Origin of the sequence: Mycolicibacter kumamotonensis, assembly GCF_002086285.1 — a bacterium.
Lineage (GTDB): Bacteria > Actinomycetota > Actinomycetes > Mycobacteriales > Mycobacteriaceae > Mycobacterium > Mycobacterium kumamotonense.
The window spans coordinates 56,899-113,363 of record NZ_MVHU01000011.1; the positions used below are offsets into that span (position 1 = coordinate 56,899).

Annotated in this window: 56 protein-coding genes (2 of these 56 only partly in view); 25 read left to right on the forward strand and 31 right to left on the reverse strand. The window is 68.5% G+C overall.

Annotated features, from left to right (window positions below):
* From BST28_RS09700 to BST28_RS09715, 4 genes are all read right to left on the reverse strand, one after another.
* On the reverse strand, positions 1 to 200 hold the 5' portion of the coding sequence (locus BST28_RS09700; RefSeq protein ID WP_083080802.1) for a PPE family protein. It extends 1,084 nt beyond the left edge of the window; 200 of the gene's 1,284 nt are visible here — the first part of the coding sequence; the start codon lies at positions 198 to 200; its stop codon lies beyond the left edge, outside the window.
* Positions 201 to 265: 65 nt separating this feature from the next.
* Complete coding sequence (locus tag BST28_RS09705) at positions 266 to 1,534, reverse strand: PPE family protein (protein WP_083080803.1); 1,269 nt, start codon at positions 1,532 to 1,534, stop codon at positions 266 to 268.
* Between the two features lie 674 nt (positions 1,535 to 2,208).
* On the reverse strand, positions 2,209 to 3,123 hold the full coding sequence (locus tag BST28_RS09710) for an SAM-dependent methyltransferase (protein WP_019737726.1): 915 nt from the start codon (positions 3,121 to 3,123) through the stop codon (positions 2,209 to 2,211).
* A 26-nt stretch (positions 3,124 to 3,149) separates the two neighbouring features.
* Entirely contained in the window at positions 3,150 to 3,830 is a 681-nt protein-coding gene (locus BST28_RS09715; RefSeq protein ID WP_019737725.1) for a potassium channel family protein, read from the reverse strand.
* A 157-nt stretch (positions 3,831 to 3,987) separates the two neighbouring features.
* Between BST28_RS09715 and BST28_RS09720 the strand changes: the two genes are divergently transcribed.
* Positions 3,988 to 5,484 carry a potassium/proton antiporter gene (locus BST28_RS09720; RefSeq protein ID WP_083080866.1) on the forward strand — a complete coding sequence of 499 codons (1,497 nt, stop codon included), beginning with the start codon at positions 3,988 to 3,990 and terminating at the stop codon, positions 5,482 to 5,484.
* Positions 5,485 to 5,494: 10 nt separating this feature from the next.
* On the opposite strand, the gene BST28_RS09725 is transcribed toward BST28_RS09720, so the two are convergent.
* On the reverse strand, positions 5,495 to 6,610 hold the full coding sequence (locus BST28_RS09725) for an alkaline phosphatase family protein (RefSeq protein WP_083080805.1): 1,116 nt from the start codon (positions 6,608 to 6,610) through the stop codon (positions 5,495 to 5,497).
* A 59-nt stretch (positions 6,611 to 6,669) separates the two neighbouring features.
* Positions 6,670 to 7,194: a hypothetical protein gene (locus BST28_RS09730; RefSeq protein ID WP_234808243.1), complete on the reverse strand. Its 525-nt coding sequence runs from the start codon at positions 7,192 to 7,194 to the stop codon at positions 6,670 to 6,672.
* Between the two features lie 401 nt (positions 7,195 to 7,595).
* Here BST28_RS09730 and BST28_RS09735 point away from each other — a divergent pair, with 401 nt between their 5' ends.
* From BST28_RS09735 to BST28_RS09760, 6 genes are all read left to right on the forward strand, one after another.
* The gene (locus BST28_RS09735; protein WP_083080869.1) at positions 7,596 to 9,131 is read left to right on the forward strand and encodes an acyl-CoA synthetase; all 1,536 of its coding nucleotides are present in this window, start codon (positions 7,596 to 7,598) and stop codon (positions 9,129 to 9,131) included.
* Positions 9,132 to 9,197: 66 nt separating this feature from the next.
* Positions 9,198 to 9,932, forward strand: coding sequence for an SDR family NAD(P)-dependent oxidoreductase (locus BST28_RS09740; RefSeq protein WP_019738770.1), 735 nt, complete (start codon positions 9,198 to 9,200; stop codon positions 9,930 to 9,932).
* 4 nt (positions 9,933 to 9,936) lie between these two features.
* Positions 9,937 to 11,121 carry an acyl-CoA dehydrogenase family protein gene (locus BST28_RS09745; RefSeq protein WP_083080808.1) on the forward strand — a complete coding sequence of 395 codons (1,185 nt, stop codon included), beginning with the start codon at positions 9,937 to 9,939 and terminating at the stop codon, positions 11,119 to 11,121.
* A complete protein-coding gene (locus BST28_RS09750) occupies positions 11,121 to 12,260 on the forward strand; it encodes an acyl-CoA dehydrogenase family protein (RefSeq protein ID WP_083080811.1) in 1,140 nt (379 codons plus the stop codon). Before BST28_RS09745 ends, BST28_RS09750 begins: the two co-directional genes overlap by 1 nt.
* A 71-nt stretch (positions 12,261 to 12,331) precedes the next feature.
* Positions 12,332 to 13,093 carry an isocitrate lyase/PEP mutase family protein gene (locus tag BST28_RS09755; RefSeq protein ID WP_083080813.1) on the forward strand — a complete coding sequence of 254 codons (762 nt, stop codon included), beginning with the start codon at positions 12,332 to 12,334 and terminating at the stop codon, positions 13,091 to 13,093.
* 71 nt (positions 13,094 to 13,164) lie between these two features.
* Positions 13,165 to 14,019 (forward strand): SDR family oxidoreductase, encoded by an 855-nt coding sequence (locus BST28_RS09760; RefSeq protein ID WP_083080816.1) that lies wholly within the window; start codon positions 13,165 to 13,167, stop codon positions 14,017 to 14,019.
* On the opposite strand, the gene BST28_RS09765 is transcribed toward BST28_RS09760, so the two are convergent.
* The 3 genes from BST28_RS09765 to purT are packed head-to-tail and all read right to left on the reverse strand — an operon-like array spanning position 14,016 to position 16,938.
* Positions 14,016 to 15,236 carry an O-succinylhomoserine sulfhydrylase gene (locus BST28_RS09765; protein ID WP_083080819.1) on the reverse strand — a complete coding sequence of 407 codons (1,221 nt, stop codon included), beginning with the start codon at positions 15,234 to 15,236 and terminating at the stop codon, positions 14,016 to 14,018. The genes BST28_RS09760 and BST28_RS09765 overlap by 4 nt on opposite strands.
* Complete coding sequence (locus tag BST28_RS09770; RefSeq protein WP_083080822.1) at positions 15,233 to 15,637, reverse strand: rhodanese-like domain-containing protein; 405 nt, start codon at positions 15,635 to 15,637, stop codon at positions 15,233 to 15,235. The genes BST28_RS09765 and BST28_RS09770 overlap by 4 nt, the downstream gene beginning before the upstream one ends.
* Positions 15,638 to 15,681: 44 nt before the next feature.
* Positions 15,682 to 16,938 (reverse strand): formate-dependent phosphoribosylglycinamide formyltransferase, encoded by a 1,257-nt coding sequence (gene purT / locus BST28_RS09775; protein ID WP_083080824.1) that lies wholly within the window; start codon positions 16,936 to 16,938, stop codon positions 15,682 to 15,684.
* 79 nt (positions 16,939 to 17,017) lie between these two features.
* Here purT and BST28_RS09780 point away from each other — a divergent pair, with 79 nt between their 5' ends.
* Complete coding sequence (locus BST28_RS09780; RefSeq protein ID WP_083080826.1) at positions 17,018 to 18,616, forward strand: Na+/H+ antiporter; 1,599 nt, start codon at positions 17,018 to 17,020, stop codon at positions 18,614 to 18,616.
* A gap of 44 nt (positions 18,617 to 18,660) precedes the next feature.
* A complete protein-coding gene (locus tag BST28_RS09785) occupies positions 18,661 to 19,014 on the forward strand; it encodes a DoxX family protein (protein ID WP_083080828.1) in 354 nt (117 codons plus the stop codon).
* Here the strand turns inward: BST28_RS09785 and BST28_RS09790 are convergent.
* Positions 19,011 to 19,649 (reverse strand): PaaI family thioesterase, encoded by a 639-nt coding sequence (locus BST28_RS09790; RefSeq protein ID WP_083080831.1) that lies wholly within the window; start codon positions 19,647 to 19,649, stop codon positions 19,011 to 19,013. The two genes, BST28_RS09785 and BST28_RS09790, sit on opposite strands and share 4 nt — an antisense overlap.
* Positions 19,646 to 20,944, reverse strand: a complete 1,299-nt coding sequence (locus BST28_RS09795) for an adenylosuccinate synthase (protein WP_083080832.1) — start codon at positions 20,942 to 20,944, stop codon at positions 19,646 to 19,648. Before BST28_RS09795 ends, BST28_RS09790 begins: the two co-directional genes overlap by 4 nt.
* 78 nt (positions 20,945 to 21,022) lie before the next feature.
* On the opposite strand from BST28_RS09795, the gene BST28_RS09800 reads away from it, so the two are divergent.
* The 4 genes from BST28_RS09800 to BST28_RS09815 all read left to right on the forward strand — a co-directional run bounded on the left by BST28_RS09800 (position 21,023) and on the right by BST28_RS09815 (position 24,382).
* A complete protein-coding gene (locus tag BST28_RS09800) occupies positions 21,023 to 21,694 on the forward strand; it encodes a peptidase M50 (RefSeq protein ID WP_083080833.1) in 672 nt (223 codons plus the stop codon).
* Positions 21,695 to 21,725: 31 nt separating this feature from the next.
* Positions 21,726 to 22,511 carry a site-2 protease family protein gene (locus BST28_RS09805; protein ID WP_083080834.1) on the forward strand — a complete coding sequence of 262 codons (786 nt, stop codon included), beginning with the start codon at positions 21,726 to 21,728 and terminating at the stop codon, positions 22,509 to 22,511.
* Positions 22,512 to 22,556: 45 nt separating this feature from the next.
* Complete coding sequence (locus BST28_RS09810; protein WP_083080835.1) at positions 22,557 to 23,444, forward strand: cation diffusion facilitator family transporter; 888 nt, start codon at positions 22,557 to 22,559, stop codon at positions 23,442 to 23,444.
* Between the two features lie 107 nt (positions 23,445 to 23,551).
* Positions 23,552 to 24,382 carry an Rv0361 family membrane protein gene (locus BST28_RS09815; protein WP_083080836.1) on the forward strand — a complete coding sequence of 277 codons (831 nt, stop codon included), beginning with the start codon at positions 23,552 to 23,554 and terminating at the stop codon, positions 24,380 to 24,382.
* A 79-nt stretch (positions 24,383 to 24,461) separates the two neighbouring features.
* Here BST28_RS09815 and fbaA read toward each other — a convergent pair whose 3' ends face one another.
* Entirely contained in the window at positions 24,462 to 25,496 is a 1,035-nt protein-coding gene (gene fbaA, locus BST28_RS09820) for a class II fructose-bisphosphate aldolase (protein ID WP_083080837.1), read from the reverse strand.
* 86 nt (positions 25,497 to 25,582) lie between these two features.
* Between fbaA and BST28_RS09825 the strand changes: the two genes are divergently transcribed.
* Positions 25,583 to 26,281: a DedA family protein gene (locus BST28_RS09825; RefSeq protein WP_083080839.1), complete on the forward strand. Its 699-nt coding sequence runs from the start codon at positions 25,583 to 25,585 to the stop codon at positions 26,279 to 26,281.
* Here BST28_RS09825 and BST28_RS09830 read toward each other — a convergent pair.
* The 11 genes from BST28_RS09830 to BST28_RS09880 form a co-directional block, all read right to left on the reverse strand.
* Complete coding sequence (locus tag BST28_RS09830) at positions 26,259 to 27,407, reverse strand: glycoside hydrolase family 76 protein (RefSeq protein ID WP_083080840.1); 1,149 nt, start codon at positions 27,405 to 27,407, stop codon at positions 26,259 to 26,261. The genes BST28_RS09825 and BST28_RS09830 overlap by 23 nt on opposite strands.
* Before the next feature lie 24 nt (positions 27,408 to 27,431).
* Entirely contained in the window at positions 27,432 to 28,673 is a 1,242-nt protein-coding gene (locus BST28_RS09835) for an MFS transporter (RefSeq protein WP_083080841.1), read from the reverse strand.
* 31 nt (positions 28,674 to 28,704) lie between these two features.
* Positions 28,705 to 29,373: a TrmH family RNA methyltransferase gene (locus BST28_RS09840; RefSeq protein WP_065288435.1), complete on the reverse strand. Its 669-nt coding sequence runs from the start codon at positions 29,371 to 29,373 to the stop codon at positions 28,705 to 28,707.
* On the reverse strand, positions 29,358 to 30,251 hold the full coding sequence (locus BST28_RS09845) for a hypothetical protein (RefSeq protein ID WP_019737333.1): 894 nt from the start codon (positions 30,249 to 30,251) through the stop codon (positions 29,358 to 29,360). The genes BST28_RS09840 and BST28_RS09845 overlap by 16 nt, the downstream gene beginning before the upstream one ends.
* Before the next feature lie 8 nt (positions 30,252 to 30,259).
* Positions 30,260 to 30,808 (reverse strand): orotate phosphoribosyltransferase, encoded by a 549-nt coding sequence (pyrE, locus tag BST28_RS09850; RefSeq protein WP_019737334.1) that lies wholly within the window; start codon positions 30,806 to 30,808, stop codon positions 30,260 to 30,262.
* Positions 30,795 to 31,571, reverse strand: a complete 777-nt coding sequence (locus tag BST28_RS09855) for an SDR family NAD(P)-dependent oxidoreductase (RefSeq protein ID WP_019737335.1) — start codon at positions 31,569 to 31,571, stop codon at positions 30,795 to 30,797. Before BST28_RS09855 ends, pyrE begins: the two co-directional genes overlap by 14 nt.
* A gap of 15 nt (positions 31,572 to 31,586) precedes the next feature.
* The gene (ttfA, locus tag BST28_RS09860) at positions 31,587 to 32,477 is read right to left on the reverse strand and encodes a trehalose monomycolate transport factor TtfA (protein ID WP_083080842.1); all 891 of its coding nucleotides are present in this window, start codon (positions 32,475 to 32,477) and stop codon (positions 31,587 to 31,589) included.
* A gap of 86 nt (positions 32,478 to 32,563) precedes the next feature.
* Positions 32,564 to 33,787: a PecA family PE domain-processing aspartic protease gene (locus tag BST28_RS09865; protein ID WP_043336758.1), complete on the reverse strand. Its 1,224-nt coding sequence runs from the start codon at positions 33,785 to 33,787 to the stop codon at positions 32,564 to 32,566.
* A gap of 144 nt (positions 33,788 to 33,931) precedes the next feature.
* Entirely contained in the window at positions 33,932 to 35,146 is a 1,215-nt protein-coding gene (locus BST28_RS09870; RefSeq protein ID WP_065288432.1) for a PecA family PE domain-processing aspartic protease, read from the reverse strand.
* Positions 35,147 to 35,301: 155 nt separating this feature from the next.
* On the reverse strand, positions 35,302 to 37,848 hold the full coding sequence (gene clpB, locus BST28_RS09875; protein WP_065288431.1) for an ATP-dependent chaperone ClpB: 2,547 nt from the start codon (positions 37,846 to 37,848) through the stop codon (positions 35,302 to 35,304).
* Positions 37,849 to 37,988: 140 nt separating this feature from the next.
* Positions 37,989 to 38,537 carry a hypothetical protein gene (locus tag BST28_RS09880; protein WP_234808244.1) on the reverse strand — a complete coding sequence of 183 codons (549 nt, stop codon included), beginning with the start codon at positions 38,535 to 38,537 and terminating at the stop codon, positions 37,989 to 37,991.
* Positions 38,538 to 38,657: 120 nt separating this feature from the next.
* Here BST28_RS09880 and BST28_RS09885 point away from each other — a divergent pair, with 120 nt between their 5' ends.
* The 3 genes from BST28_RS09885 to BST28_RS09895 are packed head-to-tail and all read left to right on the forward strand — an operon-like array spanning position 38,658 to position 41,437.
* Positions 38,658 to 39,329: a GAP family protein gene (locus tag BST28_RS09885; RefSeq protein WP_065288430.1), complete on the forward strand. Its 672-nt coding sequence runs from the start codon at positions 38,658 to 38,660 to the stop codon at positions 39,327 to 39,329.
* 35 nt (positions 39,330 to 39,364) lie between these two features.
* Entirely contained in the window at positions 39,365 to 40,531 is a 1,167-nt protein-coding gene (locus BST28_RS09890; protein WP_065288429.1) for an FAD-binding oxidoreductase, read from the forward strand.
* Between the two features lie 3 nt (positions 40,532 to 40,534).
* Positions 40,535 to 41,437 (forward strand): aldose 1-epimerase, encoded by a 903-nt coding sequence (locus BST28_RS09895; RefSeq protein WP_083080843.1) that lies wholly within the window; start codon positions 40,535 to 40,537, stop codon positions 41,435 to 41,437.
* Between the two features lie 65 nt (positions 41,438 to 41,502).
* Here BST28_RS09895 and BST28_RS09900 read toward each other — a convergent pair whose 3' ends face one another.
* The 8 genes from BST28_RS09900 to BST28_RS09935 all read right to left on the reverse strand — a co-directional run bounded on the left by BST28_RS09900 (position 41,503) and on the right by BST28_RS09935 (position 49,022).
* Complete coding sequence (locus tag BST28_RS09900) at positions 41,503 to 41,874, reverse strand: heat shock protein transcriptional repressor HspR (protein WP_029249241.1); 372 nt, start codon at positions 41,872 to 41,874, stop codon at positions 41,503 to 41,505.
* Complete coding sequence (gene dnaJ / locus BST28_RS09905; protein WP_019737320.1) at positions 41,871 to 43,064, reverse strand: molecular chaperone DnaJ; 1,194 nt, start codon at positions 43,062 to 43,064, stop codon at positions 41,871 to 41,873. Before dnaJ ends, BST28_RS09900 begins: the two co-directional genes overlap by 4 nt.
* Before the next feature lie 23 nt (positions 43,065 to 43,087).
* Positions 43,088 to 43,729 (reverse strand): nucleotide exchange factor GrpE, encoded by a 642-nt coding sequence (gene grpE, locus BST28_RS09910; RefSeq protein ID WP_019737319.1) that lies wholly within the window; start codon positions 43,727 to 43,729, stop codon positions 43,088 to 43,090.
* The gene (gene dnaK / locus BST28_RS09915) at positions 43,726 to 45,576 is read right to left on the reverse strand and encodes a molecular chaperone DnaK (protein ID WP_019737318.1); all 1,851 of its coding nucleotides are present in this window, start codon (positions 45,574 to 45,576) and stop codon (positions 43,726 to 43,728) included. Before dnaK ends, grpE begins: the two co-directional genes overlap by 4 nt.
* 158 nt (positions 45,577 to 45,734) lie before the next feature.
* Positions 45,735 to 46,340, reverse strand: a complete 606-nt coding sequence (locus BST28_RS09920) for an NAD-dependent epimerase/dehydratase family protein (protein WP_019737317.1) — start codon at positions 46,338 to 46,340, stop codon at positions 45,735 to 45,737.
* Entirely contained in the window at positions 46,337 to 46,858 is a 522-nt protein-coding gene (locus BST28_RS09925) for a DUF302 domain-containing protein (RefSeq protein WP_052312267.1), read from the reverse strand. The genes BST28_RS09920 and BST28_RS09925 overlap by 4 nt, the downstream gene beginning before the upstream one ends.
* Positions 46,827 to 47,804 (reverse strand): nitrilase-related carbon-nitrogen hydrolase, encoded by a 978-nt coding sequence (locus BST28_RS09930; protein ID WP_019737315.1) that lies wholly within the window; start codon positions 47,802 to 47,804, stop codon positions 46,827 to 46,829. Before BST28_RS09930 ends, BST28_RS09925 begins: the two co-directional genes overlap by 32 nt.
* 30 nt (positions 47,805 to 47,834) lie before the next feature.
* Positions 47,835 to 49,022: a thiolase family protein gene (locus BST28_RS09935; protein WP_019737314.1), complete on the reverse strand. Its 1,188-nt coding sequence runs from the start codon at positions 49,020 to 49,022 to the stop codon at positions 47,835 to 47,837.
* A gap of 91 nt (positions 49,023 to 49,113) precedes the next feature.
* On the opposite strand from BST28_RS09935, the gene BST28_RS09940 reads away from it, so the two are divergent.
* The 8 genes from BST28_RS09940 to BST28_RS09975 all read left to right on the forward strand — a co-directional run.
* Positions 49,114 to 49,599, forward strand: coding sequence for a winged helix-turn-helix transcriptional regulator (locus tag BST28_RS09940; protein ID WP_029249240.1), 486 nt, complete (start codon positions 49,114 to 49,116; stop codon positions 49,597 to 49,599).
* Positions 49,600 to 49,751: 152 nt separating this feature from the next.
* Complete coding sequence (locus BST28_RS09945; protein ID WP_043336746.1) at positions 49,752 to 51,233, forward strand: amino acid permease; 1,482 nt, start codon at positions 49,752 to 49,754, stop codon at positions 51,231 to 51,233.
* Positions 51,234 to 51,247: 14 nt separating this feature from the next.
* Entirely contained in the window at positions 51,248 to 51,430 is a 183-nt protein-coding gene (locus BST28_RS09950; protein ID WP_019737311.1) for a hypothetical protein, read from the forward strand.
* Positions 51,431 to 51,569: 139 nt separating this feature from the next.
* Positions 51,570 to 52,091, forward strand: a complete 522-nt coding sequence (locus BST28_RS09955; protein ID WP_065288427.1) for a hypothetical protein — start codon at positions 51,570 to 51,572, stop codon at positions 52,089 to 52,091.
* A gap of 47 nt (positions 52,092 to 52,138) precedes the next feature.
* Complete coding sequence (locus BST28_RS09960) at positions 52,139 to 52,804, forward strand: hypothetical protein (RefSeq protein ID WP_019737309.1); 666 nt, start codon at positions 52,139 to 52,141, stop codon at positions 52,802 to 52,804.
* A gap of 25 nt (positions 52,805 to 52,829) precedes the next feature.
* Positions 52,830 to 53,207, forward strand: a complete 378-nt coding sequence (locus BST28_RS09965) for a DUF3054 domain-containing protein (protein WP_065288426.1) — start codon at positions 52,830 to 52,832, stop codon at positions 53,205 to 53,207.
* Between the two features lie 87 nt (positions 53,208 to 53,294).
* Positions 53,295 to 53,879, forward strand: coding sequence for a hypothetical protein (locus BST28_RS24040; protein ID WP_019738993.1), 585 nt, complete (start codon positions 53,295 to 53,297; stop codon positions 53,877 to 53,879).
* Positions 53,880 to 54,110: 231 nt separating this feature from the next.
* A protein-coding gene (locus BST28_RS09975; RefSeq protein ID WP_083080870.1) for a (Fe-S)-binding protein crosses the window boundary here: on the forward strand, positions 54,111 to 56,465 show its 5' portion. The gene runs 453 nt beyond the window's last position; only the first 2,355 of its 2,808 coding nucleotides appear in the window; it begins with the start codon at positions 54,111 to 54,113; the stop codon falls past the right edge of the window.

Sequence of the window (56,465 nt, forward strand, 5' to 3'; positions counted from 1 at the left end):
GCCGCCATCGATTCGGCCGACGGCCCGCTCCATGATTCGGCGGTCAGTCCCGCCACGGCCGCGGCGTAGTCGGCTGCCGCGGCCTGCAATTCACCGGCCAGCCGGTCCCACGACGCCGCCGCCGCCCGCAGCGGCCCGGATCCCGGACCGGCGTAGAGGTTTCCCGAATTGGTCTCCGGCGGTAGCCAAGAAAAGTACATTCGCCTCTCCCTTCGTGATGCACGCCCACAGGGCGTGAGTTGGGCTATGAGCGGGCTTCACACCGTCAGTCATCGTCGAGCGCCGGGATCACCACGATGGTGGCCGCCGCGGGGTCTGCCTCACCGGCGATGGCGGGCACGACATCGGCGCCGACTCCGCAGCCGGCGGCCCGGGTCATCGTCGCGCCGACGGTCCGGCCGGTGGTGGCGCCCATGGCGCGTCCGGCGAGGCTGGCCAAGGCCATCTCACCGAACATGGCGTCCTCAGCGGCGAATGCCGCTGCCGGGGCGGCCGCGCTCGCCGGCATGGCCAGGACGACCGGATGGGTCACCGGCGCGGACGTGGCCCAGGCCGTCGGTACCGACAGCTTTCCGACCAGCGCCGCTCGGCCGAGAGCGGCCGCCGCGGGCCGTCCACCGAGGCCTGCCGCCGGAACGGCCTCGTGCGCCAAGGACGACAACGGGGTCAGCGCGCCGGTGATGGCTTTCGGCCCGGCCAGGTAGGAGCTGACACCCATCGCATTGATCGGCCAGCTCCAGATCTGGCCGAACGACAGCAATGGACCGCCCGGGATGGTCGACCATCCCAACAGCGGGCTGTATGCCCCAGTGAGGGCCGACATGATCGTGTTCCAGTTGCCCAGGTCGGTGTTGAGGGCTCCGGGCAACGTGGCTCCGGCCGGGTTTGCCGACAGCGATTTCAGCGCGCTCGGCAGCAGGTTCAGCATCTGGGAGACCTGTTGTCCCACTGAGCCTTCCGAGGTGGCGGCGGCCTGCGCGGTCGCGGCCGCCTGATCGGTGATGCCGGCCGGGTCGGTGGTCGGCGGCGGCTCGGCGAACGGTGTCAGTCGGGTGGCCGCGGCCGAGGCTCCGGCGTAGCCGTACATGGCCGCGGCATCCTGAGCCCACATCTCCGCGTAATGCGCCTCCGTGGCCGCGATGGCCGGGGTGTTGAGACCCAGGATGTTCGTGGCGATCAGCGTCATCAGCAGGCTGCGGTTCGCGGCGATCACCGGTGGCGGAACGGTCGCGGCGAACGCGGCCTCGTAGGCGGCGGCGGCCGCTGCCGCCTGGGCCCCCGCCTGCTCGGCCTGGCCGGCGAGCCCGCTCATCCACTCGACATACGGGGCGGCCGCCACCGACATGGCATCCGCGGACGCCCCATGCCAGTCGGCCGACAGGTCTGCCAGGACGGCCCCGTATCCCGATGCCGCCGAGTGCAACTCGGCGGCCAGCTCGCTCCAGGCAGATGCCGCGGCCAGCAATGGGCCCGGGCCGGCCCCTGAATACATCCGGCCGGAATTCACCTCCGGCGGTAACGCTCCGAAATCCATGTTCACCCAACCTTTGACAAACGCCTCAACAGATGCGGGGTCACCACGCCGGCTCCGGTGCCGCGAGGTGGGTCGTTCGCAGTGAATGCTTTGGGCGCCGGCTGCGAGCCCCGGAGGGCGGTGCGCCGGCACCGGTCATGGGGAACTCCGGCGGCTAGGAGCCCCGCTTACGCCACGGCCGGTGTATTCGGCGCTGCAGGTAGCCCTCAACGGCATGCGCCCAGGCGCCCGTCAACGATGCGGCTCTCACGACATGCTCGACAGACGGACGTACCCGTGCGTTGCGAGGTGTGATCACTACGTAACCTCCTGGAAATACGGGTTATTCGCCTCATCGCCGAGTTGTCCGCCGATCGACGAACACTCAAACTAGGACCACTTTCCACGGATTTGCTGTGTAAGGACTGGGAAATGAATTTCGAAAGTCCCTGTTGGACAAACCGAGTGAGGAAGGTCACGCACGCCACCAGTCTCCCCGCGCTTATCCGGCAAGACCCGGTCCAGAGCATTTCCGTTATACCGCAACGGTATTAGAGCCTCGGCACATCTACGAACCCTGGCTGTAGTAATTCGGCGCGCCACCGGACGGTCACCACGGCGTAGTGACGAGTCTCGCATTAGATATCACGTTATGCGAGATAAATTCGCCCGCAACACTTCCCGTAACTAGAGGGCTAGCTACGGGTGGCGGCGACGTAGCGGATCGCGGCCGGGGCGCCATCGAGCTCACGGTCGGTCAACCGGGGCAGCCGGGCGGCGGCGAACAGGTCCGCGATCCCGGAGTCGACTGTCATCCAGCCGCTTTCGGTCAGGTGGCGCACCACATCGGTGTGCTCTCCGGAATAGAACGGTCCGGGCCCGGTCAGGCTCAGGCCGCGGCGCCGCCAGCGCTCGACGAGGGATTCGTTGTGCACCGCCTGCGGCCGGCTCGGCGGCACCGCATGGTCGGCGGCGAGCCGACTGCCCGGGGCACTCAGCGCGCTGACACCGTCGAGCAGGCGGTTCTGCGCATCCGAGGGCACGTACCAGACCAGCAGGCCCTCGATGACCCATGCGGTGGGTGCGGTGGCGTCGAAACCCACCCGCCGCAGCGCCGCCGGCCAGTCGCCACGCAGGTCGACTCCGACCGCACGACGGTTGACGCTCGGCGCACTGCCCCAGGCCCGCATGGTGGTGGCCTTGAAGTCGACCACCGGAGGGTGGTCCACTTCGTAGACGATGGTCTCGGCCGGCCACCACAACCGGTAGGCGCGGGTGTCCAGTCCCGATCCCAGGATCACCGCCTGGCGGATCCCCCCGCGCGCGGCGTCGGTGAAGAAGGCGTCGAAGAATGTGGTGCGGGCCGCGGAGAACTCGGCCAGCCGCGGAAACCCGCCGTCCTTGCCGAGCCGGCTGATGTCCAGATCACCGTCGGCTACCCGAATACAGAAATCCAGCCCCACCTTGTGCACCAGCGGCGCGGCGAACGGGTCGTTGATCAGGCCCCGAGACGTCGCTGCGGCCCGCGCCGCGGCCAGCACCGTCGCGATGACGCCGGCGCCGGTGGCCAGGCTCCCGGTGTCATCCCGGGAAGCGGGCGCCGTGCTCATGGGAGTCCACCGTGGCGGCACGACGGTCAGTGCATCCTTCTGCCGGCCGGCACCCCGTGCACGACCGCCCGGACCCGATCATCCATCCCGCTCGCCGCGGCGAACAGCATCTCGTCGCCGGCCCGCAGCTCATCGGCCGCCCGCGGCAGGATGACCCCGTCGCCGCGCAGCACCGCGACCAGGGCGGCGCCCTCGGGCAGCTCGATGTCGCAGACCTTGCGGCCGATCAGCGGATTGTCGTCGGGCAGCGTCAGCTTCGTCAGGCTCGCCTGGCCGCGCCGCAAGCCCATCAGTGGCACCAGGTGGCCGACGTCGATGGCGCCTTCCACCGCGGCGACCATCGCGCGCGGGGTGGAGACCGCCACGTCGATACCCCAGTCCTCGGTGAACAGCGGCTCGTTGCGCGCGTTGTTGACCCGGGCCACCACCCGGGCCACCCCGAACTCGGCCTTGGCCAGCAGCGCGGTGGCCAGGTTGGCCTTGTCATCACCGGTGGCGGCGATCACCACGTCACAGATCTCGATACCGCATTCCTGCAGCGCCGACAGCTCACAGGAGTCGGCGAGCAGCCACTCGGCCTCGGGGACGGAATGCGGCTCATAGTGCGCCGGATTGCGCTCGATGAGCAGCACCCGGTGGCCGTCGCCGATCAATTCCCGTGCGACGGATCGTCCGACCGCGCCGGCACCGGCGATTCCGATGCGCATGATCGCTCCCCTCGTCCCCGGGCTGCCCCCGGCCGCTCCGGGCGTAACACGGTTGTGACAGCGCTACTGATTTACTGACAGATAACACGAACCCGCTGACTTTGAGCGAATCACACGAGTGGGTTCGACCGCCACCGCCGGCCCGAATGGGGATCAGATGAGCCTGGAGCAGCTGTACCTGGCTCTGCTGATCGGGGGCTTGGTACTGCTGGCCAGCATCATCGCCACCCGGGCGGCGGATCGAGTCGGCTTGCCCAGCCTGCTGCTGTTCCTGCTGGTCGGGGTGGCGATCGGCAACGACGGGCTGGGTCTCGACTTCTCCGACGTGCAACTGGCCAGTGACCTGGGCACCACCGCGCTGGCGGTGATCCTGGTCGAGGGCGGTTTGACGACGCGCTTCGCCAACATCCGCAAACTGCTGGCGCCGGCGGCGGTGCTGGCCACCGTCGGCGTCGTGACCAGCATGGCGGTGATCGCGGTGGCCGCGCACCTGCTGCTGGGCATCAGCTGGCAGCTGGCCTTCCTGCTGGGCGCGATCGTCTCGCCCACCGACGCCGCCGCGGTGTTCTCCATCCTGCGCGTGCTGCCTCTACCGCGGCGGGTGGCCGGTCTGCTGGAGGCCGAGTCCGGCTTCAACGACGCGCCCGCGGCGATCGTGGTGCTGATGCTGAGCACCATGCCGCTGACGATCGCACCGATCCACGCCGTCGGCGACGTGATCTTCGAGTTGGTGATCGGATCGGCGATCGGATTGGTCGCCGGGTTGCTCGGGGCGATGATGCTGCGGCGGGCCGCACTGCCGGCGTCCGGCCTGTATCCGCTGGCGACGTTCGGGCTGGGCATGGTGGCGTTCGCCGCCGCCGCCTCGGTGCACGCCAGTGGCTTCATCGCCGCCTACCTGTCCGGGGTGGTGCTGGCGAACTCCGGGCTGCCGCACCGCGCGGCCATCCGCTCGTTCGCCGAGGGGCTGGGCTGGCTGGCGCAGATCGGGCTGTTCGTGCTGCTCGGCCTGCTGGTGAGCCCCAGCCAGCTCTCCGAGGAGCTGGTGCCGGCGCTGCTGATCGGGGCGGTGCTGCTGCTGTTGAGCCGCCCGATATCGGTGGTGGCCTCGCTGATCTGGTTCAGGGTGCCCTGGCGTGAGCAGATCTTCTTGTCCTGGGCCGGTCTGCGTGGAGCGGTTCCGATCGTGCTCGCCACGTTCCCGATCGTCGAGGGCGTGCCGGACAGCTATCGGCTGCTCAACATCGTGTTCATCCTGGTGGTGGTCTACACCGTGGTTCAGGGCCCCAGCCTGGGTCTGTTCGCCCACTGGCTGGGGCTGATACCGCGCGACACCACCCGCGAGATCCAGGTCGAGGCGGCGCCGCTGGACGTGTTGGAAGCCGAGCTGTTGACGATGACGGTGCAGCCGGAATCCAAGCTGCACAACGTCTCGCTGCTCGAGCTGCGGCTGCCCGACCCTAGCGTCATCACCTTGATCATCCGCAAGGGCGACACCTTCGTTCCGCAGCCCGATACCCGCATCGCGGTGGGCGACGAACTGCTCATCGTCACCACCAGCAAGACCCGCGCCCTAGCGGAAAGCCGGCTGCGGGCGGTCAGCCGGCGCGGCAAATTGGCCCACTGGTTCGACGAGTACGGCGACTCGGAGTGAGCCCCGCTCGCTAGCGCAGGGTGATCAGCGGGATCGCGGTCTCGGCCGGGGTGAGGCCGCCGTGGAAGCCCACCAGCTGCGCCGTCTGCGGCGGTTCGTGTTCGGTCGCCAGGATCGCGGTGTCGTCGCTACAGGTGACCACGACGTCGCCGATGCGGGCCAGGTGCTCCTCGCGCACCGGCCCGAACACGCCTGCGGCGACGGCCTGTTCGCGGGTTTGCACCAGGGCCTTACCGGCGAGCAGTTCGGTCCAGGCGGCCAGCACATCTGCTGTTGCGCCGGGTTCGGTGTGCAGGTAGCGCACCCGGGGCTCGCCGGCGACCACCCGGATTCCCGCGCCCAGACGCGGGTCGGCATCCAGGTCGATGCGCGCCTGGTCCGGTACGTTCAGGCCCCCGTGGTCGGCGGTGACCACCAGCGCGGCGTCGTCCGGCAGCTGTTCGAGAAGGTGCCGCAGCAGCGCGTCGACCTTGGCCGCGGCGGTGTGCCAGTGGCCTGAGCCGATGCCCGAGACGTGCGCCGCGTGATCCAGCGCCGCGGTGTAGCCGTAGACCAGACCGGGTGCCGCCGCCAGTTCCGCGGCGACCCGAGCGGCATAGTGCTCGCCCTTGGCGGTCGGGCGGAACTCAGCGCCCCGGTAGGCGGCCTCGGTCAGCCCGCTGCCGATGAACATCTCCGGCAGCACCGCGCGGGCGCTGATGCCCGCGCCGCGTAGCCGCTCGAACCAGGTCGGCACCGGCTGCCAGGTGTCCGGCGGCGGGTCGGCGGCCCAGAAGATGTGGGTCAGCACCCGCTCGGTTCCGGGCACGTTGACGGTGAAGCCCAGCACCCCGTGCTCCCCCGGCAGCGCGCCGGTGCCCAGCGACACCAGGCTGGTCGGCGTGGTGGACGGGAAAGTACAGGTCAGCTGGGCCAGCTGCCCGGTGTCGCCGGCCAGCACCGAGGCCAGCAGCGGCGCATCGGGGGCCAGCTGCGGCAACAGGTGATAACCCAGGCCGTCGACCAGGACCACTGCCAGCCGGCGCACGTCGCCGATCCGCTCTCGCAGGCCCAGGATGTCGGTCGCGCCTGGAGTTCCGAGCGCAGCGGCCGCGGACGGCAGGATGTCGCAGATCGAACCGGGCACCGGTTCAGCCTGCCACCCCCGACGCCCTCGCCAACGGCCAGACTCGCCCTCGGGCAGCGCTATCCGAGGCCGTCGACGGGCTTGCTGGCGCTGGAGTTGGCCTTCTTCGCGCCGTTACCGGCCGAAGAGCCACCCGAGCCACCGGGACCGCCACCGCTGCCGCCGGATCCCCCGGAGCCGTTACCGGTGCTGGGGAGGCTGAACTTGGGCAGGCTGGGTGTGTTGTTGGAATCGTCGCTCTCGGAGCCGTGTTCGGCACCGCCGGGAGTGCCGTCGGCGGGAGTCGCGTCGGTGGGGCTGTCGGGGGTGCCGTACCCGGGAGTCGCGTCGGCGGTGCCCGGTGCGTCGTGGAACAACTGGTCGAGCTGGGCCAGCCGGTCCTGAAGGACGCCGAGGTCGCCGAGTTCGCCGGGGTCAGCGGGCAGGAGCCCGGCCGGGTCCACGTCGGCGCCGGCCGTTGCCGCGCCCACCACGGTGTCGAGCAGGTCGTCGAAGTCGGCATGCGCAGTCGGTCCGGCCAGCAGGCAGCAGCCCAGCGTCAAAAACGCCGTGACTACTCCTCGAACCGAACCGCGACCGCTCATCCGCGAAACCCTTCCGCTACCGCGCCGAGCAATGGTCGGCTCGGCGAGGACGAACCTAGCCGCTTCGCTTCCGATTACGCGAGCCGAAAAGGCTCGCGAAGACAATGTTCAATAGCCGTTCACCTGTCGTCATCCGTCAAGCCACAATCGACGCACCGACCACCATTTCCCCAGGTCGGAACGGTGAATGAGACGACCGTCACAATGGTTCACAGTTAAAATCACCCTGAACAATTCCGTTTCCCACATAAAAGCCCTCGCCGCTCACATCCTTTGTTGAAGATCGGGGATCGGCGGGCACAAAAAATCAGGCCGAGCGTTAAATGCCGCCACCCGTCGCCCACGGCTCCGGCGCGGCGAATCGCGCCCCGGCCGACGGCTCCGCCGTTAGCGTTCTGAAGGTGACCACAGCTCCTATCGACCTCGGTTCCTGGATCGCCCGGCGGGCGGCGGCAACTCCGACGCTGCCGGCGATCACCTTCGGCGAGACCACCTGGACGTATCGGGATTTCTCGGACCGCATCGACCGGCTGGCGGCCGAATTGGTCGCCGGTGGCATGCGCCGCGGCGACCGGGTCGGCTATGTCGGCCTCAACCACCCCGACTTTCTCGTCACACTGTTTGCCGCCGCCCGGATCGGCGCGGCATTCGTGCCGCTGAACTGGCGGCTCACCGCCGACGAGCTCTGCTACATCCTGGGCAACGCCGAAGTGCACACGCTGCTGGCCGACGCCGAGCGTGCCGCGGTGATCGACCCGGTGCGCGCCGAGGCCGGGTTACAGCGCGCGATCGCCCTGACCCCGGTGCCCGGCTGGGAGGTGGCCGACGACTTGCTCGCCCAGCGCGCCCCGCTGGCCGACCCGGTGTTCGCCGAGCCCGACGACATCGCGGTGATCATGTACACCTCGGGCACCACCGGACGCCCCAAGGGGGCCATGCTCACCCACGCAAACCTGTTCTGGAACAACATCAATGCGCTGTTGACGTTCGACACCAGCCAGCAGGACGTGTCGCTGGTCTGCGCGCCGCTGTTTCACATCGGCGGGCTGAACGTCACCACGCTGCTGACGCTGCAGAAGGGCGGGCGAATCGTGCTGATGCCCGCCTTCGATCCGGCCGAAGCGCTGCGGCTCATCGCCGAACATCGGGTCACCACCATGTTCGGGGTACCGGCGATGTTCTTGTTCATGAGTCAGCGCCCGGAGTTCGCCGAATCCGACCTGTCCAGCGTGCGCAACTTCGTCTGCGGCGGCGCGCCGGTGCCCGAGGCGCTGATCCACCGCTACGGCGAGCGGGGCATCCCGTTCGCGCAGGGTTACGGGCTGACCGAGACCGCGCCGCTGGCACTGGTGCTGCGCACCGACGAGGTCGGCGTGAAGATCGGCGCCGCGGGCAATCAGGTGCTGCCGCTGTCGGATGTGCGGCTGGTCGACGCCAACAACGCCCCGGTGCCCGCCGGGGCGCGCGGAGAGATCTGCGTGCGCGGACCGCAGGTGATGGCCGGCTACTGGCGCAATCCCGAAGCCACCGCGGCGGTGATCGACTCCGAGGGGTGGTTTCACACCGGCGACATCGGCCAGGCCGACGAGGAGGGCTACGTCTGGGTGATCGACCGGGTGAAAGACATGGTGATCTCCGGCGGCGAGAACGTCTACCCCGCCGAAGTCGAAGACGTGCTCTACGGGCATCCGGCCATCGCCGAAGTCGCCGTGCTGGGCACCCCACACGAAAAGTGGGGTGAAGCGGTGACCGCGGTGGTGGCGTTGCGACCCGGTACTACGCTGACACTCGACGAGCTGCGCGAGTTCGCCCGGGACAAATTGGCGGCGTTCAAATTGCCGATTCGGCTGGAGTTCGTCGACGCGCTGCCCCGCACCCAGTCCGGAAAGGTTGTGAAATACCAGCTGCGCGAGGTGATTTCAGATTCAGTTCGATGACTAGAAGGCGACGGAACCTGGCGGCGGTACTACCCTGCTAGAAAATCCAGACACGGGAGTCCGAAGATGATCGACAGAATCGCAGTGGTGACCGGCGCCGGCTCCGGGATCGGCCGGGCCGTCGCGCTGGGCTTCGCCGCGCAGGGCGATCGGGTGATCGCCGCCGACCTCGACGAATCGGCCGCGCAGGCCACCGCCGCGGTGGACCCGGACCACATCACCGCGCTGGGCGTCGACGTCGCCGATCGCAGCAGGGTCGACGCGCTACGCGACGCCGTCCTCGCCGATGTCGGCGCGCCCACCGTGCTGGTCAACGCCGCCGGCTGGGATCGCACCGCCCAATTCCTGGATGCCACACCTGAATTCGCCGAGAAAGTGGTGGCAATAAACTACCTGGGCCCGGTGCACATGTGCAGTGCGTTCCTGCCGGGCATGATCGAGTCCGGTGGCGGTGGCCGGGTGGTGAACCTGGCCAGTGACGCCGGGCGGGTGGGCAGCGCCGGTGAGACCATCTATGCCGGCGCCAAGGGCGGGGTGATCGCCCTGACCAAGTCCCTGGCCCGGGAGATGGCCCGCCACCAGATCACCGTCAACTGCGTGTGTCCCGGCCCCACCGACACCCCGCTGTTCGCCGCCCAACCGGAGAAATTGAAAGAGGCGCTGGTCAAGGCGATCCCGTTCCGGCGGCTGGCGCGCCCCGAGGAGGTGGCCGCCCCGGTGCTGTTCTTCGCCTCGGACGCCGCGTCGTTCATCACCGGTCAGGTGCTCAGTGTCAGCGGCGGCCTCACGATGGCAGGCTGAAACCATGAGTACCCACACCACCGCGCCATTCGACCCGCTCGACCCGCTGGGCCTTGACACCCTGCTCTCCGACGACGAGATCGCGCTGCGTGACACCGTCGCGAAGTTCTGCGCCGAGCACGTCACGGACCACATCGCCGAGTGGTTCGAGATCGGCGACCTGCCGGCCCGCGAACTGGCCCGGGAATTCGGCAAGCTCGGGCTGCTGGGCATGCACCTGCACGGCTACGGTTGCAGCGGGGCCTCGGCGGTGCACTACGGGCTGGCCTGCACCGAGTTGGAGGCCGCCGACTCCGGCATTCGCTCCCTGGTGAGCGTGCAGGGCTCACTGGCGATGTTCTCGATCTACAACAACGGTTCCGAAGAGCAGAAGCAGCAGTGGCTGCCGGCGATGGCCACCGGTGAGGTGATCGGCTGTTTCGGACTGACCGAGCCCGACGTCGGCTCGGATCCGGCCGCGATGACGACCCGGGCCAAAAGGACTGGATCCGATTGGGTTCTTAATGGCCGCAAGATGTGGATCACCAACGGATCGATCGCCGACGTCGCCGTGGTGTGGGCAGCCACCGACGACGGCATCCGCGGTTTCATCGTGCCCACCGACACGCCCGGGTTCTCCGCCAACACCGTGCACCACAAGCTGTCGCTGCGCGCCTCGGTCACCAGCGAACTGGTGCTCGACGACGTGCGACTGCCCGCCGATGCGATGCTGCCGAAAGCGCGCGGTGTCAAGGGCGCGCTGGCCAGTCTGTCCGAGGCGCGCTACGGGATCATCTGGGGGTCGATGGGGGCGGCCCGCTCGGCCTGGCGGTCGGCGCGCGACTACGCCATCCAGCGCACGCAGTTCGGCAAGCCGATCGCCGGTTTCCAGCTCACCCAGGCCAAGCTGGTGGACATGGCCGTCGAGCTGCACAAGGGGCAGCTGCTGTCGCTGCACCTGGGCCGGCTGAAGGACCGCGGCGGCCTGCGCCCCGAGCAGGTCAGCTTCGGCAAACTCAACAACACCCGCAGCGCACTGGAGATCTGCCGGACCGCACGAACGATCCTGGGCGGCAATGGAATATCGCTGGAGTATCCGGTGATCCGGCATATGGTCAACCTGGAGTCGGTGCTGACCTATGAGGGCACCCCGGAGATGCATCAACTGGTGCTCGGCCAGGCCTTCACTGGTGTGGGCGCCTTCCGCTGATGCTGAGCTACAGCTCGGAGCATCGCCAATTCCGGGAGTTGGTCCGGGATTTCGTGCGCAACACCGTTTTACCCGGCCACGAAGACGCCGAACGTGACGGCAGCTGGGATCGCTCGATATTCCTCGAGGCCGGCCGGCTGGGCCTGCTCGGGTTCCCGGTATCAGAGGACCTGGGCGGCCCGGGAGTCCGCGACTTCCGCTACCACGCCATCGTCGTCGATGAACTGCAGCGAGCCGGGGCCGCCGCGGAGGCCATCGCGTTCTCGTTGCAGAACGACGTGGTGTTGCCCTACCTGACCGACCTGACCACCCCCGCCCAGCAGCGCCGCTGGCTGCCCGGGGTGGTGACCGGCGAGACAGTGCTCGCGATCGCGATGACCGAGCCGGGTACCGGCAGCGACCTGGCCGGCATCACCACCACCGCGCACCGGGATGGCGATCACTACGTGGTCAACGGCGCCAAGACCTTCATCTCCAACGGGCAGACCGGTGATCTGTTCGTGGTCGCGGTCCGCACCGGACCCGACCGGCACAAGGGGCTGTCCCTGCTGGTCGTCGAGCCCGACACACCCGGATTCCATCGCGGCCGCAACCTGGCCAAGATCGGTCTGCACGCCCAGGACACCTCCGAGCTGGCGTTCACCGACATGCGGGTGCCCGTCGAGAACCTGCTCGGGGCGCAGGGGCAGGGCTTTTATCAGTTGATGCACAATCTGCCCCAGGAGCGGCTCTCCCTGGGGGTGGGTGCCGTCGCGGCCGCCGAGGGGGTGCTCGCCGAGACCCTGGACTACGTCCGGTCCCGCCGGGCGTTCGGCACCGAGATCTCCGGCTTCCAGAACACCCAGTTCGTCCTGGCCGAAGTGGCGACCGAATTAGACGTCGCCCGAACCTATCTCGACGACTGCATCGCAGCACACCTGGCCGGTGAGCTGACCGCGGTGCGGGCCGCCAAGCTCAAGTGGTGGACCACCGACGTGCAGTTCCGCACCGCGCACCGCTGCCTGCAGTTGTACGGCGGATACGGCTACATGCGGGAGTATCCGGTGTCCAGGGCATTCGTCGACGCCCGTATCCAGAGCATCTACGGCGGCACCAACGAGATCATGAAGACGATCATCGCCAAGGATCTCCGGCTCTGACGACCCCCGGGGCCGCCCACAACCGAGCCCCGCTGATCGACCGGCAAATAACACATGGAAGAGTTGTGAAAATGACGAGTCGCGAAGATCTTGGGCAGCGGGCCGCAGCGTTCCTGGCACTGCACCAGCCGGGCAATCCCGTGGTCCTGCCCACCGTGTGGGATGTGTGGTCGGCGAAGCTGGCGGTCGACGCCGGGTTCGCCGCGTTGACGATCGGCAGCAAGCCGGTAGCCGAGTCCAGGGGCAAGAGCGACGGTGAGGGGATGTCCTTCGCCGAGGTGCTGCGCCGAGTCCGCCAGATCACCGACGCCGTCGACGTGCCGGTGTCGCTGGACATCGAGGCCGGCTACGCGGAGTCCCCCCAGCGGCTGGTCGAAGGCCTGCTCGACGCCGGCGCCGTCGGCTGCAACATCGAGGACTCGGTGCACAGCGAGGACAAGCGCCTGCGGTCGGCGTCCGAGCACGCCGAGTTTGTGACCGCGATGCGCGAGGCCGCCGACGCCGCGGGCACCCACCTGGTGATCAACGCCCGCACCGACCTGTTCCTGCGCAAGGACGGCGAGGACACCGACCGCATCGATCGCGTCATCGCCCGGCTGACCGAGTGCGCCGCGGCGGGAGCCGACGTGCTCTACCCGGTCGGCCGTCACGACGGCGAGACCCTGCGTGTGCTGGCCGCCGGGCTGCCCAAGCCGATCAACGCGCTGGCCGCACCCGATCAGGACGACCCCGCCTCGTTCGCCCAAGTCGGTGTGGGGCGTGTCAGTTTCGGGCCGCTGCTGCAGGTGGCACTGGGTAAGCACGCCGGCGAGGTGCTGGGCCGCTGGGCCTGAGACCGCGGCGGTCTGCGGTGCGCACCGGGAGACCCTCGACGGACGAACTTGACACCTGTTAAGTTTCTCGGGTGGACAACATCCGCGGTAAGACCATTGCCATCAGCGGAGCCGCCCGTGGGATCGGGCTGGCGACCGCCACCGCCCTGCTGCGCCGCGGCGCCCGGGTCGTCATCGGCGACCGCGACGTCAGCGCCCTCGACAAGGCGATACACGGCCTAGGCCCGGGGAGGCCGGTCACCGGTTATCCCCTCGACGTCACCGACCGTGAGTCGTTCGCGGCGTTTCTGGACAAGGCCCGGACCGACGGCGACGGCCGCATCGACGTGCTGATCAACAATGCCGGCGTGATGCCCGTCGGACCGTTCCTCGAGCAGACCCCGGAATCCATTCGCTCGGCGACCGAGGTCAACTTCTACGGCGTGCTCAACGGCTGCCAGCTGGTACTTCCCGAGATGGTCAAACGCCGCGCCGGCCACATCATCAACATCGCCTCGATGGCCGGGATCGTCGCCGTGCCGGGCCAGGTGCTCTACGCCGGAACCAAATTCGCCGTCGTCGGCCTGAGCACCGCGATGGCCGACGAGTTCGCACCGCAGGGTGTCGCGGTCACCGCGGTGCTACCGACCTTCACCAACACCGAACTGATCTCGGGCACCAACCCGTCGGCGGCGCAGAAGCCGGTGGAGCCCGAGGACATCGCCGCCGCGGTGGTCAAGGTGCTCGACAAGCCCAAGACACTGGTGTCGGTGCCCGGTTTCGGCCGCCGCACCGCGATCCTGGCGAGCCTGCTGCCCGACCGGGGCCGCCGCTGGCTCAACAAGAAGACCGGCAACGACACGGTGTTCCTGCAGTTCGACACCGCGGCCCGGAAGGCCTACGAAGACCGCGCCCAGCATGCCACCGGCGTCATCGAGAACGACTAGCCCAGCGCCTGATCCAGATCGGCGATCAGATCGTCGGTGCCTTCCAGGCCGACCGAGATCCGTACCACCCCGTCACCGAGGCCTATCGCGGCGCGCCCGTCGGGCCCCATCGCCCGGTGAGTGGTGGTCGCCGGGTGGGTGATCAGCGACTTCGCATCCCCGAGGTTGTTGGAGATGTCGATCAGCTGCAGCTTGTCCAACACCTCGAACGCCCGCTGCTTGGCGGCACTTTCGGGGGCGTCGAGTTCGAAGGTGATGACGGTTCCGCCACCGGACATCTGTTTGCGCGCCAGGTCGTACTGCGGGTGCGACGCCAGAAACGGATACCGCACCCAGCGCACCGCGGGATGCTGTTCAAGAAATTCCGCGATCCGCAGCGCCGCAGCGTTGGCGTAGTCAACCCGAACCGCCATTGTTTCAAGGCCTTTCAGCAATATCCAGGCGTTGAAGGCGCTCAGGGCCGGTCCGGTGTGACGCATCAGCGTCTGCACCGGACCGTCGATGTACTCCTGGTCGCCCAGGATCGCCCCGCCGAGCACCCGGCCCTGCCCGTCGAGGTGCTTGGTGCCCGAATACACCACCACGTCCACCCCGAGCGGAAAGCCTTGCTGCAACAGCGGGGTGGCGAAGACGTTGTCCAGCACCACTTTCGCGCCGGCGGCATGGGCCAGCTCGGTGACCGCGGCGATGTCGACCAGCGACTGCATCGGGTTGGACGGCGTCTCGAAGAACACCGCTGTGGTGGGCACCGAGAGCGCCTGCTCCCACTGGGCGATGTCATCGCCGTCGACGAACACGGTCTCCACGCCCCAGCGGGGCAGAATCTCGTTGCACACCACGAAGCACGATCCGAACAGGCTGCGCGCGGCCACCAACCGGTCGCCGGCTCCCAGCAACGCACCCAGTGAGACGAACACCGCCGCCATGCCGCTGGCGGTGGCGAACGCCGCCGGGGCGCCCTCGATCAGCCGCAGCCGCTCCTCGAACATCGACACCGTCGGATTTCCGTAGCGCGAGTAGACGAATCGGTCGACCTCACCGGTGAACGCCCGCTCCGCGTCGGCCGCCGACGAGTAGACGTAACCGGAATTGAGGAACAGCGCCTCGGCAGTCTCGTCGAACTGCGAGCGCAGCAGCCCGCCGCGCACCCCGATAGTGGCCTGACTGACGCCGTCCGGCAGCGGTTTCGGGGCGCACGAACCCGAACGCTCGCTCACGACTGCTTCCAGGGCAGACCCACCGCGCGCCAACCGGTGCCGCCGCGGTGCGCGTGCTCGTCGAGCTGGCCCTCAAAACCGTCCAGCACGTTGTAGGACGGGACGATGCCGGCCGCGGTTGCGGTCTGGGCGGCCGGAATGGAGCGGTTGCCCGAGCGGCACAGGAAAACCGCGGGCCCGGCCGGGACCCGGGCGGCCAGCTCGCGCGCGAAGTCCGCGTTGGCGGTGCCGTCGGAGTGAACCCACTCGATGCAGATCACCTCGCGGCCCAACTCGGTCAGGTCGGGCAGCCCCACGAAACGCCATTCGGCGTCGGTGCGCACGTCGATGAGCGTCGCCGTCGGGTCGTCGCGCAGTATCGCCCAGGCCTGCTCGGGTGTGATGTCTCCTGCGTAGCTCACCTGCGGAAGTCTCGCACTCGCGGCGGGCTCACGCCACGGGGGGGTCAGGGCCAGAGCTTGCCCAGAGCAGCCGCGACCTGCCCGGCCCGGTCGCGGGCGACCGCCACGTCCGGACCGGTGGCCAGCGCCAAACCCAGCCGGCGGCGGGGGTGGCCTTCGTGGTGGCCGAACACCACCACATCACTTTCGGTCACGCTGAGCGCATCGGCGACCACGTCCACGCCGTCGGGGGCGGTCTCGGCGGCGGACGGGCCCGGCGGGCGCCGGGAGTAGAGCAGCCGGGCGGCACCGGGCGAGACCATGATGGCGTCGATCGCCAGCCCGAGGATCGCCCGAGCCTGCAGTTCGAACCCGGAGAGCCGCTGGGTGCGCACCGTCAGCAGCGCGGCATCATACGGCCGGACGTTGACGCCGGTGAAGTACACCTCGTTGCCGTGAACCAGCAGCTCCACCCCGAACAGTCCCCGCCCGCCGAGCGCCCGCGCGACCCGCGCCGCGACCGACTTGGCCGCATCCAGCGCGACCGCGCTCATCGGGTACGGCTGCCAAAGCTCCACCGTCAGTTGCCCGTTCGGGTTCTCCTCGGTGCGATGACCGATGGGCGCGCAGAAGTCCAGTGCCGGGCCATCCGCGCCGTCGCGGTGCACAGCCAGCAGGGTGACCTCGCTGTCGAACTCCACCACGGTCTCGGCCAGCACCCGGGGAGGCACCCCCGCACCGGCGGCCGCGACGGCACGTTGCCAGGCCGGCTCGATGTCGCTGTCGCGCACCATCACCGAGCGGCCCTCACCGAGCGCTCCGCCCACCGGCTTGACCACCATCGGGAATCCGCCGTGCTCGGCCACCGCCCGCAGTTCCTCGACCGAACCGGCGAACCAGAACGGCGCGGTCGGCAGCCCGAGTTCGTCGGCGGCCAGCCGCCGCAACCCCTCCGGGTCGGCGGCCAGTCGGGCGGCGCGGATGCCGGGCGCCAACTCGGTGAAACCCGTGTCGACCACGGCGCTCAGCACATCGGTGGCCACCACCTCGGAGCCGACCACCACGACTTTCGGCTGCAACCACCTGATCGCCGCGGCCAGTTCGTCGTTGTCGCTCAGGTCCACCACCACGGAGCGGTCGGCGATCCCGTGCAGCGCGGCGTCGGCGTAGCGGTCGACGGCGATCACCTCGGCGCCCAGGCGTTGCAGCGCCGTCACCAGTTCGCGGCTGAGCTCCCCGGAGCCGAGCAGCGCCACCCTGGTGCGGCTGGGACCGGCAGCGGGCACCCGCTCGGTCGCGGACTCACCCGCTTCTCCGCTCACTGCCCTACCCTCCCGCGCCAAGGCAATGTTGCATGGTGCTCAAGGATAAGGGTGAACACGAACGGAGGGGCGAACGACGGTGAACGCGGTGCTGCTGGGTCCGCTGGTGGGTGCGGTGCTGGTGGCAGCCATCGCCCGGCACCGCCAGCTGTCCGCGCCCCTGGTCCTGGTGATCGCCGGCCTGCTGGTGGGGCTGATTCCGGCGATGCCCGAGATCGTGCTGCGTCCCGACCTGGTGCTGTTCGTGATCCTGCCGCCGCTGCTGTGGTCGGCGGGGCTGGAGAGCTCGTTCATCAACATGCGCCGCAACCGCCGTTCGATCATGCTGCTGGCGGTCGGGCTGCCGCTGGCCACCACCGTCGCGGTCGGTGTGGTCGCCTACTACACCGTGCCGGAATTCACCCTGGCCGCCGCGCTGACACTCGGCGCGATCGTGGCACCGCCGGATGCGGTGTCGGCCACCGCCATCGGCCGCCGGGTCGGCTTGCCGCGGCGGATCATGACCCTGCTCGGCGGTGAGAGCCTGCTCAACGACGCCACCGCGCTGACCGTCTACAAGGTGGCGCTGGCCGCGACGATCGGCGCCGCGACCGGCTGGGGTATGGGGCTGGCGACATTCGCGCTGGCGGCCGTCGGCGGTGTGGTGGTCGGCGTCGTCTTCGGGGCACTCATCGTGGTCATCCGGGCCCGGCTGGCCGACCCGCTGGTGGAGAGCGCGGTCGGGTTGGTGGCCCCGTTCGTCATCTACCTGGTGGCCGAGGGTGTCCGTGGCTCCGGCGTGCTCGCGGTGGTGGTCGCCGCACTGATCCTCGGGCAGCGCTACACCCGCGCCCACTACGCCACCCGGCTGCAGGACCAGGCGGTCTGGCGTGCGGTGCAACTGGTGCTGGAATCGTTGGCGTTCCTGCTGATCGGTCTGCAACTGCCGACCGTGGTACAGAACATGAACGGCGTGCGCTTCTCGACTCTGACCGTCGCATCGGTGGCGGTTTTCGCCGCCGCACTGGCGGTGCGGGCGGTCTGGGTGGTGACGTTCTCCTACCTGCCCCGGATGCTGTCGGCGGGGATCCGGCAGCGCGAGCCCGCCCCGACGCCCGGACAGGTGTTCATCCTGGCGTGGGCCGGGATGCGCGGCGTCGTGTCGCTGGCGGCCGCGTTCGGTGTGCCCCTGACGACGCTGGCCGGGCAGCAATTCCCGGGCCGCCCCCAACTGGTGTTTCTGACCTTCGTCGTGGTCATCGGCACGCTGCTGCTGCACGGGCTGACCCTGCCCTGGCTGATCCGGCGACTGGGGGTCCGTACCGACCAGGACCGCAGGGATGCGATCGCTGCGGCGTCCGCGCAGGACAAGGCGGCCCGCGCCGCCGCCGACCGGCTCGACGAGGTGCTGGCCTCCAGTGAGCCGTCACCGGCCAGCGAGCGCGCCGCCGACGCCCTGCGCACCTGGAACGCCCGCCGGCGCAACGCGGCCCGGGAACGGCTGCGGCGCCTGGACCCCGATAACGACGACAGCGACGAGACCGCCGCGGCAGCCTTTCGCCGGTTACGGCTGGAGATGCTGGCCGCCGAGCGTGCCGCGCTGATCACCGAACGCGACGACGGCCGCATCGACGACCAGGTGCTGCGCACCCTGCTGCACGGGTTGGATCTGGAAGAGGCGACGCTGAATCTGGACTAGTTCCCCTCCCGCAACAGATTCGCGCCGCTGAATACAGTGGGGCCATGAGTGTTCTGACCTCGCCGACGACATACAAGGGTTTGGCGGCCTTTCAAGCCGCCGACGCGGTGGCCTGCGCCGTCCCGCTGCCCTTCATCGCCAAAGCACTCGACACCGTCGGGTGCCCCCAGCAGATCCGCCCGATCCTGCCGATCGTCAAGGTCGCCTCGGCGATCGGCCTGCTCTCGGTGAACCGATTCCCGGTGCTGGCCCGGATCACCACCGCGGCGTTGACGCTGTATTTCGTGCTCGCGGTGGGCGCCCACATCCGAGTCCGCGACAGCATCCCCAACACCGTCCCGGCCGCATCGTTTCTGGCGCTGTTCGCGGCGATGACGCTGCGGCCGGCCCGCCGCTAAGGCTGCCCGGGCAGCAGCCGCACCATCAGCCCCTGCGCTTCGGCCAGCACCGTGCCGTCGGTGTCGGTGAGTTCTGCGCCGATGAACGCCTTGCGGCCCTCGGCCTTCTCGATGCGGCCGTGAACCAGCAGCCGGGTGTCGATCGGGGTGACCTTGCGGTAGTCGACGTGCAAGAACGCCGTCCGGCTGATCGGGCGGTTCGCGGCGTGCACCACCATCCCGAACATCCAGTCGAACAGCAGCGGCAGCACACCGCCGTGCACCGCGAAGTTGCCGCCCACATGGAAGCGGCTGAACGATCCCGTCATCGAGACGCCGTCGTTCTCGAACCGGGTGATCCGCCACGGCGGCAGCAGCAGGCTGCCCATGCCGGGCAGCGACGGCGCACGCCCGGCCGGGGCGACCGCCTGCGGTGCCGGGAACTTCTCCAACAACCCGACCAGCTGCTCGACGCGGTCGGCGGCGTCGTCCCAGGTGGCGTCGTCGGGGGCGGTGGACACCGCCAGGTCCTGCAGGCGCCGCATCGTCGAGACGAACCGTGCGAAGCCCGGGCTGGGGTCGACGACGGCGAAGTCCGGGAACCCGCCGTGGCTGGCGTAGTCGGGATCGAGCTGCTCGGGCCGTTCTTCGCTCACGTGTGGTTCCGCACGACGTCGCGGCGCACGATGGTCTGTTCCCGGCCGGGCCCGACACCGATGCACGAAACCTGCGCTCCGGCGATGTCTTCCAGACGCGACACGTAATCGCGGGCGTTGGCGGGCAAGTCCTCGAAGGTACGCGCCGTGGAGATGTCCTCCCACCAGCCCGGAAGCTCTTCGTAAACCGGCACGGCGCGGGCGAATTCGTCCTGGGTCATCGGCAGTTCGTCGGTGCGCTTGCCGTCGACGGTGTAGCCGACGCAGACCGGCACCGTCTCCAGGGAAGACAGCACGTCGAGCTTGGTCAGGAAGTAGTCGGTGATCCCGTTGACCCGGGTGGCGTAGCGGGCGATCACCGCGTCGAACCAGCCGCACCGCCGCTGGCGTCCGGTGGTCACGCCGACCTCGCCGCCGGCCTTGGACAGATACGCACCGTTGGCGTCGAACAGCTCGGTGGGGAACGGACCCGAGCCGACCCGGGTGGTGTAGGCCTTGAGGATGCCCAGCACCGTGGTGATGCGGGTGGGCCCGACACCGGAGCCCACGGCCGCCCCGCCCGCGGTCGGGTTGGACGACGTCACGTACGGGTAGGTGCCGTGGTCGACGTCGAGCAGGGTGCCCTGCGAGCCCTCCAGCAACACGTTCTCGCCGCGGTCGAGCGCGGCGCCCAACAGCAGGGCGGTGTCGGCGATGCGGTGCTTGAAGCCCTCGGCCTGCGCCAGCAGATCCTCGAGTACCTGTTCGGGCTCCAGCGCCTTGCGGTTGTAGATCTTGACCAGCACTTGGTTCTTGAACTCCAGGGCGGCCTCGATCTTCTGGGCCAGCGACTCGTGGTCGAGCACGTCGGCGACCCGAATGCCGATCCGGGCGATCTTGTCCTGGTAGCAGGGCCCGATGCCGCGGCCGGTGGTGCCGATCTTCTTGCTGCCCATGTAGCGCTCGGTCACCTTGTCGATGGCGACGTGGTAGGGCATCAGCAGGTGCGCGTCGGCGGAGATCAACAGCCGGGAGGTGTCCACGCCGCGGTTCTCCAGCCCGGCCAGCTCGTCGAGCAGCACCCCCGGGTCGACCACCACACCGTTGCCGATGATGTTGGTGACGTGTGGTGTCAGCACCCCCGACGGGATCAGGTGCAACGCGAAGTTCTCCCCGGTGGGCAGCACCACGGTGTGGCCGGCATTGTTGCCGCCCTGGTAGCGCACCACCCACTGCACTCGTTCGCCGAGTAGGTCGGTGGCTTTTCCTTTGCCCTCGTCACCCCATTGGGCGCCGATGACGACGATTGCCGGCATGGATTCTCGCTAACTGTCTTGGCTTACTGTGGTCCAGCCGGGGTCTGAGCCTATCTGAAGCGATTCACAAGGAGAGCGTTGAACACCACTAACGGCCCTGAAACCGCCGTTCTGCAGTTTGCCGGGCGCCCGCTGCCACGCTCGTTGCGGGGGCTTCCGGCCGTGCTACTCAACGACGATGCGACCGCCCCGGAGGCCATCGACGCGGCGATCGACCGATACCGCCGGCTGGTGGTGGTGGGCGGCGACGCCGAGCTGGCGCGGGTGTTGACCCGGCTGCTGCGCGCCGACCGGCTGGATGTCGAGGTGGGCTACGCGCCGTCGGGGCGCACCCCCGCCACCAGGGCTTACCGGCTCCCGGCCGGCTGGAGGGCGGCGCGGCGAGCCCGCGCGGGCACCGCCGTCGCGGTGCCGCTGATCCGCGACGACGCCGGGACCGTGCTGGCCGGTGCGGGCCGCTGGGTGCCGGTGGACGGCAGCGTCGTGCTGCGCGGCGAGGGCATCGTCGACGACACCGCGCTGTTCGACGGCGACGTGGCCGGGGTGCTCATCGAGCCGCTCGGCACCGCACCGGGGCTGCGAGCCGGGATCGAGTCCCGGCGCGGCCGGGTGCGCCGCTGGGTGAGCGGCCGGGCCGCGCAACTGGGCACCACCGGTGCGCTGGTGGTGCGCGACGGGGTTTACGGCACCCGGACGGTGAAGCGGTCCACCTTTTATCGGCACATCGAGGACTGGCTGCTCGTCCGATGACCACCGTCAGCACAGTCGGTAGGTTCGTGCGGTGAATGTCAGCCCGCTGCGCGGCCAAGCGGTACGGCCCAGCCCGGTCTTTCTGGCACTGGTGGCCGTGACCGCCGTCGGCGGAGTCCTGGCCTGGCGGGCGGCCGCCGAGATCGCGCCGCTGGCCTACGCCGGAGTGTTCGTGTTCGTGATCGCCGGCTGGCTGGTGTCGCTGTGCCTGCATGAGTTCGGCCACGCCTTCACCGCCTGGCGATTCGGCGATCGCGGCGTCGAGATGCGCGGCTATCTGACGCTGAACCCGCTGCGCTACACGCACCCGGGGTTGTCGCTGGTACTGCCGATGTTGTTCATCGCCCTGGGCGGCATCGGTCTGCCGGGCGGGGCGGTGTACGTGCAGACCTCGTTCATGACTCCGTTGCGGCGCACCCTGGTCAGCCTGGCCGGCCCGGCGGCCAACCTGGTGCTGGCGGCGCTGCTGCTGGGCGCCACCCGGGCGTTCTACGACCCCGCGCACCCGGTGTTCTTCTCAGCGGTGGCGTTCCTGGGCTTCCTTCAGGTCACCGCGGTGGTGCTGAACCTGCTGCCGGTGCCCGGGCTGGACGGCTACGGCGCGCTGGAGCCGCACCTGAGCCCGGCGACCCGCCGCGCCGTGGCGCCGTTTCAGCAGTGGGGCCTGTTGGTGCTGCTGGTGCTGCTGATCTCGTCGCCCGCCTTGAACGCAAAGTTCTTCGGGATGGTGCTGTGGTTCTTCGACTTGTTCGACGTCCCGCGCCTGCTGGTGTCGTGGGGGTTGTCGCTGACCCAGTTCTGGAACGCCTGGTTCTGACGAGCGCAGCGCCCACGGCGGGCGCGCAACATATATTTGCTAGCCATGGCCACCGGTCACGATCACCGTCACACCGACTCCCGGCTGTCCCGGATGATCATCGGGGCGGTGGTCCTGACCGCTTTCTTCGCCATCGAGCTGACCACGGCCGTGGTGATCAACTCGATCGCGCTGCTCGCCGACGCCGGGCACCTGCTCACCGACCTGGCCGCCCTGTTCATGGGGGTGGTCGCGGTGGTGCTGGCGCGGCGCGGCAGCGCATCTCCGTCGCGCACCTACGGCTGGCATCGCGCCGAGGTGTTCACCGCGGTGGCCAACGCGGTGCTGCTGATCGGGATGGCGACGTTCATCCTCACCGAGGCGATCCGCCGGATCGGCACCGCACCGGATGTTCCCGGCGTGCCGATGATCGTCGTCGCGGTCGCCGGCATGACCGTCAACACCGGGGTGGCCCTGCTGTTGCGTTCGCATTCGGCGGACAGCCTCGCGGTCCGCGGCGCCTACATGGAGGTGGTCGCCGACACCGTCGGCAGCGTGGGGGTGCTGATCGCCGGTGTGGTCACGGTGACCACCGACTGGCCCTACGCCGACGTGGTGGTCGCCGTCTTCGTCGCGCTGTGGGTGCTGCCCCGGGCTTTCGCACTGGCCGGCGCCGCGCTGCGAATCCTGTCCGAAGCATCACCGAGCCACATCGACGTCGACGAACTGCGGGCTGCCCTGGCCGCCGTGGACGGGGTCACCGACGTGCACGACCTCCACGTCTGGACCCTGGTGCCGGGCCAGGACATGGCCACCGCCCACCTGCGCGCCGATACCGACCCCGGCCGGGTGCTCGGCCAGGCGCGAGCGGTGCTGGCCGCCCGCGGCCTGACCCATGCCACCGTCCAGGTGGAGCCGCCCGGGCAGGGTGCGGACTGCCCCATCGGCTGCTGACACCACACGCGGTCCGCACTGCAGAAACCCGCCAGGTTCGGTCAGTAAGCTGCCACTAGCGTCGGCCGTTCCGATCAGCCGGAGGACATTGGAGGACACAGCCACTCATGCCGAACCCACCGGAGCCGGACCCCACCGAGCCGAGCGGGCAACCCGACGGTGACGAACAGGTCACCGAGGGCCACCGCATCACCCCGGCGGACGATCAGTCCGCCGCCGGGGCCATTCCCGAGACCACCGAGTCCGCAGACCAGGCCAACGCCGAGGCCGTGACCGAGGTGATCGCCACCGAGGCGACACCGCACGGCCCGGCCGCGGACGCACCGCCGGAGCGCCGGTTCACCGCGCCCGGTTTCGACGCCGGGCAGACCGAGGTCATCCCGTCGGTGGGCGACGCCGATACCGAGTTGATCGCCCAGCAGGGTGGCGGAGCCGGAAAGGCGATACCGCAACAGATTCCGCCGCGGTTGGGCGGCAGGCTGCCCGCCACCGTCTCACGCAGCTGGGGCTGGGTGATGGCGGTGATCCTGATCATCCTGGCGCTGGCGGTCATCGCGGTGCTGGGCACGCTGTGGCTGACCCGCGATGAGCGCCAGGCCGCCTCGCAGGAGGAGCGGGTCCGGGGCACCATCCAGAACTTCGACATCGCCATGCAGACCGGCGACCTGGCCGCGCTGCGCAGTCTGACCTGCGGTGACATCCGGGACCGCTACGTCAACTACGACCAGAAGGCCTGGGACGACACCTACCGCCGGATCGCGGCGGCCAAGCAGTATCCGGTGGTCGCCAGCATCGACGAGGTCGTCGTCAACGACGGGCACGCCGAAGCCAACGTCACCGCGTTCATGGCCTACGAGCCGCGGGTCCGCTCGACCCGCAGCTTCGACCTGCAGTTCCGCGACGACCAGTGGAAGATCTGCCAGTCACACGCCGGGTAACAACCCCGCGAGCAGACACAGAATCGCCCAATTCCCGGGGGAATTGGGCGATTCTGTGTCTGCTGGGCGCGGAAACCGGTTAGCTGCTGAGGGCTTTGCCGGCGCTGTGCAGGTCGTTGCAGGCCTCGATGACCCGCTCCGTCATGGCCGCCTCGGCCTTCTTGAGGTAGCTGCGCGGGTCGTAGGTCTTCTTGTTGCCGACCTCGCCGTCGACCTTCAACACCCCGTCGTAGTTGGTGAACATGTGCCCGGCGACGGGACGGGTGAACGCGTACTGGGTGTCGGTGTCGACGTTCATCTTCACCACGCCGTGCTGCAGCGCCTCTTCGATCTCGGACTTCAGCGAGCCGGACCCGCCGTGGAAGACGAAGTTGAACGGCTTGGAGCCGGCCGCCAGGCCCAGCTTGGCCGACGCCACCTTCTGGCCCTCGCCCAGGATCTCCGGACGCAGCTTGACGTTGCCCGGCTTGTAGACGCCGTGCACGTTGCCGAAGGTGGCGGCCAGCAGGTACTCGCCGTGGTCGCCGATGCCCAGGGCGTCGATGGTCTTCTCGAAGTCGTCCGCGGTGGTGTAGAGCTTCTCGTTGATCTCGGCTTCCACACCGTCCTCTTCGCCGCCGACGACGCCGATCTCGATCTCCAGGATGATGTTGGCGGCGGCCGCCTTGGCCAGCAGCTCCTTGGCGATGGTCAGGTTCTCGTCGATCGGCACCGCCGAGCCGTCCCACATGTGCGACTGGAACAGCGGGTTCTTGCCGGCCTTGACCCTGTCGGCGGAGATCGCCAGCAGCGGACGCACGAAACCGTCCAGCTTGTCCTTGGGGCAGTGGTCGGTGTGCAGGGCCACGTTGATCGGGTATTTGTCGGCGATGACGTGGGCGAACTCGGCCAGCGCCACCGCGCCGGTCACCATGTCCTTGACGCCGAGGCCCGAACCGAACTCCGCCCCACCGGTGGAGAACTGGATGATGCCGTCACTGCCGGCATCGGCGAAGCCCTTGATCGCCGCGTTGATGGTCTCCGACGATGTGCAGTTGATCGCCGGGAACGCGTAGGAGTTCTCCTTGGCGCGCCGCAGCATCTCGGCGTAGATCTCCGGGGTGGCGATAGGCATGGAACTCTCTCCTCCTGGCTGACCGAACCTGCCCTCGAGTATCTCAGGGACGGTTTCCGCAGCAGCCCCGGGTATGTTGGTGCGTCATGAGCACGACGGTGGCGGCGATGCCCCACATCTTGGATCCGATGTACTGGATCGGGCAGGGCGGGGTATTCGAGCACGCCGTACTGCCGGCCATCCTGGTGATCGTCTTCGTCGAAACCGGTCTGCTGTTCCCGCTGTTGCCGGGCGAATCGCTGCTGGTCACCGGTGGCCTGCTGGCCGCGGCGGGCAACCCCGACATCTGGGTGCTGGCGCCGGCGGTGGCGCTCGTGGCGATCCTCGGCGATCAGACCGGCTATTTCATCGGCCGCCGTCTGGGGCCGGCACTGTTCAAGAAGGAAGACTCGCGCTTCTTCAAGAAGCACTATGTGACCGACTCACATGCCTTCTTCGAAAAATACGGCCCGGTGGCGATCATCCTGGCCCGCTTCGTGCCGTTCGCACGCACCTTCGTCCCGGCGATCGCCGGCGTGTCCTACATGCGCTACCCGGTCTATTTGGCCTTCGACATCGTCGGCGGGATCCTGTGGGGCGCCGGGATGACGCTGACCGGCTATTTGCTGGGTACCAAGGTTCCCGGCATCACCGACCACCTGGAATTGATCATCCTCGGGATCCTGTTCGTCTCGCTGCTCCCGGCGATCTTCTCGGCGACCAAGGCCTACCTGGCGCGCCGGCGGAACCGCGCGGCCGACACACCGGAGGATGAATCCGCGCTCAGTACGCCGACCCCGGAGTAGGTCCGCTCGGGCGGGTCGAGGCCACCGCGTGGGCGGCCTCCATCAGCATCCAGCCCGACAGCTGCACCGAGAGGTCGCGTTCGGGCACCTCGGACTCGTAGACGGCGCCGGCGATGGAGGTGGCCACCGCGCCGTCGGCGCGCGGCAGGTCGGCGGCCCGGTCCCAGAACGCCCCGAACAGCGGCAGCCCGTCCACCGACTGCCGGTAGTCCCATGCCGATTTCGCCGACGTCAGCACCAGCTCGGCGGCGGTGTCGCGCGCGGTGATGTCGGCGGTGGAATCACCCGGCAGGGCGGTGGCCACCAACGCCAGGTACCGGGCGGTGATCCCGGCGAACAGGCCGCCGTCGCCGCCGCCGGCGCCCTTGAGCACCCCGCCGGGGGCCATCTCCTGGTGCACCGCGGCGACCAGCCGGTGCACGCGGGCGGCGTGCCGCGCGCTGTCCGGCGACCCCGTGCGCACCGCCAGCTCGGTCTCCAGGCCCAGCACCACGCCCTGGCAGTAGGTGTACTGGGCCCGCACCAGCGAACCGGCCCTGATGCCGTCGAACACCAGGTGCGTGTCCGGGTCGATCAGGGTGGCATCGATCCAGTCGCCCATCTCCGTCGCGCGCTGGAGCCACTCGGGTTCGCGAGCCAGGAAGATCCCGGCCGGCCCGTTGGCCGGGGCGTTGAAGAAGGGCTCGGTGAACTGTTCATCCTTGCGCCAGGGGATCCCGCCGCCGGCCTCGGGCATCCAGGAGTCGGTCAGTTCCCGGGTCAGGGTGCGCAGCGCACGGTGCCGGTCGATACCGGTGACGGCACAGGCCCGCTGGATGGCCAGCGCCAACCACGCCATGTCGTCGTAATAGGCGTTGCCCCAACGGAATACGTTACGGATCCGGTGGCTGCGGATCTGCCGCTTGATCCGGGTGACCCGCTCGGCTTGCGGGTCGCGGCATTGTGCGTCGACGAGGCAGTCCAGCAGGTGCGCCTGCCACCAGTAGTGCCAGTGCGGGGCGCGCCGGATCGGCGGCCAGGCCACCACGCCCAGCTGGGTGCCCGGTAGATGCCACAGCGCTTTGAGGTGTCTGGCGGTGACGGCGGCCTCGGCGCTGGCGGCCCGATTCGCCCAAAGCAGATCCATAGCCGAAGATCCTGCCCTACCAGCTCAGGTCGCACGGCCACAACCGTCGTTGGCTGCCCGCCCCGGACGCCGCATCAGGTAGGCCAGCGCGACGACCGCCGCGGCGAGCCCGGACAACGCGGCGACACCCAGCGCCCAGCGCGGGCCGAACGCGTCGGCGATCCAACCGATCAGGGGCGCACCGATCGGTGTGGTACCCACCGCGATGGCCAGCCGCAGCGCCATCACCCGCCCGCGCATCACCGGGTCGGTGGTCAGTTGCATCAGACTGTTCGTGGCATTGGTGAACGTCAGCGTGCAGACCCCGATCACCGCGAGCGCGACGCCGAACAGCCAGACTCCGGGCGCCACGGCCGCGAATGCGAAGCCGACGCCCAAGACCGCCGCGCTGATGAGCAGTGACGGGAAGCGGGGCCGTTCCCAGCCCGCGGCGAGCAGTGCCCCGGCGAGCGTGCCGACCGCCATCACCGAGGACAACAGCCCGTATTGGTTTGCGCCGCCGTGGAAGACCGTGACCGACATGGTCGAGATGAAGATCGGGAAATTGAGTCCGAAAGTACCGATCAGAAACAGCATCCACAGGATCGCCTTGAGGTCTGGGCGCGCCCAGACGTAGCGCAAGCCCTCCATGAGGTTGCCCCGGGCCGGTCCGACCGCACGAGGGTTGGGATGGAGTTCGCGCACCCGCAGTAGCCCCAGCGAGGCGAGCACGGCGCCGAAGGACGCCGCATTGATCAGAAACGCCCATCCGGTGCCGACGGCGGCGATCAGCACACCGGCGACGGCCGGGCCGATCATCCGCGCGGCATTGATGGACGCCGAATTCAGCGCCACCGCATTGGAGAGATCGTCGTCTTCCACCAGATCCGAGACAAACGTCTGGCGCGCCGGCATGTCGACCGCGCTGACACAGCCCGACAGCAACGCCAGGACGTAGACGTGCCACAGCTCGACCAGGCCGGTGACGGTCAGGACACCGAGGACGAGCGCCAGGAATCCCAACGCCGCCTGGGTGGCGATCAGGAGTCTGCGCCGGTCGAAACGGTCGGCCGCGTAACCGGTCCAGGGCAGCAAAAGAAGCTGGGGCCCGAATTGCAGGCCCATGACGACCCCGACGGCGGTTCCGCTGCGGGCGGTGAGCTCGGTCAGCACCAGCCAGTCCTGGGCGGTGCGCTGCATCCAGATACCGATATTGGAGACCAGGGCCCCGCCCGCCCAGAGCCGATAGTTGAAGACCTTCAGCGACCTGAATGTGCTTCTGACCATGCCTGGCTTCCCCGTTGATTCACCGTCGCTGCTACCAGGCGTTTTCCAGATTGCCATGCTGGGCGATCCAGGTGTGCATGACGATCCCGGCGGCCACCCCGACGTTGATGCTGCGGGTCGAGCCGAATTGGGCGATCGACACCAGCACGTCGGCGCCGGCGCGCATCTCGTCGCTGAGGCCGGGGCCCTCGGAGCCGAACACCAGCAGGCAGTCCGCCGGCAATGCGGTCTGCTCCAGGCGCACCGCCCCGGCGACGTTGTCCGCCGCGACCACCGTCAGGCCCTGTCGCGCGGCGAAGTCGAGCAGTCCGGCCACATCGTCGTGGTGTTGCAGCCGCTGGTAACGGTCGGTGACCATGGCGCCGCGCCGGTTCCAGCGCCGCCGCCCGACGATGTGCACGGTGTGCACCGCGAACGCGTTGGCGGTGCGCACCACCGAGCCGATGTTGGCGTCATGCCCGAAGTTCTCGATCGCGACGTGAAGGGCGTGCCGCCGGCGGTCGATGTCGGCGATGATCGCCTCGCGGGTCCAGTAGCGGTAGGCGTCGACGACGTTGCGGGCATCGCCGTCCCGCAGCAGCTCCGGGTCGTAGCGCGGGTCGGCGGGCGGCTCGCCCGGCCACGGCCCGACGCCGTTGGCGGGCGGGAACCACTCGGTGGGCCCGGGATGATCCACCGGGTCGTTCACGAGGTCGTCCATACCGCGGCGTGGGTGCCCACCACCGATACCGAGGCGTAGAGCACCGCGGCGCTGATCTCCCCGTGGGTGCACAGCGACGTCGGCACATGCACCGAGTTCAGCGACGCCTCCGGCAGGATCAGCACCGATGAGCCGAAGGCAAGGCAATCCGGGCCCAACCCGGGCATCGGCGTGGACGGTCCGGCGAGGAGCATCAACGGCCCACCGCGTGCCTTCGCGTCGTCCCGGTACTGCGCGGCGAGCGCGTCGGCGGTCAGGCTGATCACCATATATCCGTTGCCCGAGAAGGCTTTCGGGTCCCCGAGGGCGGCCGGCGCCAGCGGCACACCGTCGGCCCGGTAGGCGGCCACACCCTGGGTGGTGAGCACCAGGCCGGTGTCGTAGGGGTTGATCGGCGGCAGCCCCACCGGGAACGCCGCGCCGTAGGCGACGGTGGTGTCCTTGATCCGGTCGGCCGGCGAGTAGGCGTAGATCCCGCGCACCGCGCTGCGTTCCTTCAGCGGGCCCAGGCATACGGTTCCGTCCAACCGATCGGGTTCGCGGTCCGACAGTGGCGTCGGCGTCAACTCCCCCAGCGCGTCGCAGCTGCCCAGTCCGGTGGCCTCCACCGGGCGCGCCGGGGTGCCGTACACCCCGAACCGCAGGTCGTTGGCCGCGGCGTGCTCGGCGTCCGGGTCGGCGAGACGACCCTTGACGTCGATCAGCACGTGGTCGACTTCCCAGCGCAGGTTGGTCAGCGTCAGCTCCCAGCCCAGCAGGGTCAGCGCCTCCCCGAGCCGGGTGCCCTGGGCCCCGTAGGGACCGGTCGCAGCCGGCCCCGAGCAGGCCGTCACGGCGGCAACGGCCAACGTCAGCAACGCCGTGATCAATGTCCGCACAACCGGGCTCAGCCCAATCCGAGCTCGGCCAGGCCGAGCACGCTGCGGTAGGGCACACCCTCGGCCTCGATGGCTTCGGCCGCTCCGGTCGCACGGTCCACCACGGTGGCCACCCCGACGACGTGCCCGCCGGCTTCTCGCACCGCACGCACCGCGGTCAGCGCCGAGCCGCCGGTGGTGCTGGTGTCCTCCACCACCAGGACTCGGCGCCCACTGACCTCGGCGCCTTCGATAAGACGTTGCATGCCATGGGTTTTCACCGACTTACGCACCACGAAGGCGTCGATCGGCCGTCCCGGGGCGTGCATGACGGCGGTCGCGACCGGGTCCGCGCCCAGGGTCAGTCCGCCCACCGCGACGTAGTCCCAGTCGTCGGTGAGCTGGCGGACCAGCCGGCCGATCAGCGCGCCGGCCCGGTGGTGCAGGGTGGAGCGGCGCAGGTCGACGTAGTAGTCGGCTTCGGCACCCGAGGACAGTGTCACGCGCCCGTGGACCACCGAGAGTTCGCGGACCAGTGCGGCAAGTTCGTCGCGTTCGTCGCTGTTAAGTGCGCCCACGGCCCCGCCCGAAGGTGTTGGTCAGTGTCCGCGACAGTCCCCGCGGAATCAGTCGGCTGGCGCCTGCCAGCGCCTTGTAGTGCAGGCCCGGAATGCTGATGATCTCGCCTCGGGCGATGTCGGCCAGGCTGGCTGCGACGACGTCGTCGACCTCCATCCACAGAAACGACGGCAGCGTGGCCATGTCGATGCCTGCGCGCTGGTGGAATTCGGTGTGCACATAGCCCGGGCAGACCACGTGGATGCCCACGCCGGTGCCCTTGAGCCCGCCGGCCAGTCCTTCGGTGAACGACACCACCCAGGCCTTGGACGCCGAGTAGGTGGAGCCGCGCCCGGACAGCAGGCCGGCGACGCTGGCCACATTGACGACGGTGCCGGCGCCGGCGGCGATCATCGCGGGCAGCGCGGCCCGGGTCAGCTGCATCACCGCGGTGACGTTGACGTCCAGTTGGGCCTGCAGCAGCGCGGGGTCGGCGGTCCAGAACTCGCCGGAGGTGCCGAAACCGGCGTTGTTGACCAGCACCCGCACCCCGGCGCGCAGGCGCTCGGCGACCTTGGCCCGGTCGTCGGCGTCGGCCAGGTCGGCGGGCAGCACCTCGACATCACAGCCGTGCCTGCCCCGAAGTTCGGCCGCCATCGCCCCCAGGCGCTCGGCATCGCGGGCCACCAGGATCAGGTCATAGCCGTCCGCGGCATACCGGCGCGCGTAGCCCGCGCCCAACCCGGAGGTAGGCCCGGTGACCAGGGCCGTGGGTCGTGACATGAGGGATAGCGTATGTCAGCGCTGATAGTGCGCGGTCTGCCGCCCGTTGCGGCCGGGGGCTGGGGCGTGCAGCATGCCCGACGGCTCCTCGCGGGCCGTCCGGCGCCGCGGCCGAGGTTCGGCGGCGGTGTTTGCCGATGGTGGAGCGGACGACCGGGGCGCAGACGGCGCCTGCTCGGCGGCGCTGTCCTCCGAAGACTCCACCGCACCGCCCGATCCCAGCGGGCGGCTGGGCTGCCCGTTGCGCCGGGCCGCCGGCTTGGCGGAGGCAGCGCCAGCTTCGACCGGCTGGCGGCGCGGCATCGGCGGCAGCACCCGCAGCAGATCGTTGAACTGGCGCACGCAGCGCAGGCCCTCATCCCACTGGGCGCGGGTGCTGGTGACCGGCATGCTCACCAGGGTCCAGTTCGCCTCGTTCCACATGATCTCCGCGCAGTCCGGGGCGGTGTGGGCGAAGGTGACCATCCGCCGGTCACACGCCCGGCGTGCCGCGTCGAGGTTGGTGGAGTAGACCATCCGCGGGCCGATCGCCCCGAGCAGCCAGATGTCGTTCTCGCGCGGCTCCTTGAGGCCCTTGAGCCGCACGTCGACGACGACGTTGGTGCTGACCTTGCGGTGCAGGGCGATCACCGTTGCGACTTCGTCGAGGTCGAAGATGTAGACCGCCTCGCCGCGGATCTGGCCCAGCACCACGTTGCGCACGGGCGCGTCGCCCACCGTCGACATCACGCCACGTTTCCAGCGTCGCAGGATCTCGGTGGATTCCGGTTCGAAGTCGAAGCCTTGCGAGCGGGCCCAGGACTTACGGCGGCGGCTGCGGCCGCGGCGCTGGTCGAGATCCACGTACAGCAACACGCCCGCGCCGACGAAGCACAGCGCGGACAGCGTGAACCAGAGCGGGACCATCGTGCCTAGCGTATCTGCTGTCGGCCCGGAAGCGAGAACGCTTGCCGGTCACAACCGTGCATCAGGACCGTTCCAACAGGTCAACGTCATGCATCAATGGTATTCGGCCCGACCCCACCGAAGATGGTTTGACCGCCGCCGGCCGGGCTGTAGGAGATGTAGATCGGCTGCTGGGCGAACGGGATGTTGCCGGTGTTCATGGTGTCTCCGGAAGTCACCGTCGGGGAGTTGAAGACCCCGTTCACGTTATGCACCGTGTACTCGTACAGCAGGTTGTTGGTGCCGTGCTGATAGACCGCGATGGTCGTGCCGTCCGGTAGGCCGCCGTTCTGCTGCGGCTGGATGCCGTTGAGCACCGAGGACGGCATGGTGCCGTACACCCCACCGGAGTCGACCACCGCGGAGACCGGCTGGGGCGTCGAGCCGTTGATGCTCAGGTCCAGGGTGGTCCAGGGTGCCCCTGCGACCGCAGTCCCGCCCGTTAACGGGTTGGCGCCGAAGATCAACTCCTTGTCGGCCTGGTCGATCAACAGACCCTTTCCGAGATCCCCCGGGAGGTCGGCGGTCGGAATGTGATCGGGTGTCGGCCCGAGCGCATTGGGTCCGACCCCCAGCACGCCGACGACGTTGGCCGGGCCCAAGTAGTCCTGGATGGACCACGGCCCGAAGATGTTGAAGTCCGCCGGGAAGGCGAACAGCACGGCGTCGACACTGGTGTCGGCGGTGACCGTGTCCCCGGCCGCGTCGGTGAAGGTGACGGTGGTGGGCAACTCCACATAGAAGTAGTCCAGCGCACCGCCGAACTGACCGATGTTGAACCCGGTGGGCAGTCCGGTGATGCCGAACGGGTTGATGTTCCAGATCGGCATCACCAGGCCGGCCGCGCCGGTGTCGACCAGAACGTCCGCTGCCGAGCCGCCGCCCACCGAGACGCTCACCACGGGTTCGGTGGTCGCGTTGACCTCCATGGGGACGGTGAAGGTGTCCGGGACGACGGTGTCCGAGCTTGAGGCGACGGCACTGCCGGCCGTGCTCGTGTCGGCCGCCCCGCCGAACAGCCACTGCTCGAGGTCGTTGATCGGGGTGTAGACCAGGTTCTGGTACCAGCCGTCGAGCAGGGAGTCCAGCGAGGCCAGAGCCGAACCGGGGTCGGTATCGACGGCGATTCCGGGGTCGACCGCACTGAGCGCGTCGATGATCGGCTGAAACAGGTCGTCGAAGTCGGCGTGCGCCGCCGGGGCGGCCCCGAACGCCAGGAACGCCCCGACCGTCGCGGTCGCACCTACCACTTGGCGGCGATGAACTGCCATCTCGGAGACCTCCCCGCGCACGAGGGCCGCGAACAGCCGCGACCGCCCGCGGTCACGCTAACTCCCTATAGGGCGCAGAACACCAGAGGATTCACCCAAGAAACAGCCAAGATTCTCGGGGCTTCAGCGCAGGCCGTTACGCCATCACGGTTCGATGGGAGTGCCACCGATAATGGTCTGCCCGCCGGGCACGAGGTAGTTGATGTAGACCGGCTGCTGGCCGAACAGCCAGTTTCCGGTGTTCATGCCCCCGTTGGCGCCGATCACGACCGGGCTGCGCACCTCTCCCGCCTGGGAACCCACGGTGTAGGAGTACAGCGGCGTTCCGTCCTTGGTGTACACCGCAATCGTCGTCCCGTCGGGCAACGTTCCGTTGGCGGTCGGCGTGACGCCGCCGAGCACCGACGACGGCATGGTGCCGTACACCCCGCCCGAGTCGATCACCCCGCGGACGTCGGTGGGCGTCGAGTCATTGATGCTCACCTTGAGGTCGGCCCACGGTGCACCCTCAACCACCGTGCCCCCCGCCAACGGGTTGTCCCCGAAGATCAATCGGCCGCCCGGCTGGTCGATCAGCACGCCGTTGCCCAGAGTTCCAGGCAGATCGGCGGTGGGAATGTGGTCGGGAGTGGGCCCGAGCGCGTTGGGTCCGATCCCCAGGACCCCGGTGGAGGAGCCGGCCAGGTAGTCGTAAATCGACCAGGAGCCAAAGGGATTGAGGTCTGCGGGGAACGCGAAGAGCACGGCATCGACCGTGGTGTCCGCGGTGACCGTGTCCCCGTTCTCGGCGGTGAACGTGACCGTGGTGGGCAGCTCCAGATAGAAGTAGTTCAGCGCACCGCCGAACTGGCCGATGTTGAACCCGGTGGGCAGGCCGGTGATGCCGAAGGGGTTGATGTTCCAGATCGGCAAGACCAGCCCCGCCGCCCCGGTGTCGACCAGCACGTCCGTCTGCGCGCCGCCGCCGACCGAGACACTGATCACCGGTTGGGTGGTGAGGTTGACGTCCATCGGAACGGTGAAGCTGTCCGGGAGCGTGGTGCTGTCCGCGTCGTAGGCGACAGCACTGCCCGGCAGGTCCGGACCGAACAGCCACGGTGCGATGCCGTGCAGCGGGGTGTAGACCAGGTCCTGGTACCAGCCGTCGAAGAGGGTGTCCAACGAGGCCAGCGCGGAACCCGGCTCGGTAGCGTCGGCAATGCCGGGATCGACCCAGCTGAACGCATCGATGATGGGTTGGAACAAGTCGTCGAAGTCCGCGTTCGCCGCCGGCGCGGTGTTCAGTGGCGCCACGCCCACCGCCAGGAACGCACCTACCGCACCGACTGCCCCGACCAGGCGATGACGACGACCCGACATGACATGCCTCCGGATTAACGACGAAATTGGAAAACATTGGACTTTCTCAGCAGCCGTTACGTTAACCGATTAACTTCGCCACCGCATCTGCACCTACAACCGGGCAAAGAGTAAGGCCCCCGCCGGGCGGCGGGGGCCTTACTCTCAACCGACCGTCAGCCCAGGATCAGCGAGTCGCCGTCGGGGCTGACGTTGACCGGCACGGTGTCGCCGTCATGCACGTCACCGGCCAGCAGCAACTTGGCCAGCTGGTCGCCGATGGCCTGTTGGATCAGCCGGCGCAGCGGCCGCGCCCCGTACATGGGGTCGAATCCGCGCTGCGCCAGCCACTTCTTGGCCGGTAGCGACACCTCCAGGGTCAGCCGGCGCTGCTGCAGCCGCCGGCCCAGCTGAGCCAGCTGGATGTCGACGATCTGCACCAGCTCCTCGGGGTTGAGGCCCTCGAAGATCAGCACGTCGTCGAGCCGGTTGATGAACTCCGGCTTGAACGCGGCCCGCACCGCGGCCATCACCTGCTCGTCGCTGCCACCCGATCCCAGGTTGGAGGTCAGGATCAAGATGGTGTTGCGGAAGTCGACGGTGCGGCCCTGGCCGTCGGTGAGCCGGCCCTCGTCGAGCACCTGCAACAGCACGTCGAACACGTCCGGGTGCGCCTTCTCCACCTCGTCGAAGAGCACCACGGTGTAGGGCCGGCGGCGCACCGCCTCGGTCAGCTGACCGCCCTGGTCGTAGCCGACGTAGCCCGGAGGCGCACCGACCAGCCGTGCCACCGAGTGCTTCTCGCCGTACTCGCTCATGTCGATGCGGACCATGGCCCGTTCGTCGTCGAACAGGAAGTCGGCCAGCGCCTTGGCGAGCTCGGTCTTGCCCACCCCGGTGGGGCCCAGGAACAGGAACGATCCGGTCGGCCGGTTGGGGTCGGCGACCCCGGCCCGGCTGCGCCGCACCGCATCGGCAACCGCCTGCACCGGCTTGCGCTGCCCGACGACCCGCTTGGCGAGCTCGTCCTCCATGCGCAGCAGCTTGGCGGTCTCGCCTTCCAGCAGCCGCCCGGCCGGGATGCCGGTCCAGGCGCTCACCACATCGGCGATGTCATCGGGTCCGACCTCCTCCTTGAGCATGACCTGCTCCCGGGCCTCGGCCTTGGGCAGTGCCGCCTCGAGCTTCTTCTCCACCTCGGGGATGCGCCCGTAGCGCAGCTCGGCCGCCTTGGCCAGGTCGCCGTCGCGTTCGGCACGGTCGGATTCACCGCGCAGCGTTTCCAGCTCTTCCTTGAGTTCCCGCACGACGTCGATGGCGTTCTTCTCATTCTGCCACCGTGCGGTGAGCTCCGCCAATTTCTCCTTGTGGTCGGCCAGCTCGCTGCGCAGCTTCTCCAGGCGCTCCTTGGACGCGGCGTCTTCCTCCTTTTCCAGCGCCATCTCTTCGATCTCCAGGCGGCGCACCAGCCGCTCGACCTCGTCGATCTCCACGGGCCGGGAGTCGATCTCCATCCGCAGCCGGCTGGCGGCCTCATCGACCAGGTCGATCGCCTTGTCCGGCAGGAACCGCGCGGTGATGTAGCGGTCACTCAAGGTGGCCGCGGCCACCAGCGCGGAGTCGGTGATGCGCACCCCGTGGTGCACTTCGTAGCGATCCTTGAGCCCGCGCAGAATGCCGATGGTGTCCTCGGCCGACGGCTCGCCGACGTAGACCTGCTGGAAGCGGCGCTCCAGGGCGGCGTCCTTTTCGATGTACTTGCGGTACTCCTCGAGCGTGGTCGCGCCGACCAGCCGCAGCTCGCCGCGGGCCAGCATCGGCTTGATCATGTTGCCGGCGTCCATCGCGCCCTCGCCGGTGGCGCCGGCGCCGACGATGGTGTGCAGCTCGTCGATGAAGGTGATCACCTGGCCGGCGGCGTTCTTGATCTCGTCGAGGACGGCCTTGAGGCGCTCCTCGAACTCGCCGCGATACTTGGCACCGGCCACCATCGAACCCAGATCCAGCGCGACGACGGTCTTGTCGCGCAGGCTGTCCGGGACGTCGCCGGCGACGATGCGCTGTGCCAGGCCTTCGACGATCGCGGTCTTGCCGACGCCGGGCTCACCGATGAGCACCGGGTTGTTCTTGGTGCGCCGGCTCAGCACCTGCACCACCCGGCGGATCTCGGTGTCACGGCCGATCACCGGGTCGAGCTTTCCCTCGCGGGCGCGGGCGGTCAGGTCGGTGGAGTACTTCTCCAGCGCCTGGTAGCTGGCCTCGGGGTCGGGGTTGGTGACCCGGGCGCTGCCGCGCACCTTGACGAAGGCCTCCCGCAGCGCCTGCGGCGACGCGCCGTGGCCGGTGAGCAGCTTGGCGACATCGGAGTCCCCGGTGGCCAACCCGACCATCAGGTGCTCGGTGGACACGTACTCGTCGTCCATCTCGGTGGCCAGCTGCTGGGCGACGGTGATCGCCGCCAGCGACTCGCGGGACAGCTGCGGTTGCGCGCTGGCTCCGCTGGCCTGCGGTAGCCGGTCCAGTAGGTGCTGGTTCTCGGCGCGGATCGTCGCCGGGACCACACCGACCGCCTCCAGCAGCGGCGCGGCGATCCCGTCGTTCTGAGTCAGTAGAGCCTGCAGCAGGTGTGCGGGCCGGATTTCGGGGTTGCCGGCGGCGGTGGCCGCCTGCAATGCCGCGGTCAAGGCCGCCTGCGTCTTGGTGGTCGGGTTGAACGAGTCCACGACACCTCCATTCGGGGTCAGAGCGGACCCAGAAGGGCCCGACAAAAATGCTTCTCGGCTTGTTCAACGGCGTCAAGGTTGAGTCTGTTCCGCTCAAGTCCATTTTTTTGCCGCATGCGGTCCTGCACGCCAGCGCACTGTCAGGCGCGCTCACCGCCCTGGCCCTGGACTGGGCCGGCGGGCGGCTCCCGGTCAGCCGCACCGGGCTCGGCGGCTACCCAACCGGGCTGGTGCTCGCAGGCCTCGGCGGACGGCCGCGTCCAGAAGTAGAGAGCCAGCCAGGCGCCATAGCCGACGGCCATCCCGGCGTACATCACGGCCGGATCGGTTTGGCCGTGCACGCTGAGGTACAGCACGACACCGGCCAACAGCGCCGGCAGTACCGCCACGGGGCGCCTCACGGCGAACGCACCGGCGACGAGCACGATCGAAATGATCAGCAGACCCGGGCTGATCCGGTGCAGCACGTCGAGCAGGCCGCCCCACCAGCCCCGGGCGTCCGCGCCCCCGTGCGCAGCATGGCCCATGCCGGCGGACGCGGACGCCCCCACGCCCAGCAGCACCAGGATGGCCGGCAGGCAGCAGGCCAGCGTGCAGGTCAAGGCGGCGATGACACCCGCCAGCCCGAACCGGCGGCCCGCCGTGGAGCGCAGCCGGCGCCGATCAGGACATTCTGCTGGGCGTGGCATATCCGCCTTCCGTCGAAACCTTCCGTCGAAACCTTCTGTGAACCTATACCCCGTATGGGTATAGCGCAAGCTCTGTGCTGCTGTCGCCGGCGGACGGCACCGAACCGATACGGTGCTGCCATGACGTCCGGCTTGGGTTCCGTATGGACCGCGTTGATTCCGCTCGCACTGGTGGTGGCGCTCTCCCCGATCACCGTCATTCCGGCGATACTGGTGCTGCACACCCCGCGCCCGCGCGAGACGGGGCTGACCTTCCTGATCGGCTGGCTGGCGGGCCTGGCCGCACTCACCGCGGCCTTCGTAGCGGGATCGGGCCTGCTGGGCGGCCTGGACAAGACACCGCCGGCCTGGGCGTCGTGGTTGCGGATCGCGGTCGGTGCGGCGCTGATCGCGTTCGGCATCTACCGCTGGACCGCCCGGCACGGACACGGCGAGATGCCGGGCTGGATGCGCTCATTCACGACGATGACCCCACTGCGCGCCGGGTTGATGGCCGCGGTACTGGCCGCAATCCGCCCCGAGGTGCTGTTCATGTGTGCCGCCGCGGGCCTGGCCATCGGCAGCGCCGGCCTCGGTGCGGCGGGCGCCTGGCAGGCGGCCGCGTTCTTCGTCGCCGTCGCCGCGTCCACGGTCGTGATCCCGATCCTGGGCTACCTTGCCGCCAGTCACCGGCTTGATCCCGCGCTGGGCCGGCTCAAGGACTGGATGGAGCAGCAGCACGCCGCGCTCGTCGCCGTCATCCTCGTCCTCATCGGTGCGATGGTGACCTACAACGGGATTCACGCGCTGTAGCCGCTAGGGCGCCGGGCCAGCATAAAATCGCGGCCGTGGGCCTAGACGACCGTGACGCGCTGCTGGTGCTGCGCGACGCGTTCGGCACCTCGAACAGCACCGACGGCTTCGTCGGCCGCCTGTTCACCCGCTGGTTCGGAACCGACCCGTCGGCCCGAGATCTGTTCCCGGCCGACCTGTCCGCCGTCCGCGCGGCGTTCGCCCAGGCCATGAGCTGGGTGTACGGCGAGCTGGTCGCCCAGCGCGCCCAAGAGCCCGTCGCGTTCTTGGCGCAACTCGGTCGTGATCACCGTAAATACGGTGTGACGCAACATCATTACGACACCATGGGCCGGGTGCTCTATGCCGCCCTGCGAGACGAGCTGGCTGATGACTTCACGCCCGCGGTCGAGGACGCGGCCCGCGAGTCGCTGAATCTGATCATCGGGGTGATGGGCGGCGCCGCCGACGCCGAAGAGGGCCCGGCCTGGTGGGAGGGCACCGTGGTGGAACACCTACGGGTCTCCCGCGACTTGGCCGTCGTCCGGATCCAGCTGGACCACGCGCTCCCCTATCACCCGGGCCAGTACGTCAAAGTCGAGGTGCCACAGTGCCCCCGCTCCTGGCGCTACCTGTCGCCTTCCATGCCGGCCGACGAGACCGGCGCGATCGAATTCCACCTGCGCGGGGTCCCAGGCGGGCTGGTCAGCACCGCGATCGTCAACGAGACCAGGCCCGGGGACCGCTGGCGACTGTCCAGCCCGCACGGCGGCCTGCATGTCGACCGGGAGGCCGGTGACGTGCTGATGGTGGCCGGCAGCACCGGCCTGGCGCCGCTGCGGGCGATCATCATGGACCTGACCCGGTGGGGTGTGAACCCGCGCGTGCACCTGTTCTTCGGCGGCCGATACCCCTGCGAGCTCTATGACCTGCCTACGCTGTGGCAGATCGCGGCACACAACCCGTGGCTGTCGGCGACCCCGGTGTCGGAGTACCCGGGTGACCCGAACTGGGCCGCCGACTACCCGGACGTGACACCGCCGCGGGGCTTGCACCTGCGGCAGACCGGCCGGCTGCCGGACGTGGTCACCCGCTATGGCAACTGGAGCGACCGCCAGATCCTGATCTGCGGCGGCCCCGAGATGACCCGCGCCACCAAGGCGGCATTGGTCGCCAAAGGCGCTCCCGAGCAACGCATTCAACACGACCCGCTGTCGGAGTGAGAAGTGACCGAATTCGAACCGTGCACATTGGCCGATCCGTCGTCGGATCTTACGGCCACCTTCGTCCCGGGTGCGGTCATGATCGGCACCTCGCTGTCCGACGGCGGGGTGGAGTTGCTCGGCCAGCGCAGGGGCCTGCAGGCTTACGTGTTGGACCACAAGACCATGGGCATCCCGCTGCTGTACCCGTGGGCGAACCGGTTGAGCGGCAAGGAATTCCGCGTCGGCGACACCGAGGTCGCGCTGACCCCCGGCAGCGGCGGAGTGCACACCGACGAGCACGGCGCCCCGATCCACGGCACGCTGGCCGGAGATCCCGGGTGGCGGGTGATAAAGCGATCGGCGACGGCCTTGGCCGCCGAACTCGACTTCGGTTCCCGGCCGGAGTTGTTGGCGTCCTTCCCGTTTCCGCACCGGCTCAGCATGGCTGTCAGCCTTGCGGACCGCACGCTGACGGTGCGTACCACCGTCACCGCCTCCACCGGCACGGCGGTGCCGCTGTGCTTCGGCTTCCACCCGTACCTGCAACTGCCGGACGTTGCCCGCGCGGACTGGCGCATCGAGACGCCGGCGATGCGACATGTGGGCCTCGATGAGCGTGCGCTGCCGACCGGTGAGACGTCGGAATGGCCGCAGACCTCGGACGTCTTGGGCGAGCAGGCGTTTGACGACGGGTTTGATGAAGTGCCGGCCGGGGCGGTGTTCGCGGTCAGCGGCGGCGGTCGGCGCATCGAGGTGCACTTCGAGCAGGGTTACCCGGCGGCACAGATCTACGCGCCGACCACCGAGGACGTGATCTGCTTCGAACCGATGGCCGCGCCCACCGACGCGCTACGCCGCGGCGGCTACCGGATGGCCCGCCCCGGCGAACCCGGCGTGGCCCAATTCTCGATCCGAGTCCGTTGACTCTGCGCCTACGGAGCAAAAGTGCGAGTAGGGCACGCCGTAGACGCAGAGTCAACCAGAAGAAATCACCTACGCGGCTGCCAGACCACCACGGCGGTGCTCTTGGGCATCACCGCGATCTCGCGGCGCTGCTTGGCGCGCAGGGTCTCCAGCTCGGCCGCCATCTCCTTGACCCGCGACTGCAGCGCCTCGACCTGGTTGGTCAGCTCGATGATCCGTTTGATCCCGGCGAGGTTGACGCCCTCATCGTGGGAGAGGCGCTGCACCTCGCGCAGCAGGTCGACATCCCGCTCGGAGTAGCGGCGTCCGCCGCCGGAGCTGCGGCGCGGGCTGACCAGACCGATCCGGTCGTAGGTCCGCAGCGTCTGGGCGTGCATACCGGCCAGCTCGGCTGCCACCGAGATCAGGAAGGTACGCGAGTTCTCCGATTTACTCATGATCGGTTCCCCGCCCATCCGGCCCTCGGGTCGAACCCGCTGGCCCGCTCGGCTGCCGCATACGCCTCGAGTGCCTCCTGCGCGGGCCCCTCCAGGTTCGGCGGGACCGCGACCTTCACCTTGACCAGTAGATCACCGTGGCCACCGCCGCGCTTGGGCACACCGCGCCCGCGCACCCGCAGAATCCGGCCGTCGGCGGTTCCCTTGGGCACCCGCACACCGACCTTGCCGTCCAACGTCGGCACCGAAAGCGTGGTACCCAGGGCGAGTTCGGAGAAACTGACCGGGATGGTGACCGTCAGGTCATCCCCGTCGCGGCCGAAGACCTTGTCCGGACGCACCCGGACCGTCACGTACAGATCGCCCGACGGCGCTCCCCGCAGACCCGCCTCGCCTTGGCCGGCCAGCCGAATCCGTTGGCCGTCTTCGACGCCCGGTGGGATCCGCACGTTGATGGTGCGGGTGCGGGCCGCGCGCCCGGTTCCCTTGCACTCCGAGCACGGGTGCTCGATGATCGACCCGCTGCCGCGGCAGTCCGTACACGGCTCGGAGAACCCGAAGGCACCCTGGTTGCTGCTGATCACTCCGGATCCGTTGCACGACGAGCACACTCGCGGGCTGGTGCCCGGCCGGGCGCCACTGCCGTGACAGTTGGTGCACGGCGCGGCACTGGTCAGCCGCAGCGGCATCTCCACGCCCTTGGTGGCTTCCAGGAAACTCAGTTCAGAGTCGGTCTCCAGGTCGTTTCCGCGCCGCGGCCGGCTGGGCCGCTGCTGGGCGCCGCGGCCGAACAGGCCGCCGAAGAGATCACCGATGTTGGCGCCACCGGTCTGGCCGGCGGCGCCGAACAGGTCGTTGAGGTTGAACTCGCTGCCGTCGCCGCCGGTGGTGAACCGATCGAAATTGCCGCCACCGAACCCGCCGCCGTTGAAGCGCCGTCCGAACCCGCCGCCGGCGAACAATCGCCGGGTCTCGTCGTACTCCTTGCGTTTTGCCTCATCGGACAAGACGCTGTAGGCCTCGGAGACGGCCTTGAACCGCTCCGCGGCAGACGGGTTGTTGGGGTTGCGGTCCGGATGCAGTTCGGACGCCAGCTTGCGGTAGGCGCTCTTGATCTCTTTCTCGCTGGCGTCGGAGGAGACGCCCAACTCCTTGTAGAAGTCTTTCTCGACCCATTCACGCTGAGCCATGACGCGTCACCTCCTCACCTTGATCAATTGTCGTCGCCGGCGTCTTCGTCGTCACCTCGGGTCTGGTCGTCGCTGCCCTCGTCACCGTCCGGAACGGTGTCCACCACGCCGACCATCGCGTGGCGCAGCACCTGGTCACCGAGTTTGTAGCCCTGCCGCAGGACGGTGCCGATCACCGAATGGGTTCCGTCGCCCTCGTGCTGGACGGCCTCGTGCAGCAGCGGGTCGAACTCTTCGCCCTCGGCGCCGAACGCCGCCAGACCCAGCCCGGTGAGCACGCCGGTCAGCTTGTCCGCGAACGCCTTCAGCGGCCCGGATTCCAGGTCGCCGTGACTACGGGCGCGGTCCAGGTCGTCGAGGATCCCCAGCAGTTCGGTCACCACCGCGGCCTTGGCCCGGTCGGCGACGCCCTGCTGGTCGCGCAGCGCCCGCTTGCGGTAGTTGGCGAAATCCGCCTGTACCCGCTGCAGGTCGGCGGTCAGCTCCGCAACCTGGTCGACCTCACCGGCTTGGTCGTCGCCGGCGGCCGGTTCCGCCGGCGCCGGCCCACTTGGGGCCGGCCCGGCAGAACTCGCGCGCACCTCACCGGTTTCCGGGTCGATACGCCGCTTGTCGGTCACGGTGATCGTCTCCGGAGACGGATCGCGTGAATCTCCTTCGCTCACTTGGTGTCTCCGTCATCGACTACTTCGGCATCCACGACGTCATCGGCACCGGCGGACGCACCGCCGTCTGCCCCGGCGGCCTGCTCGGCCTGGGTGGCCTCATAGATCGCCTGACCCAGCGCCTGCGACTCGACGCCGAGCTTCTCCATCGCGGCCTTGATGGCACCGATGTCGGTGCCCTCCAGCGCCTTCTTCGCGTCGCCGATCGCACTGTCGACCTTGGCCAGCGTGTCCTCGGGGACCTTGGAGCCGCCCTCGGCTTCACGCTGCTCCTTGACGAACTTCTCCGTCTGGTAGACCAGCGACTCGGCCTGGTTGCGAACGTCGGCCTCTTCGCGACGCTTGCGGTCCTCGTCGGCGTGCGCCTCGGCGTCCTTGATCATCCGGTCGATCTCCTCCTGGGACAGGCCGGAGCCCTCCTGGATCTTGATCGTGTTCTCCTTGCCGGTGCCCTTGTCCTTGGCGGTGACGTGCACGATGCCGTTGGCGTCGATGTCGAAGGTGACCTCGATCTGCGGGACACCCCGCGGGGCCGGCGGGATACCGGTCAGCTCGAAGGAGCCGAGCAGCTTGTTGTGCGAGGCGATCTCGCGCTCACCCTGGTAGACCTGGATCTGCACCGACGGCTGGTTGTCGTCGGCGGTGGTGAAGGTCTCACTGCGCTTGGTCGGGATCGTGGTGTTGCGCTCGATCAGCTTGGTCATCACGCCGCCCTTGGTCTCGATACCGAGCGACAGCGGGGTGACGTCAAGCAGCAGAACGTCTTTCACCTCACCCTTGAGCACGCCGGCCTGCAGCGCGGCGCCCACGGCGACAACCTCGTCGGGGTTGACGCCCTTGTTGGGCTCCTGGCCGCCGGTCAGCTCCTTGACCAGGTCGGTCACCGCGGGCATCCGGGTGGAACCACCCACCAGCACCACGTGGTCGATCTCCGACACCGAGATACCGGCGTCCTTGATCACCGACTGGAACGGCTTGCGGGTGCGGTCCAGCAGGTCCTGGGTGATCCGCTGGAACTCCGACCGGGTCAGCTGCTCGTCGAGGAACAGCGGGTTCTTGTCGGCGTCGACGGTGATGTAGGGCAGGTTGATCGACGTGCTCTGCGAGCTCGACAGCTCGATCTTGGCCTTCTCGGCCGCTTCGCGCAGCCGCTGCATCGCCATCTTGTCCTTGGTCAGGTCGATGCCCGAGGTGCCCTTGAACTTGTCGACCAGCCAATCCACGACGCGGTCATCCCAGTCGTCGCCACCGAGGTGGTTGTCACCGGAGGTGGCACGGACCTCGACCACGCCCTCGCCGATCTCCAGCAGCGAGACGTCGAAGGTACCGCCACCGAGGTCGAACACCAGGATGGTCTGTTCCTTCTGGCCCTTGTCCAAGCCGTAGGCCAGCGCGGCCGCGGTCGGCTCGTTGACGATGCGCAGCACGTTCAGACCGGCGATCTGGCCGGCTTCCTTGGTGGACTGACGCTGGGCGTCGTTGAAGTAGGCGGGCACGGTGATGACCGCGTCGGTGATGTCCTCACCGAGGTAGGCCTCCGCGTCACGCTTGAGCTTCATCAGCACGCGGGCGCTGATCTCCTGCGCGGTGTAGTTCTTGCCGTCGATCTCGACTTTCCAGTCGGTGCCCATGTGGCGCTTGACCGAGCGGATGGTGCGGTCAACGTTGGTGACCGCCTGGTTCTTGGCGGGCTGGCCGACCAGCACCTCGCCGTTGCGGGCGAACGCCACGACCGACGGGGTCGTGCGCGAGCCCTCCGAGTTGGCTACGACGACGGGATCGCCGCCCTCCAGCACCGAGACGCAAGAGTTGGTGGTCCCGAGGTCGATTCCGACCGCACGAGCCATTGTGGTTTCCTCCCTGATAGACGCTTCCCTAGTCTGAGCGGACTGCGCTCAAGGATGCGCCTGCGGCGGCCCTGCTGTCAACCCAGACTTGAGTGTTAGTGACTCAACTTGTCGTAGTGGTCAACGGGGCGGATTCGGAGTTTGTTCCCGGGAGACGGTCAGCTGCTCACGACGGTCATGATCCCCGGTGGCGCGTCGAGGGCCTGGAGGGTTCGCGCGGCTGCGATGTCGATGTGCACGCGTGGCGCCGGCGGGAGTTTCTGCTGGTAGTAGGTGCCGGGCCCGTAGAAGAATCCGTAGCGTAGGACCACGCCGTGCGCCGCGAGCACGGCTTCCTCGAGTGCGACCACCGCGTCGGCTTCGAGCCCGGGGCGCATCGTCCACGCGACGCTTTGGGCGACGATCTTCGTCGGCGACAAGCCCTCCAGCGCGCCGATGAGGTTGCGGGTGCCCTCCACCCGTATCCGGGCATTGAGCGCGGACTCCTCGGGCAGATCATCCAGGTCGTCGGGAAGATCCGTCAGCTGATGCAGAACCAGGTCGGGTGAGAAGGCGCGAACGGCGCCGGTCAGGGCCGGACGGTCGAAGACGTCGCAGACGATCGGTTGGGCACCCAGGAAAGCCAACCCGTCGGCCTTCCCGGCCGACCTCGTCAGTGCCCCGACGGTATGGCCCGCCTCGATGAGCAGCGGTACGAGCCGACTGCCGATCACACCCGAGGCGCCCGCGAAGAAGATCCGCCTGCCGCCTCCGGCGGCGCTCATCCCGCGACCTTCGCGGCCAGGGCCGCCAGCTTGGCGTCGAGCCCTTCGGCGGCCGCGAGCAGCGCCGGGTGGGGTGCTATGACCATCAGTGATGAGGGCTTGACATAGGTCAAACTGCTGCTGCCGTCGTCCTCGCCGACGATCAGCAACTCCACCGGCGCGAACAGGCCCGCCGTCACGTCGTGGCGCAACATCGTGATCGCGATCAGCGGGTTGCCGATAATGACCCGCAACGCTGCCCGGTCGATGCCCGCCTTGGCGATCCAGCCGCCGTGATCGAAGACCGCGAACAGCATGAACCCGCTCGATCCGACGTGGGTTTGGACTTCATTGCGATACGAGTCCCAGCTCAGGAAATTCCTCGCGATGTCATCGATCGGCACCGGCCGACCGCCGACGTCGGCGAACAATGCGGCCACCAGCTCGTCGTAGCTCTTCGTGCTCGCATAGCGCACCCGCACTCCGGAGAAGCGGACCTCGCTCGGATCAGACCGCGACACGATCCACCTCCTCGGCATCGGCGGGCGCGAATTCCTCGAAGCGGTCCTGAAGAGGGGCGCGGGGTGTGCGGTCCACCAGCAGGCTCAGCAGTTCCGGACGGCTGTAGTGGCCGCGGGCGTCCATCTGCGACTTGCGCGCATCGATCAACGAGAAGTCCAGGTCGGCGATCACCTCACCTTCGCCGGAACGCAGTGGCTCGCCGAGCAGTTCACCGTGCGGACTGATGATCGCGGTGAAGCACCCGCCCGAGATCGGGCCGATCGGGCACCCGGTGTCGGCCATGATCCGGGCCTGCTGGTCGGCGTCCAGCCAGGCCGTGGAGTTCACGACGAAGGCACCCGATTCGAGTGCGTGATTGCGCACGCTGAACTCGGCCTGTTGCGCGAACAACTCCCCGGCGAACGAACCCGGCCACATGCCCGAGTGGATCTGCTCGCCGTCGCCGATCAAGGCATAGCGGGCCAACGGGATGTAGTGCTCCCAGCAGGCGAGCTGCCCGACCCGTCCGACCGCGCTGTCGACGGCACGCAGACCGCTGCCATCACCCTGCCCCCAGATCATCCGCTCGTGATACGTCGGCATGATCTTGCGCCGCCGCTGCAGCAGGGTGCCGTCCGCATCGAACAGCAGCTGGGTGTTGTACAGCGAGCCGCCGTCGCGCTCGGTCACACCGATGGAAACCACCATTGCGGCTTGTCTCGCCGCGGCCGCGATCGCGTCGATCTCCGGTGATGGGATCGTCACGGCCTGCTCCATCAATGTGAGGTGTTGCGGACGCATCTCGAACGGACGCTGCACGAACGCGAAGTACGGGTAGTACGGGATCACCGTTTCGGGAAAGACCGCGAACCGCACACCGTGGTGCGACAAGTGCTCGATCCATTCCACCACTCGTTCGACGGTTCCTTCCCGGCTGTAGAGCACCGGGCTGATCTGTACGGCGGCGGCTCGGATCTCATTCATTGTCGTCAAACCTTCTTTCATGTGTGCGTTCTAGTCGAGGCGCTCGATGATCGTGGCGTTGGCCATGCCGCCGCCCTCGCACATCGTCTGCAATCCGTAGCGTTTTCCGCTGTGCTGCAACGCGTTTACCAAGGTGGTCATCAGGCGTGCGCCGCTGGCGCCCAACGGATGCCCGATCGCGATGGCGCCGCCGTTGACGTTCGTCTTCGCCAGATCTGCGCCGGTTTCCCTCGCCCAGGCCAGCACCACCGGGGCGAACGCCTCGTTGACCTCGAACAGGTCGATATCGGCCAGCCTCAACCCGGCACGCCGCAATACCTTCTCGGTGGCCGGTATCACCCCGGTGAGCATGTAGAGCGGATCCGAGCCGACGACGGTGGTGGTGTGGATTCTCGCGAGTGGCCGCAGGCCCATCTTGCGGGCGACTTCGCCGCTGGCGATCAGCAGCGCTGCACTGCCGTCGGACAGCGGCGACGAGTTACCGGCGGTGATCTCCCAATTGATTTGCGGGAAGCGCGCTTCCACGGCCTCGTCGTAGAACGCCGGACGCAACGCCGACAACGTCTGGACGGTGGTGCCGGGCCGGATGATCTCGTCGGTGGTCAGGCCTGCGATCGGAACGAGCTCGTCGTCGAAGAGCCCCTCCTTGGTCGCCCGCGCCGCCTTCTCGTGGCTGGCGGCGGAGAACTCGTCGAGTTCGGCCCGGGAGAGGCCCCACCGGGCGGCGATCAACTCGGCGCTGATGCCCTGCGGCACCAGCCCTTCGGGGTAGCGGCGCGTCATGTCCTCGCCGAACGGGTTGCTACCCGGTAGCACCGAGCTGCCCATCGGGACACGGCTCATCGACTCCACCCCGGCCGCGATGACGATGTCATAGGCGCCGGCCAGCACGCCCTGGGCCGCGAAGCTGATCGCCTGCTGACTGCTGCCGCATTGCCGGTCGATGGTGGTGCCGGGAACCGACTCGGGAAATCCCGCCCCCAGCAATGCATTCCGGCCGATGTTGACGGTTTGATCGCCCACCTGGGTGACCGCACCGGCGATGACGTCATCCACCCGAGCCGGATCGATGCCCGTTGTCCGCATCAGTTCCCGCAGGCTGTGCGCCAGCAGGTCGGCAGGCAGGACGCCGTGCAGAGCGCCGCCCGGCTTGCCCTTGCCGATCGGGGTGCGAACGGCACCGACGATGACGGCGTCACGGCCTTGGTATCCGGTCATCGCGCATCCTCCCGCTAGCTGAGTATTGTTCTCTATACCTAGCTATACACCCTGGGTATAGTAGAGTCAACTCAGGAGTGAGGTGATCGAGATGACTTTTCTGCAGGGGTCCCTCGCCGACCGGGATTCCTGGTCGGCGATCGGGCAGTGCCCGGTCGAAAAGACCATGGCTGTCGTCGGCACCAAGTCCGCGATGCTGGTCATGCGGGAGGCGTACTACGGCACCACCCGCTTCGATGACTTCGCCCAGCGGGTGGGTATCACCAAGGCCGCGACCGCCACCCGGTTGGCCGAGCTGGTCGATCTCGGATTACTGGCCCGGCAGCCCTACCGTGAGCCGGGCCAGCGCAGTCGCGACGAATACGTCCTGACCGAGGCCGGGATCGATTTCATGCCGGTGGTCTGGGCGATGTTCCAGTGGGGGCAGCGCCACCTGCCCAACCGCGGCAGGATCGGCCTGACCCATCTGGGCTGCGGCGCCGACGTGTCGGTCGAGCTGCGCTGCGCCGAAGACCATCGGGTGGAGCCCGGCGAGCTGGGTGCACGGCTGGTCAAGCCGGGGGGCGGTGCGCACTGATCCTCGCCGGCCGGCGCCGCCGCCCAACCGGCCGTCGGCGGCCTTCTTCTGGTTCGAGAACGTCTTGAGCCCGCTCGCCGGCGTAAACTCCGACCGGACTGTCGCGGCTGTCTAGCTGGCAACGTGCGGCCACCTCTGACACCATGAGCGCGATGTCCCACGCCCCCGACCCTCGCCTGCCTTCGCCGGCCGTCCTGGCCCGCGAAGACGAGGGCTATCACAAAGATCTCCACCCGCGCCAGGTACAGATGATCGCCATCGGCGGGGCGATCGGCACCGGGTTGTTCCTGGGCGCCGGCCGGCGCCTGCACGAGGCCGGCCCCAGTTTGTTTCTGGTCTACGGGATCTGCGGCGTCTTCGTCTTCTTCATCCTGCGAGCACTTGGCGAGCTGGTACTGCACCGTCCCACGTCGGGGTCCTTCGTGTCGTATGCGCGCGAATTCTTCGGTGAGAAAACAGCTTTTACGGCGGGTTGGCTGTACTTCGTGAACTGGTCGATGACCGGCATCGTCGACACCACCGCGATCGCGACGTATTTCCACTACTGGGGTGTGTTCCACGTCTTTCCCCAGTGGGTGCTGGCACTGATCGCGCTGGTGACGGTGGTGTCGATGAACCTGATCTCGGTGAAGCTCTTCGGCGAGCTGGAGTTCTGGGCCGCGCTGATCAAAGTGGTGGCTCTGATGACGTTCCTGGTCGTCGGGACGGTGTTTCTGGGCGGGCGCTTTCCGGTCGAAGGCCAGTCCACCGGCCTGCACCTGTGGGTGGATAACGGCGGGTTCCTGCCGACCGGAATACTGCCGGTGGTGCTGGTCACCTCGGGTGTGGTGTTCTCCTATGCCGCTGTCGAGTTGGTCGGCACCGCCGCCGGCGAGACCGCCGACCCCGAACGGATCATGCCGCGGGCGATCAATTCGGTGGTGGCCCGGATCGCGATCTTCTACGTCGGCTCGGTGGTGCTGTTGGCACTCCTGCTGCCCTACACCGCGTACAAGCACGGTGAGAGTCCGTTCGTCACGTTCTTCGCCAAGATCGGGTTCACCGGCGCGGGCGGCCTGATGAACCTGGTGGTGCTCACCGCCGCGTTTTCCAGCCTCAACGCCGGCTTGTACTCCACCGGGCGGATCCTGCGGTCGATGGCGGTTAACGGCAGCGGGCCGAAGTTCACCGCACCGTTGTCCAGCAACGGCGTGCCCTACGGCGGGATCCTGTTGACCGGCATGATCGGCCTGCTCGGGGTGGCACTGAACGCCGTCGTCCCGGAGCATGCCTTCGAAATCGTGCTCAACATCGCGGCTTTGGGCGTGATAGCGGCGTGGGCGACGATTGTGGCCTGCCAGCTGCGATTCTTCGCTTTGACGAAGAGAAGCGACCTGCAACGGCCGGCATTTCGCATGCCGTTGGCCCCCTACAGCGGCTACGCCACACTGGCCTTCTTGGCCGCGGTGCTGGCACTGATGATGTTCGACCCCGAGTACGGCGTCTGGATTCGCACCGCGGTGCTCGTCGGGGCACCGGCGCTGGCGCTTGGCTGGTTTCTGGTGCGCGACCGCGTGACGTCCGCGGCCGAACCACCGCCCACCTCGCCCGAGCAACCGCCTGCGGTGACAACACCGGCCGAAACCGACGAGTAGGAGGTCGAAAAGGCATGTCCCCCAACCGGTATGCGGCCAAACCTCCGCTGTATGGCATGGCACTGGTGTTCTGCGCGATCGCGATCGTGGCCATCACCGCCTATCTGCACGTCGGCTGGTGGTCGGTGCTGGGCTACGGCCTGGCCGCGGTGACTGCGGTGACCGGTGGAGTGTTGGCGTTCCGGGATTTCTCGTAGCCGGCCCCCGCTCGCCCGCGAGTCACTACAGCCACTCGTGTCACATGATGCGTAGGCTGGGCGTCAACCTATGTCAGCGGGGGAGTGTGTGCGGGTAGCGGATCAGGTGAGAACGAAGTCAATCGGACAGCTGACGCTGATGGCCGCACTGCTGCTGGCCGGCTGCACCTCCACCATCGACGGTGACCCGACCGCGGCTCCCGGCGGCGGCGGGCCGGCGGAGCCGTCCTTCCGCACGCCCCGTCCCACCACCGCACCGCCGAGCACCCCGGCTCCCTCCAAGCCGCCCCCCGCCAGCACCCCGAACAAGCCGGGTGACGCCATTTTTCTCCCGCCCGACGACAAGGGTTACGTCTTCATCGAGACGAAGTCCGGCAGGACCCGCTGCCAGATCTCGACGCCGCAGGTCGACTGCGAGGCGGAGTTCACCAACACCCCGCTCAAGGACGGCCAGCACGCCAACGGCGTCAGTGTCAGTTCGGACGGCACCGTGCAGTGGGTGCTGGGCAACCTGGGCGACATCCCGGTCGTCACCATCGACTACCTGACCTACGTGGCGCAGGGCTGGACGATCAAGGCCGACATCGACGGCACCCGGTTCACCAACGAACGCACCGGCCACGGCATGTTCGTCAGCATCGACGACGTCGAAACGTTCTGACCTCCGGCGCCGGTCGCCGGACACCGCTTTCGATTACGATCGCTGGAATGGCGCGCTTCGGATCTTCAGACGGCTCCGGCACACCCGGCGACGACCCGACCCGATCCACCCAGTACTCCCGAAGCGGCCCTCAGCCACCCGGGCCACCGCCGGCCCCGTTCGGCCCCGCCGGCCCGCGGCAGAACCCCGGCGATCCGGGCTATCACCCCGGCAATGCACCGACCCAGTACAACCCCGCCTATAACCCGTTCGAACAGCAGCCCGCCTCCGATGCCGACACCGCCGGTTTCGCCGCGGCTACACCCACGCCGTGGTTTCGCCGGCGGTCGGTGCTGACCGCCTGGTTCGGGCTCATCGCGGTGATGCTCGGCCTGGTGATCTGGGGCATTGTCCAGCTGACCAGCCGCGGACCCGGGGGCGGCAGTACCGCACCGGAGACCAGCTCGTCGAGTACCACCAGCACGACCACGAGCAGCTCAACGACGACGACCACCACCACCACCACCACGGAGAGTTCCTCGAGCACCTCGGCACCGGCGGCCCCGCCCCGGCAGGCTCCCCCGCAACAGGCGCCGCCCCAGCAGCCGCCGGCCCCCGGCGATTCGCACCACCGCCGCCCGCACCTGCCGCCACTGCCGTCGGTGATCACCATTCCGCCGATCCCCAAGGTTCCGGAGCTGCCGACGGTGATCACCATCCCGCCGCGCCGGTAGCGGCCGCATCGCCCAGTACTCTCGCATGCGACCGCAGCGCACGCCGGCTTGGCTCGGGATCGATCTGGTGGCCGTTGTGTTGTTCTGCGCCCTCGGCCGCCGCAGCCACGACGAGGGCGTCGATCTCGGCGGCTTGGCGGCCACGGCCTGGCCGTTCCTCAGCGGTACGGTGCTGGGCTGGGTGGTGTCCCGCGGCTGGCGCCGGCCCACGGCACTGGTGCCCACGGGGCTGATCGTCTGGATATCGACGGTGCTGGTCGGCATGATCTTGCGCCAGGCGACGTCGGCAGGTGTGGCGTGGACGTTCGTGGTGGTCGCATCGACGGTGACCGCCGTCTTGCTGCTCGGCTGGCGGGCCGCGGTCGAGTTCCTCGCGCGACGGACTGGCACCGGTCGGGGGTGACCCGGCCGCCGGACCGGTAGACGGCACAGCTACTCGTCAGGTGGTATCGCGGCATTTCGTCAGCCGCGGCACCTACCATCGGGTCGCGTGGAACGAACGCCGGACGATCCGAACGACGAACCGACCCGGATGGCCGGTTACGACTACCGCGGGAGCGGCGACTACGGCGAACCGGCGGGCTACTACGGCGAGTACCGCGAACCCGCCGAGCCGCAAGTCAGCTGGTCCCAACCTCCCGAACCGCCACCGACGCCCTGGTACCTGCAGCCGGTCGCGCTGATCGGCTGGGGTGTGCTGACGGCGCTGCTGATCGCCGCACTGGTGTGGGGCATGGTCCGGCTGGTGAACAAGAACCCTGGGGACACCACACCGGCGACGACGTCGGTCACCGTCACCACGGTGGCGCCGGGCGAGTCACCGGTCGCGCCTGCGCCGGTCGCGCCGGAGACCACGACGGACGACAACACGCCGCCGGCCACGACAACCGAGCCGTCTTCCAGCTCCGAAACGCCCACGACCACCACCGAATCGCCGACCACCACCACGACGGCGCCGACCACCACCGAACCCCCGACCACGACGGCCCAGACCACGACCCAGGCGCCCACCACCACGACCGCTGCGGCCGAACCGCCGTCGGAGATCGTCATCCCGCTGCCGCCCGGACTGTGAACGGCCCCCTCACGCGCCGAGAAAGCCCCTCCAAACCCTCGCCAGCCGATACAGTTAGGCCAGCCTGCGTCGCGCTGGGCCGGAGCGGGGTGGCACTATGAGCGAGCATCAAGCTGCGCTTGAACTGGTATTGCGCAAGATTGGCGGTAAGTTACCCGTCAGTAACCATAACTAAGTTACTGACCGGTAACTTGTGAATGGGAGAGGCGCTCCGTGACCGAGAATGTCCAGATGATGATCAGGCTGGTGGTCGGCCTGTCCATGACGGTGCTCGTCGGCTATTTCTCCGCGCGCCGGGTGTTCTGGTTGTACCGGCTGGTGATGACCGGCCAGAAGGTCGGGGCTGAACGCACCAGTGACGTCGGCCGGCGGGTCTGGACGCAGATCCGCGAGGTCGCCGGCCAGGCGAAGCTGCTGAAGTGGTCGATCCCCGGAATCGCGCACTTCTTCACCATGTGGGCGTTCTTCGTCCTGCTGACGGTCTACATCGAGGCCTACGGCCAGCTGTTCAAGCACGACTTCGCGATCCCGGTCATCGGCCACTGGGACGCGCTGGGCTTCCTGCAGGACTTCTTCATCACCGCGGTCACCCTGTCGATCTTCGCGTTCATGATCATCCGCATCATCCGCAACCCCCGCGAGATCGGCCGGGCGTCCCGCTTCTACGGCTCGCACAACGGCGGTGCCTGGCTGATCCTGGTGATGATCCTCAACGTGGTCTGGACGTTCCTGCTGCTGCGCGGGGCCGCGGTCAACACCGGGAGCCTGCCCTACGGCAACGGGGCGTACCTGTCACAGCTGATGGGCAAGATCATGGCGCCGCTGGGGCTCTCGGCCAACGAGACCATCGAGACCGTCTCCCTGCTGCTGCACATCGCGGTGGCGCTGGCGTTCCTGATCATCGTGCTGCACTCCAAGCACCTGCACATCTTCCTGGCCCCGATCAACGTCACCTTCAAGCGGCTGCCCAACGGGTTGGGCCCGCTGCTGCCGATCGAGTACGAGGGCGAGGCGCTGGACTTCGACAACCCGCCGGAGGACGCGGTGTTCGGCCGCGGCAAGATCGAAGACTTCTCTTGGAAGGGCATGCTCGACTTCGCCACCTGTACCGAGTGCGGTCGCTGCCAGTCGCAGTGCCCGGCCTGGAACACCGGCAAGCCGTTGAGCCCCAAGCTGCTGATCATGGATCTGCGTGACCACTGGATGGCCAAGGCGCCGTATCTGCTCGGCACCGCGGACGCGCCGGACATGGACATCGACCTTGCCGACGCCAAGCCGTTGGCGGGCCACCACGTGCCGGAGAAGGGTTTCGAGCGCATCGGCGGCTCCGGCCCCGAGCAAGCGGTCCGGCCGCTGGTCGGCACCGCTGAGCAGGGCGGCGTGATCGACCCCGACGTGCTGTGGTCGTGCACCAACTGCGGTGCCTGCGTCGAGCAGTGCCCGGTGGACATCGAGCACGTCGACCACATCCTGGACATGCGCCGCTACCAGGTCCTGGTGGAGTCGGAGTTCCCCTCCGAACTCGCGGTGCTGTTCAAGAATCTCGAGAACAAGGGCAACCCGTGGGGGCAGAACGCCAGCGAGCGGACCTCCTGGATCGACGAGCTCAACTTCGACATCCCGGTCTACGGCCAGGACGTCGACAGCTTCGACGGGTTCGAGTACCTGTTCTGGGTGGGCTGCGCGGGCGCCTATGAAGACCGGGCCAAGAAGACCACCAAGGCGACCGCTGAGTTGCTGGCCGCGGCCGGCGTGAAGTTCCTGGTACTGGGCACCGGCGAGACCTGCACCGGTGACCCGGCCCGGCGGTCCGGCAACGAGTTCCTGTTCCAGCAGCTGGCCACCCAGAACGTCGAGATGCTCAATGAGGTGTTCGACGGTGTGGACAAGCCGGACCGCAAGATCATCGCCAGCTGTCCGCACTGCTTCAACACCATCTCCCGCGAATACCCGCAGCTGGGCAGCGAATACACGGTGCTGCACCACAGCCAGGTGCTCAACCGGCTGATCCGCGACAAGAAGCTGATTCCGGTCACTCCGATGTCGCGGGACGTCACCTACCACGACCCGTGCTTCCTGGGCCGCCACAACAAGGTCTACGAGCCGCCGCGTGAGCTCGTCACGGCCTCGGGCGGCAATCTGGTGGAGATGCCGCGTAACCGCGACCGCTCGTTCTGCTGCGGGGCCGGCGGAGCGCGGATGTGGATGGAAGAGCACATCGGCAAGCGGGTGAACCACGACCGCGTCGACGAGGCACTGGCCACCGGCGCCACCACCATCGCAACCGCGTGCCCGTTCTGCCGGGTGATGATCAGCGACGGCCTCGACGACCGTATCGAGGCCTCCGGTCGCACCGGGGTGGACGTGCGGGACATCGCGCAGATCCTGCTGGACTCGCTGGATCTGTCCGGAGTGACGTTGCCGGCCAAGGGCACAGCGGCCGAGGCCGCCGCCAAGCGTGCCCCGAAGAAGGAGGCGCCGGCCGCTCCGGCCGCCACCGCCACCGCGACGGTGGAGAAGAAGCCGGCCGAGGCGCCGGCGGCCGAGGCCAAGACCGCGGCCCCGGTCAAGGGGCTGGGGATGGCC

Excerpts from the sequence above, each read along its gene's own strand:
- BST28_RS09960 (WP_019737309.1), top strand. The coding sequence starts at position 52,139 with ATGGCGCGCTTCGGATCTTCAGACGGCTCCGGCACACCCGGCGACGAC.
- BST28_RS09830 (WP_083080840.1), bottom strand. The coding sequence starts at position 27,407 with ATGGATCTGCTTTGGGCGAATCGGGCCGCCAGCGCCGAGGCCGCCGTC.
- BST28_RS09815 (WP_083080836.1), top strand. The coding sequence starts at position 23,552 with ATGCCGAACCCACCGGAGCCGGACCCCACCGAGCCGAGCGGGCAACCC.
- BST28_RS09950 (WP_019737311.1), top strand. The coding sequence starts at position 51,248 with ATGTCCCCCAACCGGTATGCGGCCAAACCTCCGCTGTATGGCATGGCA.
- BST28_RS09920 (WP_019737317.1), bottom strand. The coding sequence starts at position 46,340 with ATGAGCGCCGCCGGAGGCGGCAGGCGGATCTTCTTCGCGGGCGCCTCG.
- BST28_RS09785 (WP_083080828.1), top strand. The coding sequence starts at position 18,661 with ATGAGTGTTCTGACCTCGCCGACGACATACAAGGGTTTGGCGGCCTTT.
- BST28_RS09810 (WP_083080835.1), top strand. The coding sequence starts at position 22,557 with ATGGCCACCGGTCACGATCACCGTCACACCGACTCCCGGCTGTCCCGG.
- BST28_RS09865 (WP_043336758.1), bottom strand. The coding sequence starts at position 33,787 with ATGGCAGTTCATCGCCGCCAAGTGGTAGGTGCGACCGCGACGGTCGGG.
- BST28_RS09935 (WP_019737314.1), bottom strand. The coding sequence starts at position 49,022 with ATGACCGGATACCAAGGCCGTGACGCCGTCATCGTCGGTGCCGTTCGC.
- BST28_RS09855 (WP_019737335.1), bottom strand. The coding sequence starts at position 31,571 with ATGTCACGACCCACGGCCCTGGTCACCGGGCCTACCTCCGGGTTGGGC.
- BST28_RS09955 (WP_065288427.1), top strand. The coding sequence starts at position 51,570 with ATGGCCGCACTGCTGCTGGCCGGCTGCACCTCCACCATCGACGGTGAC.
- BST28_RS09940 (WP_029249240.1), top strand. The coding sequence starts at position 49,114 with ATGACTTTTCTGCAGGGGTCCCTCGCCGACCGGGATTCCTGGTCGGCG.
- BST28_RS09715 (WP_019737725.1), bottom strand. The coding sequence starts at position 3,830 with ATGCGCATCGGAATCGCCGGTGCCGGCGCGGTCGGACGATCCGTCGCA.
- BST28_RS09870 (WP_065288432.1), bottom strand. The coding sequence starts at position 35,146 with ATGTCGGGTCGTCGTCATCGCCTGGTCGGGGCAGTCGGTGCGGTAGGT.
- BST28_RS09720 (WP_083080866.1), top strand. The coding sequence starts at position 3,988 with ATGAGCCTGGAGCAGCTGTACCTGGCTCTGCTGATCGGGGGCTTGGTA.
- BST28_RS09705 (WP_083080803.1), bottom strand. The coding sequence starts at position 1,534 with ATGGATTTCGGAGCGTTACCGCCGGAGGTGAATTCCGGCCGGATGTAT.
- BST28_RS09730 (WP_234808243.1), bottom strand. The coding sequence starts at position 7,194 with ATGAGCGGTCGCGGTTCGGTTCGAGGAGTAGTCACGGCGTTTTTGACG.
- ttfA (WP_083080842.1), bottom strand. The coding sequence starts at position 32,477 with ATGGTCCCGCTCTGGTTCACGCTGTCCGCGCTGTGCTTCGTCGGCGCG.
- BST28_RS09825 (WP_083080839.1), top strand. The coding sequence starts at position 25,583 with ATGAGCACGACGGTGGCGGCGATGCCCCACATCTTGGATCCGATGTAC.
- BST28_RS09835 (WP_083080841.1), bottom strand. The coding sequence starts at position 28,673 with ATGGTCAGAAGCACATTCAGGTCGCTGAAGGTCTTCAACTATCGGCTC.
- BST28_RS09710 (WP_019737726.1), bottom strand. The coding sequence starts at position 3,123 with ATGAGCACGGCGCCCGCTTCCCGGGATGACACCGGGAGCCTGGCCACC.
- BST28_RS09840 (WP_065288435.1), bottom strand. The coding sequence starts at position 29,373 with ATGGACGACCTCGTGAACGACCCGGTGGATCATCCCGGGCCCACCGAG.
- fbaA (WP_083080837.1), bottom strand. The coding sequence starts at position 25,496 with ATGCCTATCGCCACCCCGGAGATCTACGCCGAGATGCTGCGGCGCGCC.
- dnaJ (WP_019737320.1), bottom strand. The coding sequence starts at position 43,064 with ATGGCTCAGCGTGAATGGGTCGAGAAAGACTTCTACAAGGAGTTGGGC.
- dnaK (WP_019737318.1), bottom strand. The coding sequence starts at position 45,576 with ATGGCTCGTGCGGTCGGAATCGACCTCGGGACCACCAACTCTTGCGTC.
- BST28_RS09965 (WP_065288426.1), top strand. The coding sequence starts at position 52,830 with ATGCGACCGCAGCGCACGCCGGCTTGGCTCGGGATCGATCTGGTGGCC.
- BST28_RS09880 (WP_234808244.1), bottom strand. The coding sequence starts at position 38,537 with ATGCCACGCCCAGCAGAATGTCCTGATCGGCGCCGGCTGCGCTCCACG.
- BST28_RS09745 (WP_083080808.1), top strand. The coding sequence starts at position 9,937 with ATGAGTACCCACACCACCGCGCCATTCGACCCGCTCGACCCGCTGGGC.
- BST28_RS09925 (WP_052312267.1), bottom strand. The coding sequence starts at position 46,858 with ATGCCGAGGAGGTGGATCGTGTCGCGGTCTGATCCGAGCGAGGTCCGC.
- BST28_RS09755 (WP_083080813.1), top strand. The coding sequence starts at position 12,332 with ATGACGAGTCGCGAAGATCTTGGGCAGCGGGCCGCAGCGTTCCTGGCA.
- BST28_RS09740 (WP_019738770.1), top strand. The coding sequence starts at position 9,198 with ATGATCGACAGAATCGCAGTGGTGACCGGCGCCGGCTCCGGGATCGGC.
- BST28_RS09885 (WP_065288430.1), top strand. The coding sequence starts at position 38,658 with ATGACGTCCGGCTTGGGTTCCGTATGGACCGCGTTGATTCCGCTCGCA.
- BST28_RS09900 (WP_029249241.1), bottom strand. The coding sequence starts at position 41,874 with ATGAGTAAATCGGAGAACTCGCGTACCTTCCTGATCTCGGTGGCAGCC.
- BST28_RS09930 (WP_019737315.1), bottom strand. The coding sequence starts at position 47,804 with ATGAATGAGATCCGAGCCGCCGCCGTACAGATCAGCCCGGTGCTCTAC.
- BST28_RS09750 (WP_083080811.1), top strand. The coding sequence starts at position 11,121 with ATGCTGAGCTACAGCTCGGAGCATCGCCAATTCCGGGAGTTGGTCCGG.
- BST28_RS09795 (WP_083080832.1), bottom strand. The coding sequence starts at position 20,944 with ATGCCGGCAATCGTCGTCATCGGCGCCCAATGGGGTGACGAGGGCAAA.
- BST28_RS09945 (WP_043336746.1), top strand. The coding sequence starts at position 49,752 with ATGTCCCACGCCCCCGACCCTCGCCTGCCTTCGCCGGCCGTCCTGGCC.